The following is a 57,087-nucleotide window of genomic DNA, read 5'->3' as shown; positions in this document are numbered from 1 at the left end:
AGGCCCACGGAACCGAAGGCCGCCTGGGCGAAGGGCACGCGCTTGGCGTCCTGGTTCCAGGGCAGATGGTCGCTGGTGATGCAGTCGATGGTGCCGTCGGCCAGCCCTTCCACGATCGCCTGGCGGTCGTCCTCGGTGCGCAGCGGCGGCGACAGCTTGAAGAAGGTACGGTAGTCGCCGACATCCCGTTCCGTCAGGGTGAAGTACGGCGGGGCGGTGTCGCAGGTGACCTTCAGGCCCTTGCGCTTGGCGGCGCGGATGACGGCCACGGACTCGGCGGTGGAGATGTCGGCGGCGTGGTAGCGGCCGCCCGTGGCCTCCACCAGGCGCAGGTCACGCTCCAGCATGATGACCTCGGCCACGGCGGGAATGCCGGACAGGCCCAGCCGGGTGGCGATCTCGCCCGAATTCATGGCGCCGGTGGCCAGTCGCGGTTCCTGCGGGTGCTGCATGATGGGGCGACCCCAGATGCTGGCGTAGGCCAGCGCCCGCTGCATGACCAGGGCGTCGGCCACGGCCTTGCCGCCATCGGTGAAGCCCACCGCGCCGGCCTCGGCCAGCAAGCCCATCTCGGTCAGTTCCTTGCCGCCCAGGTCGCGCGTGATGCCGGCATAGGCGAAAACCTTCACCAGCTTCACCTCCCGCGCGCGGCGGGCGATGAACTCCAGGCCCGCCACGTCGTCGATGACCGGGTCGGTGTCGGGCAGGCAGGCCAGGGCGGTAACGCCGCCGGCCGCCGCCGCCTGGCTGGCGGTCTTCAGCGTCTCATTATCCTCGTGCCCCGGCTCGCCCACCTGGGCCCGCAGATCGACCAGGCCGGGGGCGACGCAGGCGCCTTCGGCGTCGATGATCTCGATACCGTCCGGCACGCCGTCCCGGAACAGGCCGGGGCCGTGATCGGCGATCTTGCCCCCGTCGATCAGCAGGGAACCGCGCTGGTCCAGGCGGCTGTCCGGATCCAGCAGGCGGGCGTTCAGGATGGCGGTGCGGGCGTGTGTGGCCATGGGGATGGTCCCGGAAGGTCGAGAGGCGGTGAGGCGGGGCGGAGACGGGGGGACGCGTCAGGCCGGGTCGTTGCGGCCATGCCGGGTCAGGAGATCCAGGCAGGCCATGCGCACGGCCACCCCCAGTTCCACCTGTTGCAGGATGACGCTGCGGTTGATGTCGTCGGCCACCAGGCTGTCGATCTCCACGCCGCGGTTCATCGGACCGGGATGCATGATCAGGGCGTCCGGCTTGGCCGCCGCCAGCTTCTCATAATCCAGGCCGAAGAAGCGGTAGTACTCCCGCACCGAGGGCACGAACTGCCCCTGCATGCGTTCCAGCTGCAGGCGCAGCATCATGACGATGTCGGCATCCTTCAGGCCGGTGGCCATGTCGTGGTGCACCTCCACGCTCAGCTCGCCGATGGCGCGGGGCAGCAGGGTGGGCGGCGCCACCACGCGCACGCGCGCACCCATGATGTTCAGGAGCTGTATGTTGGACCGGGCGACACGGCTGTGCAGGATGTCGCCGCAGATGGTCACCGTCAGGCCATCCAGGCGGCCCTTGTTGCGGCGGATGGTCAGCGCGTCCAGCAGCGCTTGGGTCGGATGCTCGTGCGCGCCGTCGCCGCCGGAGATCACGGCGCAGTTCACCTTGTCGGCCAGCAGCTTCACCGCGCCCGACTCCGGATGGCGCACCACCAGCACGTCCAGGTGCATGGCGTTCAGCGTGGTGGCGGTGTCCAGCAGGGTTTCGCCCTTCTTCACGCTGGAACCATCAACCGACATGTTGATGGCGTCGCCCCCCAACCGCTTGGCCGCCAGCTCGAAGCTGGTGCGGGTGCGGGTGGAGTTCTCGAAGAACAGGTTCACCACGGTCTTGCCGCGCAGCACGTCCGACTTCTTGTTGGGGCTGCGGTTCTGTTCGACGTAGGTGTCGGCCAGATCCAGGATGGTGTTGATCTGGGCCTGGCTCAGGCCTTCGATGCCAAGCAGGTGCCGGTGCGGAAAGCGCATGGGATCCCTAGGGCGGTCAGAGGGGGACGGATACGCCCCCCGCACGGGGGACGCCGCCGTATCGGGGCCGGACTATGGCCCCGCCGCCGCCAGCAGGCAAGAACGGGATGGCTGCCCGGCGGCCGACGCGGGGCGCGGCCGCGCCACGGCCCCGCCCCTGCCCTTGACCGTCCGCCCACTCAGCCACATAGGGCGCCCACTTACCTACGGGAAGCGATGAATTGTGACGAGTAATTATATTGGATTTGATGTAATTATTGCCGACAACACTAAAAATAGAGCAAACGCGTCCCCCGCTCGCCCCACCCATTGAGTTAGTACTTTACTAGTACTCAATTGGATTTATGCTGATTGCCGGAAACAGGGTGGCAGCCCGGTTCCGCCCTTTCCATCGGCCGTCCAATTCGGGTGACGGACCGCATTACGGCTTTCAGGACGACCATATGCCGCTTGCAGTCCACGATGCGTCGCCAGGCGCCGACCCGATGGCTTCAGCGCCGCCGCCCGCGCCACCCCCCGCCCTGCCCCGTACCATGCCGCTGCGCCCGCTCACGCTGGAGCCGCCCCGCGCCGACGGCATATCCCACGCCGCCGCCGATCGTCCTGTTCGTGACACCGCGGCCTGGTCGGATGAAACCGACGCCCTGCATCTGCTGCCGCTGCACCTGCTGCCCTTGACCGTCAACGGGTTGAAGCGCGCGCGCCTGGTGAAGACGGCGCGGCTGGAAACGATGGTGGAACTGTTCCGTGACGCCCGCGCCGGCACCGGGCTCATCCAGATCGAGGGCCTGGGGCGGGAATTCGCGGCCGACAAGGCGTCGCTGGAACGCGACATGGCCCTGCTGCTGAAACTGGGCGCCGTGGCGTCGTTCGACGTCTACTCCCTGCGCATCGAGCTGCGTGCCCTGGGCATCGCGGTGGATGAGCACCAGCACCTGGTGCTGTCCCCGGAAAAGCAGGAAGAACTGACCCATTACATGCAGGGCTTCACCCGCCCCCTGTTGCGCCGCGTCTATGGCGAGCAGGCGGCGCGCGTGGAGAACATGGGCGACCTGACGGCCCTGCTCTCCAGCCCCGACCGGGCGGAGACGCTGGCCAACCTGCGCCACATCGCCGGGCGGCTGGGCCTGAAGCTGACGGAGATTCCCGAATTCCTGGCGCAGTACGGCGACATCTTCCTGTCGGTCGCCTATTTCCGCAGCTGCCGCGACGGCGCCCATGCCCTGCTGGAGGAGTTCGGCCGCTGGCTGGTGGATCTGAAACGCGCGCCGCTGGTGCAAAGCGACAGCGCCGCCCAGCGCCTGATCACCACGGTGGATACCAGCCTGGACATCATCATGGCCCAGCTGGAGGGATGCTTCCGCAGCTTCGACCGCATGACGCGGCAGCTGTGGGACGACCTGTCCGCGGACGGCTTCCAGGCCATGCGCCGTGAGATCGAGGCGCATCACACCAGCGTCGGCGCCCTATGCTGCGGCCTGGCGGTGAAACTGGGCGGCTGGAAGCGCGCCTTCCCCACCGCCGGCCGGGGCGCACCGGGGCAAAAGCTGGACTGGCTGCGGCAGGAAATGGTGCCGGGCATGGCCCAGCTGGTGGAAACCGGCCTGGCCGCCAACAGCCGGCGCACGCCCGTGGGGACCCAGGCCCGCCCGACCTGAGGTCAGGCCGGGTCACGACGCTCCGCCGGCCCTCAAACCGGGTCGGGCACCTTAGTCCGCAGGGTGACGAACTCCTCCGCCGCCGTGGGGTGCAGGCCGATGGTGCTGTCGAACACGGCCTTGGTGGCGCCGGCGTTCATGGCCACGGCAACGCCCTGGATCATCTCCGGCGTGTCGTCGCCGACCAGGTGACAGCCCACCACCCGGTCGCTGGCGCGTTCCACCACCAGCTTCATCAGCATGCGCTGGTCCCGGCCGGAGATGGTGTGCTTCATGGGCTTGAAGTTGGTGCGATAGATGTCGACCGCCGGATAGACGGCGCGGGCCTGTTCCTCCGTCATGCCGCACGTGGCGACAGGGGGAATGGAGAAAACGGCGGTCGGGATGTTGTGATAGTTCACGCTGCGTGGCTTGTTGCCGTACAGGGTATCGGCCAGCACATGCCCCTCCGCCGTGGCCACCGGCGTCAGGTTCACGCGGTCGGTCACGTCGCCCAGGGCATAGATGTTGGGCACGGTGGTGCGATACTGGTCGTCCACCTTGATGGCCCCGCGCTCGTTCAGTTCCACACCCACGCGCTCCAAGCCCAGGCCGCGCACGTTGGGCCGGCGGCCGGTGGCGTAGAGCACGGCGTCCAATTCCAACGTCGTACCGTCGGATAGGGTGGCGACCAGGCAGCGGCCGGTCTTCTCCAGGCGTTCGATGGTGGTGCCGGGGCGCAGATCGACGCCGGCCTTGACCATCTCCGCGCCCAGGAAATCCCGCACATCCTCGTCAAAGCCGCGCAGCAGCTTGTCGCCCCGATAGATTTGCGTGGTGCGGGAGCCCAAGCCGTTGAACACACCGGCGAATTCCGTGGCGATGTAGCCCGCGCCGACGATGGCGATATGTTCGGGACGCTTGTCCAGGTGGAACACCTCGTTGGAGGTGATGGCGTAGTCGCGCACACCGGGCTTCTCCGGCAGTTCCGGCCAGCCACCAGTGGCGATCAGGATGCGCTCCGCCGTTACTCGCTTGCCGCCCACGTCTACCGTGTGCTCATCCACGATGGTGGCGCGCGCCTCGAATATGGTGGCGCCGGAATTCTCCAGCAGGCGGCGGTAGATGCCGTTCAGGCGGGTGATCTCCGCATCCTTGTTGGCGATCAGGCGTTGCCAGTCATGGTCCTTGGCTTCCACGTCCCAGCCATAGCCGGCGGCGTCCTCGAAACCGGCCGAGTACTGGGCGGCGTAGACCAGGAACTTCTTGGGCACGCAGCCGACATTCACGCAGGTGCCGCCCAGGTACCGTTCCTCCGCCACCGCCACGCGGGCGCCGTGACCGGCCGCGATTCGGCTGGCGCGCACCCCGCCGGAGCCGGCGCCGATGGTGAAAAGGTCGTAGTCATAGGCGGCCATGGCCGGAATCCCTGTGGTGGAAAGGGGGTGTTGCACGAACGGGCGTGCCCAGATGTCGTATCTTTTCCCATTCCGCGCAAGGGACGGCGACACATTGGAGTTGTGGCGCCAGGTGCGTGCTACCTTCGGCTCGGAACAGGGCGGGCCACCCATTGGGGTAGGGCCGCCGGCATCGGGAATGGGGGAATGGTGGCATGGTGCGCATGAAGGACCGCGTCGCGGCGATCGCGATCATGGTGGCGGCTGGCTTGTGGGCGGGCGCCGCCCGCGCCGAGATCAAGCTGGGACTGGCCGGCCCGCTGACCGGTCCGAACGCCGTGGTGGGTGAGCAGATGCGCCGCGGCACGGAACAGGCCATCGCCGACATCAACGCCAAGGGGGGCGTGCTGGGCGAGAAGCTGGTGCTGTCCAAGGGCGACGACGCCAGCAACCCCAGCCAGGGGGTATCCGTGGCCAACAAACTGGTGACCGAGGGCGTGGTCGCCGTGTTCGGCCATTACAACTCCGCCGTCTCCATCGCCGCCGCCAAGGTCTATGCCGAGGAAGGCGTCATCCAGATCTCCCCCAACTCCACGAACCCGCGCCTGACGGAGATGGGCTACGCCACCACCTTCCGCACCTGCGGGCGCGACGACCAGCAGGGCCAGGTGGCGGCCGCCTACATCGCGCGCGTCTTCCCGAAGGCCCGCATCGCCATCGTCCAGGACCAGACGACCTATGGCAAGGGTTTGGCCGATGCCACGCGCGACGCCTTGAACAAGCTGGGCAAGAAGGAAGTGTTGTATGAGGCGGTGACCGTGGGCGACCGCGACATGTCCGCCATCATCACCCGCATGAAGGACGCCCAGATCGACGTGGTGTTCTTCGGCGGCGTGCACACCGAGGGCGGCCTGCTGGTGCGCCAGATGGCCGACAAGGGCCTGAAGGCCCAGTTCGTGGGCGGCGACGGCATCATCTCCAACGAGTTCTGGGGCATCACCGGGCCCAGCGGCAACGGCGTGCTGAACACCTTCGGCCCCGATTACCGGCTGCGGCCCCAGGCCGCCGACGTGGTGAAGAAGTTCCGCGATGGCGGATACGAGCCCGAGGCCTACACCCTTTATTCCTACGCCGCCGTGCAGGCCTGGGCACAGGCCGCGACGGAAGCGAAGACCACCGATCCCACCAAGGTGGCGGCCGTCCTGCACAAATCCAGCTTCCAGACTGTGATCGGCCCCCTGGCCTTCGATGCAAAAGGAGATCGCACCACTGCTGATTACACAGTTTACCAGTGGCGCGATGGATCCTATACCGAGGTCAAGTAGTGTGAATTAGCTTTCCCTCGGTTCAGGAATCACAGTTCAATGCGTGTCCCTTCCTTCGCGCGTGCCGCCGTCTTCGCCCTGCCCCTGCTGTCGATCAGCCTTCCCGCCCTGGCGGATATCAAGATCGGTGTCGGCGTCCCCTTGAGCGGCCGCCTGGCCGCCGTGGGTACCCAGCTGCGCCGGGGCGCGGACCAGGCCGTGGCCGACATCAACGCCAAGGGCGGCGTGCTGGGCCAGAAGCTGGTGGTTGATGCGGTGGATGACGGGGGGGAGCCGACGCAGTCGGTCGCCGCCGCCAATCGCCTGGTGACGGACCGCGTCGCCATGGTCATGGGCCACATGACCACCGGCACCACCATGCCGGCGGCCCAGGTCTATGCCGATGAGGGCGTCATCGTCATCACCCCCAGCTCCACCAGTCCGGAGCTGACGGCCCAAGGCTGGGACACGCTGTTCCGCACCTGCGGCCGCGACGACCAGCAAGGCCAGGTCATCGGCGCCTATCTCGCCGAGCATTACAAGGGCGGCAAGATCGCCATCGTCGACGACCAGACCACCTACGGCAAGGGCCTGGCCGACGCCGTGCGCGCCACGCTGAAAGCCAAGGGTGTGGCCGTGGCCCTGAACGGCACCCTGACCGCGGGTGAGAAGGACTTCAGCAGCATGGTCACCCGCCTGAAGTCGGCGGATGTCGACGCCGTGTTCTACGGCGGCCTGTATCCCGAGGCCGGGTTGCTGGTGCGCCAGTCCCGCACCGCCGGCCTGAAGGCGGCCTTCCTGGCGGGCGACACCCTGGCCAGCGATGAGTTCTGGACCACCGCCGGCGCCATGGGCGAAGGGGTCATGATGGCCTACAACGCCGACGTGCGGCAAAGCCCGGCCGCCAAGGAGGCGCTGGACAGCTTCCGCAAGAACGGTGGGGAGCCCAACATTTTCTCGCTCTACTCCTACGCCGCCGTCCAGGTCTGGGCCCAGGCCGCCGCCAAGGCGGGCAGCACCGATCCCAAGAAGGTGGCCGTTGTGCTGCACAGCGGCCAGGAGTTCATGACCGCTGTCGGCCCCATCTCCTATGACGCCAAGGGCGACCGCAAGCAGAACGACTACGTCATCTACGCCTGGCACAACGGCGCCTATGCCCCGCTGGCGAAGCCGTAAATCCAGCGCACAAAGCCAGGATGGACAACATGGAGTCTGTTGCCCTTATCGATGCGGATGGAACCGTCACGGTAAGCGGCGCACTGGATCCCGTGCCGTGGTGGAGCGTCACCAAAACCGTCCTGGCGATTGCGGCATTGCGCCTGGTTGAGGATGGCTCGCTTTCCCTGAATGGAAAAGTCGCCGGAGAGCCGTACACATTGGCGCACCTCCTGCGGCACGAGGCCGGGCTTCCCGACTATGGCGGCCTGGCCCGTTATCATGAGGATGTCCAGGCCGGCAAATCGCCATGGCCGGTTGGGCGCCTACTCCAGGCGCTGGATGTGAAGCGATCACGCTACCAACCTGGAAACGGCTGGGCATATTCGAACATCGGCTATCTTAAGGTACGGCAATTGATTGAGGAGGCCACCGGCCTATCCCTGGCCGACGCCCTCGATCGTCTGGTGTTCACGCCGGCGGGATTGACGACGGCGCGGTTGGCCACCCAACCGGCGGATCTGCACGACGTTGAGATGGGGCCCGCCGGGGCGGATTATCATCCGGGTTGGGTCTATCATGGCTTGGTCACTGGAACCGTCGCGGATGCGGCCAGACTGCTGAAGGGCTTAGCGGCAGGCGGCCTGCTGCGACCCGCAACATTTGCATCGATGCTTGACCATCGCGCCCTTCCGGAACACCGGAATGAGATCTTCAAGGACCCGGCGTACGGGCTCGGCCTCATGTTGACTGCGGGTACGCCGCTGGACCATCCCATAGGACACCGGGGGGCCGGTCCCGGCAGCACTGTCGCAGCCTACGCCTACGGTCAAAGGGCGTGCGCCATCTGGCATGCATCGACCCAGAATCCCGACTTGGTGGTCGATATGGTCTTCCGGCGCCTGACACAGGGATAAAAGGTTCCCCGGCCGGTTTGGCCGACTGAACCGGGACGGGTGGGGCTCAGTCAGCCGCCACCGGTAACCCCAGCGCATGCCGCACCTTGCCCTCCGCCGTGGTGGGCGGTTCGAAGGGGTTGATGGTGCTTCTAAGGTGGCCGTTGGGGTCCATCAGGAAGATGGCCGCGTTGTGGTCCATGCCGTAGTCCGTCGGGTGGGCATCGGGGGCCAAGGGCGTGCCATCGGTCGAAACCTTGCGGTATTCCACCTTGTAGCTGGCGGCGGCCTGGGCGATTTGCTCGGGCGTGCCGGTCAGGGCGGCGATGTGCGGGTTGAAATTGGCCATGTAGTCCTTGAGCACCGCCGTGGTGTCGCGCGCCGGATCGACGGTGATGAACAGCCCCTGGACCCGGTCGGCATCCGGCCCCAGGGCGTCCAGGATGACGCTCATGGACGCCAGGCCCGTGGGGCAGACGTCGGGGCAGTTGGTGTAGCCGAACATGACCATCAGGATCTTGCCGGCATAGGTCCTGTCCGTGACCGCCCTGCCGTCCTGGTCGGTCAGGGCGAAGGGGCCGCCGATGGCGGCCAGGCTGGTCACACCGTCCGGCTTGGGCGTCGTCAGCGGCCGGCCGATGACGCCCCAGGCGCCGATGGCGACGGCCCCCAGCACCAGGACGGGGCCCGCCCAACGCAGGATGGCGAAGCGGCGGGACAGTTCGGTCGGGCGGGACATGGCAGGCTCAAGGCAACCCAGGGGGCGCGCCATTTGGAACCCGGCCGGGCGCCAGGTCAAGGTTCTCCGCCCGTCCTGCCCCACCGTTGCGCCCTTTACAAGGCCCACCCACCCGATTATCCCCAACGGCGCACGTTGAGAAAGGACACGCGAATGGCCAAGGATTACATGCCGCCGTCGGACTTCCTGCGGGATTTGATCGACGAGGATGTGGAGATCGAGGCGGACGACACGGCCACGGTCAAGCGCCTGCTGTCCTTCTTCCAGGACGCCGACGCCGCCAACCGAGACTGGGCGGTCTTCCTGCTGGGCCAGTCCGAGGTCGATACCAAGGCCGTCCGCGACGCCCTGATCGGTGCCTTGAACGATGAGGATGACAGCGTGCGCGCCGAAGCCCTGGTGGCCCTGGCCCAGCGCGACGGCGACCTTGCCCGCCCCCACGTGCTGGAGGCGCTGAGCGCCGAGGGCGTCTACCCCACCGTGTTCGAGGCGGCGGCGCTGTGCGCCCATCCCGACCTGATCAAGCCCCTGCGCGGCTGGCTGAAGGCCACCGGCGACAAGGAGGTGGACCAGATGGTGGCGGAAGCCGTGGTGGCCTGCGAGGCGAGCGCGAAGTAAGGAGGGGCGCGCCGAGCAGGGGCTCAGGCGGTCTCGACGACGAACATCGTCGCCTGCTGGGCCTCCCGGCGTTCCGCCTTGATGGGGGCGTAAGCCTCGGACTTGTAAAACGCCAGCGCCTGGGCCAGCGTCGGAAACTCCAGCACGCCCGCCATCGGCAGCGGCATGTTATCGCCTTCCAGCACCTGCGCGACACGACCGAAGTACAGGATCCGTCCGCCAGCCTCCTGCAAGGCGGTCTGGAAGCGGGGGGCGAGAGCCGCCTGCTTGGCGGGGTCGATGATCCGTAAATTGATATGCACGTAGGCGGGCATGGCGCGTCTCCTAATGATGCATATACATTATATGGCGATGCGCGTTTGTACAGGGGTCATTGGAGATGAGCGACGTCGATCGGGACACCTTCCGGACCATCGCGGCGGAATGTCCGGGCTTTCAGGCGCGGGCGACGGCGCGGGCCATCACGCGCTATCACAACGCCTGCTTCAGGCCCCTGGGGCTGACGGCCGAGCAATTTAGCCTGATGCTGGGAATCGGCGCCGCCGAGGGCGCCACATTGGTTGAACTCGCGCTCAGCGCGGGGGTCGATACGACAACCCTCAGCCGGAATATCCAGAACCTGGAAAAGCGGGGCTGGGTCTGCGCCGATGGCGGGCGCGGCCGTGCGGGAAAGCGGCTCAGCCTCACGGCCCTGGGGCATCGTCTGCTGGCGGAGGCCATCCCGCTATGGCGGCAGGCCCAAGCGGAGTTGTCGCGGCGCCTGGGCAATGACCAACTTCAATTGGTGAGGCGGGCGATGGTAGAGCTGGCCGTTGCCGCGGAGCCCTTACCGCCCAACGCTCCCGACGGCGCTGAACAGCCCCTGCCCTAATCCTCCGCGCTGTCTTCCACCGCCCGGGGCAGCGCCGCGTCATCCCCGCGTGAGAACAGGGTGGTGATGGCGGGACGGGCGTCCAGCAGGCCGGCGGCGCGCAGATCGTCCACGCCCGGCAGGTCGCGTAACGATTCCAAACCGAAATGATCAAGGAAAGCCGGGGTGGTCAGCCAGGTGAGCGGCCGACCTGGCGTCTCGCGCCGACGGCCCGGCTTGATCCAGCCCGCTTCCATCAGGATGTCCAGGGTGCCCTTGCTGGTGGCGACACCGCGGATGCTTTCGATCTCGGCCCGCGTCACCGGCTGGTGGTAGGCGATGATGGACAACGTCTCCACGGCCGCGCGCGACAGGCGGGAGGTCACCTCCGTCTCCCGCTGCAGCAGGGGCGCCAGATCCGGCGCGGTACGGAAGGCCCAGCGGCCGGCCGCCGCCACCAGATGCACGCCGCGATGACTGTAATGGGCCTGCAATTCGTCCAGGATGCCGCGCAGGTCGGCGCCCTCGCCCAGCCGGGCGGCCAGCGCGGCCTCCTCCACCGGCTCGGCCGAGGCGAACAGCACCGCCTCCACCAGGCGCAGCTGTTCGGCGCGGCGGTCGAAGCCCTCTTCCAGCTCGGCGGGCGCCTCGGTGACGGTTTCGGCGGTCATGGCTCTTTATCCGGGGTCGGCGGTGCGGCGGGCGTATCGGTGCGGCGAACGTACAGGGGGCCGAAGGTCCCGTCCTGCCGCACCTCCAGCTGACCGGCCTTGGCCAGCTCCAGGGTGGCGACGAAGGTCGCCGCCAGGGCGGACCGGGCCTTCAGCTTGTCCTCCCGGCTGGTGCCGCCGCCGCGCCAGTCCGGCGGCAGGAAACGGTCCAGGCGGGTCCAGTCCGGCAGGCGGCCCAGCATGGCCTCCACCCGGCGGATGGCGTCCTCGATGGTGAACAGATCCACCGGCGGCAGGTGCAGCGGACCGGTCTTCTGCTGCCGGCGCTTGATGTCGCCATAGGCCCGCAGCAGGTCGTAGAGCGTTACCTCCGTGACCCGGCGTTCGAACACCGGCAGATCCTCAGGCGCACCCCGGGGAAAGACGTCGCGGCCCAGGCGCGGCCGGGCCATCAGGCGGGCGGCCGCGTTCTGCATGGCCTCCAGACGCTGCAGCTGGAAGGCCAGGGCCTGCGCCAGCTCCTCACCCGTCGGCTCCTCCGTCTCGGGTGTGGGCAGCAGCAGGCGGGATTTGAGATAGGCCAGCCAGGCGGCGGTCACCAGATAGTCGGCCGCCACCTCCAGCCGCAGGCGCCGCGCCTCCTCCACGAAGGCCAGATACTGTTCGGCCAGGGCCAGGATGGAGATGCGGGTGAGATCGACCTTCTGGTCGCGCGCCAGGGTCAGCAGCAGGTCGATGGGGCCTTCGAACTCCCCGAGGTCGACCAGCAGGGCGGGCTCCCCCTCCCCCGCCGGGTCAAGGGCGGGGGCGGCGCTCCAGTCCTCATCCGGGCCCCGCGCGTCGGCCATCAGCTCAGTCCCGTCACCGTGGCGATCACGTTCCACAAGCCGCTGGTCGGCCACCGCACCAGCCACATATAGGGGTCGTAGGCCGACAGGCCCATCTTACTGAAAAGATAGGGCAGCAGGAAAAAGATCGTCAGCAGGATCATGTTGCCGCGCACCTCCTGCGCCGCGAACCACTGCGCCTGGCGATAGGGCAGCATCTGCTCGATGACCTTGCCACCGTCCAGCGACGGGAAGGGCAGCATGTTCAGCACGCCCAGCATCAGGTTGATCTGGATGCCCGCCACGAAGTTCTGCCCCACCCAGTCCGCCACTGAGGCCGGCAGCAGGAAAAGCGTGTGCAGCAGCAGGGCGAAGACGATGGCCAGCAGGAAGTTCATGCCGGGCCCGGACAGCGCCACCAGCGCCATATCGCGGCGCGGGCGGCGCAGGCGGCTCTGGGTGATGGGCACGGGCTTGGCCCAGCCGAAGACGAAGCCGGTGAATAGGAACAGCGTCGCCGGCATCAGGATGGTGCCGATGGGGTCGATGTGCTTGCCCGGGTTGAAGCTGACCCGCCCCTGGGAATAGGCGGTGTCGTCGCCCAGCTTCCACGCCACCCAGGCGTGGGCCGCCTCATGCAGCGTGATGGCCAGCACCATGGGGATGGCCATCACGGAGAGGCGGACGATCAGTTCCTGAATCGAGGTGTCCAAGGAGGTCAGTCCCAATTGCCGGCAAGGTCGATAAGGCGCGCGCGCCAAGCGGCGACGGTGGCCGCGTCGGCGTCGGTCGAGGCCGGTCGGCGGGCCTGGGCCCGGGCCCAGCGTTCCTGCGCCTGTTGCGACAGGCGGGGCACCACGGCGGCCACGGCGGCCATATCCTCCACCGTGCCGTTGCAGTGCAGGGCCACGTCGCAGCAGCCGTCGGCCACCACGGCGGCCGCACGCTCCTCCACCGTGCCCGACAGCGCCTGCATGTCCAGGTCGTCGCTGAACAGCAGACCGTCGAAGCCGATCAGCCCGCGCACGATCTTGGTGATGACCAGGGCGGAGGTGCTGGAGGGATGCCGGGCGTCCACCGCGGTGAACAGGATGTGGGCCACCATGCCCGCGGGGAGGTCGGCCAGGGCCTTGAAGGGGGCGAAGTCCACCGCCTCCAGCGTCGCCAGGTCCGCCGTCACCGTCGGCAGCTCCTTATGGCTGTCGGCCGTGGCGCGGCCGTGGCCGGGCAGATGCTTCACGATGGGCAGCACGCCGCCGGCCAGCAGGCCCTCCGCCTGGGCGCCCGCCAGCAGGGCGACCCGGGTCGGGTCGCGGCTGAAGGCACGGTCGCCGATGACGTCATGGGCGCCGGCCTGCGGCACGTCGGCCACCGGGGCGCAGTCCATGTCGATGCCCAGTGGCGCCAGGGTGGCGGCCAGCAGGCGGCCATGCAGCCAGGCGGCCTCCTTGGCCAGGTTGTCGTCGGCGATGGCGCCGACGCGGCCGGCCGGCGGCAGGGACGGCCAGTGCGGCGGACGCAGGCGGGCCACGCGGCCGCCCTCCTGGTCGATCATGATGGGCGCGTCAGGCCGGCCCACGCTGTCACGCAGGGCCGCCGTCAGGGCCATCACCTGCTCCGGCGTCTCGCAATTGCGCCGAAACAGGATGAATCCCAGAGGATTGGCCGCCGCGAACAGCGCCCGCTCCGCCTCGGTCAGGACGGGGCCGGTGCAGCCGAAGATGACGGCCGCTGGAACGTTGGGGGTGGTCATCGCAGGCACCGCCTTAATGTACGGGGATGCAGCCGTCCTTGGCCGCCTTCACCGCCTCGCAAATGCGCTTGGCCTGGGCCTCGTCCACGGGGCCCGCCTGGACGCGGTAGTAGATGCCCTTGGCCCCCAGATCCGCTTTGACCAGGCGCAGGCTGAGCCCGCCTAGGACACTGGCATGCTTGCGCTGGATGCGCTGCATCTCGGCTTCCGCCTGCGGCTCCGACGGAATGGAGGCGAACTGCAGTTTCACCGACCCGCCGCCGGCAGCGGTCGGCGCAGCCGTGGTCGCAGCGGCGGCCGCCGGCTTTTCCACCGGCTTGGGCGCCGGCGTGACCGGGGCGGCGGCAACAGGCTTGGGCGCGGCCGGCTGAGGCGTAGGCTGCGGGGCCGACGGCACCAGCGGCGTGGGCGCGTTGGCTTGCGCCATCTGCTGTGCGGGAGGCTTCGCGGCCGGAACCGGCGCCGGCGTCATCGGCTTCGCGGCGGTGGTGCCGGCGGGCGTCGGGGGCAGCACGGTGGGCGGCAGGACGGTCGGGGCCGCCGGCTGGGCGGCCGGGGTTTGCGCCGGCGCCTGGGCAGGAGCTTGGGCAGCGGTCTGAGCCGTCTGCGGGGACGCCGGCTGCTGGACTGCGGCCGGCGGCGGGGCCGTGGGCCGTTCCATGGGCGCTTCCGGCGGCGGCAGCAGACGTTCCACACCGGGGTCCGTCTTGGTGTCGGCGCGCAGGCGGTCGTAAATCAGCCGGTCCTGGTTGGGCACGTCCATTCCGCCCGGCGTCTCCGGCTTCACCTTCGTCGGCCCGGGATCGGCGTGGATGATGGGGGCCACCGCCTCCGTCCCCGCCCGCTGGCCCTGGGTGTAGACGAAGTAGATCAGCCCGCCGAAGCTGCCGACCGCGGCCACCACTACGCCCAGGCTGAGCAGCCCGCGCCGGCGGGGCGCCGGCTGGCGCCGCCCCTGCCAGTCATAGCCGGGATCGTAGTCGTAGTCGGGGTCGCCGTGATGGTCGTGCATGTCGCTCATGGGATCAGCGCAACTCCTCGGCCGGCACCACGCCCATGATGGCGAGGCCGGACGCGATGACCAGGGACACCGCCGTCACCAGGGCCAGGCGGGCCCGGGTCAGGGCGTCGTCCTCCTCGATGATGAAGCGCAGGGTGGCATCGTCCTTGCCCTGGTTCCAGAAGCCGTGGAACGCCGCCGCCAGCTCCTGCAGGTAGTAGGCGACACGGTGCGGCTCATGCGCCTCCGCCGCCGACTCCACCGTGCGTGGCCAGTTCAGCATGAGGCGGATGAGGTCGACCTCGGCCGTGGAGGCCAGTCCATCGAAGGACACGGCCGACAGCGCTTCACGCGACAGATCCCAGTCGGCGTGCAGACTGGCGGCCTGGCGCAGGACGGAGCGGCAGCGGGCGTGGGCGTACTGCACGTAGAAGACGGGGTTGTCCTTGGACTGCTCCGTCACCTTGGCGTAGTCGAACTCCAGCGTCTGGTCGTTGCGGCGGGTCAGCATGATGAAGCGCACGACGTCGCGGCCCACGGCGTCCATGACGTCACGCAGGGTGACGAAGGTGCCGGCGCGCTTGGACATCTTCACCGGCTCGCCGTTCTGCAGCAGGTGCACCAGCTGGCACAGCTTCACGTCCAGCGCGGCCTTGCCGTCGGAGATGGCCTTGGTCGCCGCCGCCATGCGCTTCACATAGCCGCCGTGGTCCGCCCCCCACACGTCGATCAGCACGGGGCAGCCGCGCCGGTACTTGTCGTAGTGATAGGCGATGTCGTTGGCGAAATAGGTCCAGGAACCGTCGGACTTCTTCAGCGGGCGGTCGACGTCGTCGCCGAACTGGGTGGCCTTGAACAGGGTCTGGGGCCGCGGCTCCCAATCATCAGGCTTCTTGCCCTTGGGCGGCTCCAGCACGCCGACATAGATCAGTCCGGCGTCCTCCAGGGCCTTGAACGCCTGGTCCACCGCCCCGTTGTCCACCAGCGCACGCTCGCTGCTGAACAGGTCATGGTGGATGTTGAGGGAGGCCAAATCCTCCCTGATGCCGGCCATCATCTGGTCGATGGCGAAGGCGCGCACCGGGGCCAGCCATTCCTCCTCCGGCAGGTCGCGCCACTTGGCACCGTCCCGCTCGGCCAGGGCCTGGCCCACGTCCTTCAGGTACTCGCCCGGGTACATGCCGGCCGGGATCTCGATGCCCGTCTCGCCCAGGGCCTCGCGATAGCGCAGGTGGGTGGAGCGGGCCAGGACGTCCACCTGGGCGCCGGCGTCGTTGATGTAGTACTCGCGCGTGACGTCGTAGCCGGCCTTTTCCAGCAGGGCCGCGAGCGCGTCACCCACCACGGCGCCGCGGGCGTGCGCCGCGTGCAGCGGGCCGGTGGGGTTGGCGGAGACGTATTCCACGTTCACGCGGGTGCCGTTGCCGATGGTGCTGGCGCCGAAGCCCACGCCGGCCGTCAGGACGTCGGCCAGGCGGGCGCGCCAATAGCTGGGCGCCACGCGCAGGTTGACGAAGCCAGGGCCGGCGATGGTGACCTCGGTCACGTCCGGCAGGGCCCGCAGATGCGGGGCCAGCGCCTCGGCGATGGCGCGCGGCGGCTTGCCCGCCGGCTTGGCCAGCACCATGGCGGCGTTGGTGGAGATGTCGCCATGCGCCGCCTCGCGCGGCGGCTCCACCGTCACGCGGGAGAGGTCCAGCCCGGCGGGAATGCCGCCATCGGCCGCCAGGGCCTCCAGCGCGCGGCGAACCAGGGCTTCGAATTCCTTGTAAACGTTCATGGCGATAGAACCGGCACAATCCAAAAGAGTCGCGTTCGCCGATCCATGGTGACCGGCGGCGGCGCACCTTACAAGGTTCCTGCGGTGCAGGTCACGGGCGGAGTTGGGAGGGCTGGTGTCCAAAGCTGCCGCAGCCCGCTGCTTCCAGCACTCAGGCCATGGGATCGGCCCCGAAGCGGTTGGCGCCGCGCTTGCCTGGTAGGAAGCCTACTTGGGCAGCTACCCAGTATTCCCCCAGGATGGGGATGATGCCTAACAGGATGAACCAGCCGCTGAAGCCCCGGTCATGCAGTCGCTTCACCTGTACGGCGATGCCCGTCCAGAGCGAAATGATGAACATCAGAACCAGCGTCCAGCCGGCCACGGCGTTATGGCCGGTGGAATCGGCCGTCAGGCTGCCGGCGATCATGACCAGCAGAATCATGCCCAACAGCGGAAGGGTGTATTTCAGCCAGTACTCCCGCCGACTGACCCTTCCTTGGATCGAAAACAGGAACCAAGGCCAAGTGAAGGCGGGGCGCGGCTGAAAGGATACGACGCTCAGGTCCGCTCCGCCGCTCAGGATCTCGACGGCCATGCCCGCGACCGGTAAACCTTCACCCCGCCACTGCGCGGCGGTGAAGAAATGGGACAAGCCCTCCACGTCCACGGCCTCACCTGCACCGGCGACCTCGTCAAACGCTACAACCGTTCCCCGCATCCCATTCCCCACCCCACCTGTGCAACAGCCTCGATCTTGTGTGGTGTCAGGAATTTTGCAACCTCAAGACGCCGGTGCCTCATCCCGCGATCAGTTGCGCCTGACGGATGGCGAAGCGGTCGGTCATGCCGGCGACATAGTCCAGCAGGCCGCGCACCCAGCCCGCGCGCTCATAGGGCAGCTGGCGCGACTCCGGCATGGTTTCCAGCAGGGAGGCCCAGCGGCGGGGCAGCTTGGCGCCGGGGCCCAGCTTCTCCCGGTCCAGCAGCGCCTCGCCATAGGCGTCCAGCAGGGTGGTGATGGTGCGGGCGGCGATGATGTCGGTCTCGCAGCGCTGCTGGCCGCGGTAGATGCGCTCATGGCTTACCTGCTCGATCCTGCGCAAGGCGGGCGCGCGCGCCGACAGGGTCAGCAGGGGGTGGCAGAACTCCCCGGCCATCAGTTGCGGCAAGCGCTCCAGGAAAATCTCCGCCGCATCGCGCACCAGCCGGTCGATGGCCTGGGCGCGCAGGAAGATCAGCTTGCGGTCCTCATCCTCAAGGGTCTTGTAGTCCGCCTCCCAGTCCTTGCCCGTGGCCGTGTCAGGCTTGTCGTCGCGGATGAAGGCCAGCAACAGGTCTTCGGCATGCTCGAAGCTCAGCATGCGCATCTTGGCCGCGTCCTCGATGTCCACCACGTGGTAGCAGGCATCGTCCGCCGCCTCCACCAGGTAAGCCAGCGGGTGGCGGCACCAGGCGCCCGGTCCCTTTTCCACCAGGCCCACCTCCGCCGCCACCTCGGCGAAGACCGCCTGTTCGCTCTCGAAGAAGCCGTACTTGCGCTTGTGCGGGCGCTTGAGGGGGCCGTTCGGCACCTCCACCCCCCAGGGATATTTGGCCCCGGCGCCCAGTGTGGCCGCCGTCAGCTGCAGGCCGCCCACGCCGCGCCAGCCCTGCAGCCGGGTCAGCACGCGGAAGCCCTGGGCGTTCGCCTCGAACTTGCACAGCTCCGCCTGCTCGACATCGCTCAGGCCCGCGCGTATGCGCCGGCCGATGTCACTATCGGCGAACCAGTCGGAGATCACATCCTCACCCGTGTGGGCGAAGCAGGGGGTGCCCACGTCGTGGGCCAGCGAGGCGGCGGCCACCACGTGGCCGATGTCCGCCGGCGTCGCCTTCACCTCATAGTCAACGCTGCGCAGGATGGCCGGCCCCACCCACATCCCCAGCGAGCGCCCCACCCGCGCCGCCTCCATGGAGTGCGTCAGGCGGGAACGGACGTAGTCCGACCCGCCGATGCCGTGCACCTGCTGCTTGTCCGCCAGCCGGCGGAAGCTGGTGGTGAAGGTGATGCGGTCGATGTCGATCTCATAGGCACTGCGGTGCGGCAGCTCCGCGTCGGCCGTCGTCTTGGCCAATCGCTTGCGCGACAGCAGACTGTTCCAGTTCATCATCGCCGCATACCTCATGCCAGATCCGTGCGGGCGCCGAATGGTTCCTGGTCCTTTGACGGAACCGTTTGGAGCGCCTACATACTATGGGCGTTACAGAGGAACGCCGCCCCTGTCCAGTCGCCTTTTCAACAGGTACGTGGGTTTGGACGGCCCATTCCACAACTGGGAAGACACCGTCGATGAGCATCACCGACATCACCGCCGACACCGCATCGCCCGCTGGCACGCCCGCTCTCGCCCGGGCGATGAGCCTGAGCGCCAGCGCCGCCAAACGTGTGCGCAAGCTGGCGGAAATGGAGGGTGGCCCCGACATCATGATGCGCCTTTCCGTATCTGGCGGCGGCTGCTCCGGCTTCCAGTACGGCTTCAGCTTCGACGCCACCACCAACGAGGACGACCACGTGTTCGAGCGCGACGGCGCCCGGCTGGTGGTGGACGACACCTCGCTGGATCTCCTGGCCGGCGCCGAGGTGGACTTCGTCGAGGAATTGGCCGGGTCCTACTTCAAGGTCAACAATCCCAACGCCAGCTCCTCCTGCGGCTGCGGGCAGAGTTTTTCTTTGTAAGATTCCCTCAGGCGCCGGGCGGCCGCATCCGCGGCCTTGGCTTCCCCCTTTGCGGTCCGCTACGCTCCCCACAAAGGTCCGGCGGACGCGGTCGCGTCCTAAGCTGCATGAGGGGATCTCGTGCAGATGGTCTGGAAATGGCTTCCAAGGTTCTCGCGTTGGCGCGGCCTTCGCTCTAAGGTGCGCGCGAACCGCCGCCTGATGAGAGCCTTCCCATGCGCATCGCCACCTGGAACGTGAACTCGGTCAAAGCCCGCTTAGGGAACGTGACCGAGTGGCTGGACAGCGCCAAGCCGGACGTCGTGCTGTTCCAGGAGATCAAGTGCGAGACGGCCGCCTTCCCGCTGCAGGCCTTCCAGGATCTGGGCTATCACTGCGCCGTCGTGGGCCAGAAGGCCTACAACGGCGTGGCGCTGCTGTCGCGGGAAGAACCCACCGACATCATCACCCGTCTGCCGGGTGAGCCGGAGGATGAGCAGGCCCGCTATGTCGAGGCCACGGTGGGCGGTATCCGCATCGCCAGCCTGTACCTGCCCAACGGCAACCCGGTGGGCACGGAGAAATACCCCTACAAGCTGCGCTGGATGGACCGGCTGAAGGCCCATGCCAGCAGCCTCCTGGCGCAGGAAGTGCCTTTCGTGCTGGGCGGCGACTACAACGTCATCCCCGAAGCGCGCGATGTCTATGACCCCGCCGCCTGGATCACCGACGCCCTGTTCCGCCCCGAGACCCGCGCCAAGTTCCGCGAGATCACCCACCTGGGCCTGGTGGAGGCCTTCCGGGCTGTGCACCCGGATGCCGAGCGCGCCTTCACCTTCTGGGACTACCAGGCCGGCGCCTGGCCGCGCGACAACGGCCTGCGCATCGACCATTTCCTGCTGTCGCCCCAGGCCGCCGATCGCCTGGTGGGCTGCGCCATCGACAAGGGCCCACGCGGCCAGGAAAAGGCGTCCGACCATACGCCGGTAGTGCTGGAACTCGCGGTGTGACCACGCCCTTCCTTACCCCTCCCGCTTGCCGGTCAGCAGCTCCACGGGGCCGCTGAACGGGTAGAGGAATTGCTGGACGAAACCGCCGGGGATGGGCTTCACCGTGCCGTACTTCTCTGGCCAGCGGTCCTTGGGCTGATGGTAGGTGCGGAACACCAGATCCCAGAACGGGGTGTGGGCGCAGTAGTTGCGGTCCAACGCCTCTTCATCCGAGGCATGGTGCCAATGGTGGAACTGCGGCGTCACGATGACGTAGCGCAGCCAGCCCAGATCCATGGCGATGTTGGAATGGATCAGCACCGCCTGGATGGACACGAAGATCAGGTAGGCGAACACCGTGTCCTGGGGGAACCCCAGCAGGAAGATGGGTACCAAGATCAGCGACCGGGTAATCAGCACCTCCAGCACATGCAGGCGGGAGCCGGACAGCCAATCCATGTGCTGGGGCGAGTGGTGAACGGCGTGCAAGCGCCACAGCCAGGGGATCTCGTGATAGGCGCGATGGCTGGCATACTCCACGGCGTCGGCCGCCAGGATGACCAGCAGGAAGCGCACAAATCCAGGCAGCGCCGCGACCTGCGCCTGCACCCAGCCATTGACCGCCCAACCGAAGACGTCATGGGCGAAGTGGTTGGAGGTCAGCAGAAAGGCGCCGATCAGCAAATGGTTCACGGTGAAATAGCTGAGGTCCAGCCGCCACCCTTCCCGCAGCACGGGCTGGTCCGGCGCCACGCGGGGCAGCAGGCGCTCCAGCAGGATGAAGGCGCTGCCGGTGAAGAACAGGTCCAGCACCAGCCAGTCCAGCCCCACCCAGGTCCGGGCCTGGTCGAAATCCTCATACGGCACATAGGGCCCGCCCAGCAACAGGGCCAGCACCACGCCACTGATGCCGATGACACCCGCCCGCCGGCGCCGGTTCAGGACGCACGCCCCCAGTCCCAGGAACACCCCCACGCCCATGGACAGCGCCAGGATCAGACGCAGCAGATCCATGTCGTAGTGCGGCCGCAGCTCCGGCGTCGTCAGCCAGGCGGGATAGCGCAGGCACAACACCGCGCCGATGCTGAGCAGGCCGACGGCCAGGGAGATGGTGCCGGCCGCCTGGCTGGACATCAGCCGGTGCCAGAGGCCCGGCGCCGACGCGGCGGAATTGTTCATGTCTGCGGTGTGGTTGTTCGCAGGGGCCATGCCCCCCTCCTGCGGCGGTGGAACCGTATGTCACAAATCAATCAAGAATGAGGTCAGGCCGCAACCGTCATGGTGTAAACGGCTGGCATCACCTCCGCCCCGGTTAATTTGCTGATGGCGTAAAATGTCCCATCTTTGTCCGCCAGCCTCATTATGCCGTGGTACGCTGCAGGCTAGCATCCACGCCATCACCCCACACTGATGGCAGGAGATAGCCCCTATGAGCACCGTGACCGCCGGTATCCAGACCACCGCCCTGATAGTCATCGACGCTCAGGAGTCCTTCCGTCACCGGCCCTATTGGGTGCAGGCGGAGTATGATGCCTATCGCCCGGCGCAGCAGGCGCTGGTGAACCAGGCCCGGGCGCGCGGCATTCCGGTCATCCAGGTCTTCCATGTGGATGGCGACGCGCCGTTCACCCACGAGTCCGGCACCATCCGCACGCTGGAGGGCCTGGACATCACGCCGGACGCCACCTTTCACAAGGCGCGGCACAGCGCCCTGGTGGGCAGCGGGCTGGATGTCTGGCTGATCAGCCATGGCATCCGCCGCGTCGTCATCTCCGGCGTGCGGACGGAGCAGTGCTGTGAGACGACGACCCGCCATGCCTCCGACCTGGGCTTCGACGTCACCTACGTGACGGAGGCGACGCTGACCTTCCCCATGATCGATGCGCACGGGCGCATTTGGCCCACGGCGGAGATCAAGGCCGCCACCGAGTTGGTGCTGGACGGCCGCTTCGCCCGCATCGCCACCGTCGCCACGGCGTTCGACGCATGACGAAAACCGGCCCCCGCGTCCTGCCCGTCTATGTGGTGCTGCCGCCCCGGACGCTGCTGCTGGACGTGGCGGGGCCGGTGGAAGTGTTGCGCCGAGCCAATGTGGAACAGGACGGGCTGCGCTTCGTCGTCCGCTATGTCGGCCCGGCGGCATCGCTGCTCACATCCATCGGGCTGACGGTGACGGGCATCGAGCCCCTGCCCCGGGCACTGCCGGACGAGGCCATGGTCATGGTCGTGGGCTCGGTGGAACAGATGTTGGGGGATGAGGGGCCGGACGCGGCGGAAACGGAAAGCGGCAACCAGGCCATCGTCGAGTGGCTGCGGCGCCGCGTCCGGCCCCGCCACCGGCTGGTCAGCATCTGCGCCGGCGCCTTGCTGGCAGGCCGCGCCGGCCTGCTGGACGGCCGGCCCTGCACCACCCACTACAGCGATTGTGAGACCCTGGCGCGCCTGGCACCCCGGGCGCGGGTCCTGGAGAACCGGTTGTATGTCGAGGATGGCCTGGTGGCGACCAGCGCCGGTGTCACCGCCGGCATCGACCTGATGCTGCATCTGGTGGCGGAGATGGTGGGGCCGGCGGTGGCCTTGGCCGCGGCGCGTGCCCTGGTGGTCTACCTGCGGCGGGCGGGCGGCGATCCGCAGCTGTCAGCCTGGCTGGAGGGACGCAACCACGTGCATCCGGCAGTCCACCGCGTGCAGGACGCCATCGCCGCCGACCCGGCCCGCCCCTGGACGCAAGAGTCCCTGGCCGACGTGGCGGGCGCCAGCCCCCGCCATCTGTCGCGGCTGTTCAACGAGCATACGGGCATGACCCTGCCGGACTATGTGAACCGGCTGCGGGTGGCGCTGGCGGCCCAGTTGCTGGGCCATACGCGGCTGGACATGGAAAGCGTGGCGGAGCGGGCGGGCTTCGCGTCCACCCGCCAGATGCGGCGCGTCTGGCGGGTGTATCACCCCACGTCGCCCAAGGCGGCCCGGGGATTTGGGAACGCCTAATTCAACAGCGGAACGACGGGCACCGATCTCAGAAACTGTGGATGCGGGCCACGGCAACCTGATCGTTGGCGTTGGCCTGGCGGGTGGCCAGGCAGGCGTTCAGGTGATCGGCGCGCAAGGCGCCTTGCTCGACCCCGGGATAGAGGTCGAAGGCGGACTGGGAGCAGCTGGAAAAGGCGGGGTTTTCGTCGGCCACCTGGACGTAGTCATGGTCCGGTGCGCCGCTGCAGGCGGCGATGGGCAGCAGCACGCCCAAGGTGGGTAGCAGGCGGGCGGGTAGCAGGCGGCGCACCCAGTGATTGATCTGCTTGGTCATGGTGTCATCCCCAAATTTCAGCGTCGTTCCGTATCGCAAAGCTAGCGAAGCGAGGCGCGGGCGGGAGTGACGGGCATCATAAACGCGTCACCACTCAGGCATGGACAGCCTGCGTGAACCGCATAACAGGCAGAACCGGGAGACAATCTAACCGTGGGCGGTTTGTTAACCCTGCACGTCCTGGTGCGCCCGCCAGGCGTGGGCCAGGCGCACGAAACCCGCCACGTCCACCTCCTCCGCCCGGGACGTGGGAAGGATGCCCGCGGCTTCCAGCAGGGGTTCGGGCTGGGCCACCAGGCCCTTCAGCCCGGCGCGCAGCATCTTGCGCCGCTGGTTGAAGCATGCTGCCACCACCCGCTCCATATCCTTGAATGACGGGGCGTCGGCCGGTAGGGCGCGCGGGGTGATGTGCACCACCGCCGACATGACCTTGGGCGGCGGGGAAAAGGCCTGCGGCGGGATGTCGAACACCAGCCGCGCGTCGGCCAGCCACTGGCTCATGACCGCCAGGCGGCCGTAATCCTTGGTGCGTGGCGTGGCGACGATGCGGTCCACTACTTCCTTCTGGAACATCAGCGTCAGGCTGCGGAATTCCTGGATCTGGCGTAGCCAGCCCACCAGCATGGGCGTCCCTACGTTGTAGGGCAGGTTGGCGACGATGGCGCGCGGCGCCGGGGCGATGGCGGTCATGTCGACCTCCAGCGCGTCGCCCTCCACAATGGTCAAGCGGCCGGCAGCGGCCTCCACCACATCGGCCAGGGCGGCGACGAAACGGCTGTCCCGCTCCACCGCCACCACCGCCTTGGCCTCGCTTTCCACCAGGGCGCGGGTCAGGCCGCCAGGGCCCGGGCCCACCTCGATGACAGTGACGCCGGCCAGGTCGCCGGCAGCAGCGGCCACCCGCGCCGTCAGGTTCAGGTCCAGCAGGAAGTGCTGACCCAGCGCCTTGCGGGCGCCCAGGTCGAAACGGGCGATGACGTCGCGCAGGGGCGGCAGGTGGACAAGGCTGGTCATGGGGCGGTCTTGATAAGAGAAAGTCAGGCGGCGGCGCGCTGCCGCCCCAGGCGATTGGCGGACAGCAGGGCCGCCACCAGGCTGGACGGGCTGGCCTTGGCCGTGCCGGCCAGGGACAGGGCGGTGCCGTGGTCGGGGGAAGTGCGGATGAAGGGCAGGCCCAGGGTGATGTTGACACCCGTGTCGAAATCCAGGGTCTTCAACGGGATCAGCCCCTGGTCGTGATACTGGCAGATGACGGCGTCGTAGGTGGCGCGCGCGCTGGCATGGAACAGGGTATCGGCCGGCAGCGGGCCGGCGACGGTCATCCCCTCTTCCCGCAAGGTCGCCACGGCGGGGGCGATGATCTCGATCTCCTCCCGCCCCATGGCGCCCCCCTCCCCCGCGTGGGGGTTCAGGGCGGCCACGGCCAGGCGCGGCTGGGCGATACCGAAATCACGGCGCAGCGCCTGATACGTCGTCCGTGCCGTGTGCAGCAGCACCGCCGGCGTCAGCAGGCCAGGCACGTCCTTCAGCGCCACATGGATGGTGGCCAGGGCGACGCGCAGGCCGCCCCCCTCCAGCAGCATCACCGGTTCCTCCGTCATCCCAGCCAGGTGGGCCAGGTACTCGGTGTGGCCGGGATGGCGGAAGCCGGCGGCGTAGAGGCTGCTTTTCTGGATGGGGTTGGTGACGACGGCGGCCGTTTTGCCCCCGCGCACCAGGGCTACGGCCCGGTCAATGCTGGCGATGACGGCGCCGCCGTTGGCGGGGTCTGGCCGACCGGGCACCACGGGCACGGGCAAATCCTGGCGCAGCACCGGCAGCGCCTCGTCGAAGACGGCGGCGGTTTCCGCCGGATCGGCTATTTCCCGCACCGGCACGTCCAGGCCCGTGGCCTTGGCCAGGGCCGCCAGGCGGTCCGGACTGTCGATCAGGAAAAAGGGCGCCAGGCCCCGGTCACGCCGCAGCCGCCAGGCCATCAAGGCGATCTCGCCGCCAATGCCGGCCGGTTCGCCCATGGTCAGGGCCAAGGGGGACGAGGAAAGCGACGCGGTCATGAAACGGATCGGGGGCTGTCGCCCCCCCTCAGCTACGGATGTCGATGGTGGCGGCGCGCCGCAGGTCGCGCAGGTTGCGCCGCTGTAGCATGTCCATACGCTCGCCACCGATCATGTTGGCCACCTGGTCGCGCGGCGGGGCGCTGCCCTCCGGCACCTTGCGGTCGCACACCATCAACAGCATCAGGCCGGCCTGGGTTTCCAGCGGGTCGGTGGCCTGCCCCACGCCCAGACGGCCGATCAGCTTTGACAGCTCACCGGGGATGTCGCCCAGGCGGGTCATGGGCTGGGCACGGGTGGTGGAGCCCGGCAGGTTGGCCTTGGCGGCGGCGGCCAAAGCCTCGCAGCTGTGCGAGGTGTCACCGACCTTCTTCACGGCTTGGCCGAGCGCCTGGACGTCCGTGCCGGGCGGAACGGGCACCACCACCTGGCCTACGGACACCTGGATGTCGGCGGGATCGCCACCGGTCACCGTGCGTTCGTCCCGGACCAGGAAGATGTAGTAGCCACCGGCGCCGCGCAGCGGCACCGAAACCTGGCCCGTGGGCAGACGCTGCAGCGCGCGATCCAGCGCCGGCTCCAGCTGCCCCTGCTGCACCCAGCCCATGTCGCCGCCGGCCGCGGCCGTGGCGCTCTGCGAGAACTGCTGGGCCACGGCGGCGAAGTTGGCGCCGTGGGTGATCTCACCAACCAGCTTGTCGGCCAGCTGGTGGGCGTCCTGGTCCAGCTTGGGATTGTCGACGGAGATGAAGATTTCCGTCAGTAGGTACTCGGGCTTACCGGCGTTCGCGATGATGCGCGAGGTGCGGCTGTCGATCTCCTCGTCGCTCACCTGGATGGTGGGACGGATGCGGCGCTGCACCACCTTGTTCCAGGCGATGTTGGCGCGCATCTGGTCCTTCAGGGCGGCGACGGGCACGCCTTCGCGTTCCAGGTTGGCGGCGAAGCTTTCCGGTGAGGGGGCCTTGTTCTGCTTGGCCAGGCGGGCGAACTCCCGGTCCACCTCCTCGTCCGTCACCACCAGGTTCTGCTTCTTGGCCTCCTGCAGCTCCAGCTTCTCGTCGATCAGCAGGCGCAGCACCTGGGGCTTCAGCTTCTGTTCCACGTCCGGCGTGTCGGGCAGGCCGGTGTTGACGATGGCCAGGCGCATGCGGCCGGCCAGGTCGGTCTGGGAAATGGCCTCGTCATTCACCACGGCGACGATGCGCTCTTCCTGCTGGCCCTGCGGCTGGGCCGCGAGGCGCGGGCCCAGGGCCATGCCGTTGGTGGCGGCGGCCGTCCGGGGGCCGGCCAGCTGCGCCAGCGCGGGCGTGGCCAGGCTCGTGCCCAGGGTCAGGCCGAAGGCGAGCACGGCAGCGGCGGAACGGCGGGAAAGTTGGATCATCTGACCTTACCGGAAAAGCGGGGACCGGGGAGAAACGAAGAACGGAACTTATAGAGCCAAGGGGGGGCGAAGGCAAACGGCCCCCGCAACCAGGGATGCGGCGCGCAGATGGCGCTCAGCCATCCTCCAGGTGCAGCAGGGCGGCGGTTCCCAGCATCAGGCAGACGCCGGCCGGCGCCCAGGCGGCCAGGAAAACCGGCAGTACGCCGCTGCGGCCCAGCGCCTGGATGATGTTCTGGCTGACGAACAGCACCAGCGCCGTCACCAGGCCGGTGCCCAGCATCTGCAAGGTGCCGCCCCGGCGGGCATGGCGCAGGGAAAAAGTGCCGGCCAGGAAGACCATGGCGCAGAAGAAGGCGGGCACGGCCAGCATCGACTCGTAGTACATGCGGTGCCGCACCGACGACAGGCCCGCCTGCTCCAGCGTCTGGATGAAGCTCGGCAGTTCCCAGAACGACAGCGTGTCCGGCGGGGCGAAGCTTTCCTGGATGCGGGCTTCCGTCAGGTCGGTCGGCAGGGCCATGCCGTCGACATGCTGGGTCGGACGGCCCGGCCGGTTCAGCCAGGCGTTGCGCAGCACCCACTGGCCCTTCTGCAGCTCCGCCGTTTCGGAATCGAGGCGGCCCACCGGAATCTGGTCGCTGCCATTGAACAGCAGGATGGTAACGGTGCGCAGGTTCACCGGCTTGCCTGGCCCCACGGATTCTGCGTGGATCAGGTAGTTGCCGTTATCCCCCTCCTGTACCTGGCGCAGCCAGACACCGGAGCGCGCCACGTCCAGGGAACTCTGCTGGCCGCGCAGATAGCGGCTTTCCAGCTGCTCATACCGCGCCAGCATGGTGGCGAACACGGGACTGAGCAGTGTGATGTTCAGGATGCCGACCACCAGGGATGTCAGCAGCACCGGCGTCATGAACTGCCACACGGAAATGCCGGCGGCGCGCACCACCACCAGCTCCGCGCTGCGGGTCATACGGAAGAAGGTATACATGGCCCCGAACAGCACGCCGAAGGGGAAGATCTGCTGGCCGATCTCCGGCAGCTTCAGCAGCGCCATGCTCAGCACGATCTGGAAGGTGGCGTCCGTCTTGGCGGCGGCCCGGCGCAGCAGCTCCACCGTGTCCAGTAGCAGGACGAGCGCCAGCATGCCCCCGAGGATGATCAGGAACCAGAACACGAACTGGCGGGTGATGTAGACGGACAGCGTGGGCGAGATGCGCATGATTTCAGGCCGCCTTTCCGCCCAAAGGTCCCGTGGCGGGTGGCCCCGCCGGCGGGGTGCCGGACCGGCCCGCCCCTCCGCGGCTCAGACGCCGCCAGTTCTCCAGATACCAATACCCCATGGCCACTGGCAGGATGCCCACGACATACAGCACGGCATTGAAGGCCTGTGTCTTCACCGCCAGGTTGGAGATGCCCAGCATCATGGCCTGCAGCAGCATGCCGAAGACCACGGCCAAGGCGATGCGGCGGGCCTGTCCTCGGCGCGAGAATTCGCCGGACATCAGCGCCGTCAGCGCGATCATGGCGAAGGCCGGCGCCAGCAGCGGTGTCGCGAAACGCTGGTGCAACTCCTGGTTCAGGCGCGGGCGCAGCTGGGTGTCGGTCGGGTTGCCGGTGTCGAACAGCAGGTCGCTCAGCGTCCGTTCGCGCGGGTCAGGCCAGCGCTGGGCTTCCCCGGCGTTCAGCACTTTCAGGTCCACCGTGTAGCGTTTGAATTCCAGGTTGGATGCGTGGCCGGTGTCCCGGTCGTATTCCTGGCGCACGCCGTCATAGACGATGACGCGGGGGCCGGCCTCGGCCGTCACCAGGATGCCATGGTCGGCGATGGTCATCACCGGGCGCTGCGGCTTGCTGTTGTCGTAGATGATCAGGCCGTTCAGCATGCCCTCCGCCCCGCGCTGGCGGACATAGACGGTCTTGCCCTCGCCCACGTCGTTGAACGTGCCCTCGCGCAGCAGGACGGAGGAATAGTCGGTGCGGATCTCCTCGCGCAGGCGCACGAACTCGCGCTGCGCCGCCGGCGCCAGGAACAGGTTCAGCAGCAGGCAGAGGAACAGCACGATGGCCGACAACTGCAGCGCGGGCCGGGCCAGCGTCAGCGGCCCCATGCCGGCGGCGCGCATGACCACCAGCTCGCTGTCCAGCGTCAGGCGGTTGTAGGTGAACAGCGTGGCGATCAGCACGCCCCAGGGCATGACCAGCGCCAGGAAGGTCGGCAGGGTGGAAAACGCAAGGCGCAGGAACATGCTGATCGGCGCCCCGCCCTCGACCACCAGCTGGATCAGGCGCAGGGACTGCGTCATCCAGATGGTCGAGGACAACCCGGCCGTGATGAAAATCATCGCCACGACGAGGTTGCGCGACAAATACCGGCCGATCAGGTTCATCGTGCTCCACAACACACAAGGCGGGACCGGCGCCCGCCACCACGGCGCCCGCGCATCCCGCCGATCCGACCACCGCGGCGCCCCATATCAGGGGCACCGGCGGCCCGGCCACTATAGGGCCCCACAATTTGGCGAAACCAGGGCGCGACACCCCGCCGCCAAGCCGACGACAGCCGGCATGGAACCCCGCCCGACTAGGCTTGGCACGCAGTTCTTATCGACTCCCGTCTCCGGAAACAACCGCCTGGGACAAAAGGTCTGGATTTCGAGCGTTGACGTACAACATTCAGAAATCCTGTATAGGACTTCCAACGCCATAAGGCGAAGCCATCCGGACGGGTCCAGGCGCCCAGAGGCGCCCCCGTTCCAAGGATCCCAAGGGACCGACCAAGAGAGGCAAGATGAAGATCGCTTACGCCCAGAACGCCCTGCCGCAATCCGGCGTCCTGGCCATCACGGTGTCGCAGGGCCGCGGCCTGGGCAGCCTGGGCGCCGAGTTGGACCAGAAGAGCGGCGGTGCCCTGGCCCGCGCTATGGAAGCCGGCCGCTACACCGGCAAGGCGGATGAGACGCTGACCCTGCTGGCCCCCGGCGGCACCGACTATGCGCGCATCCTGCTGGTGGGCATCGGCGCCGCCGAGAAGGTGACGGACCTGACGGCCCAGTCGCTGGGCGGCACCGTGGCCGCCAGCCTGGCCCGCGCCGGCGACCCTGATGCCACCCTGGTGCTGGACGGCCATGACGGCCTGATCCTGGCGCCGGCCACCTTCGCCGCCAACGTCGGCTACGGCGCCCGCCTGCGCTCCTACCGTTTCGACAAGTACCGGACCAAGGAGCCGAAGGACCAGAAGCCGACGCTGAAGAAGCTGACCCTGGCCACGGCCGAGCATGCCGCCGCCAAGAAGGCTTACGGCAAACTGGAGAAGATCGCCGACGGCGTCTTCCTCACCCGCGACGTGGTGTCGGAACCGCCGAACGTCATCTACCCCGAGACCCTGGCCGAGCGCTGCCAGGCCCTGACCGAGCTGGGCGTGAAGGTCGAGGTGCTGGACGAGAAGCAGATGAAGAAGCTGGGCATGGGCGCGCTGCTGGGCGTGGGCCAGGGCTCGGCCAAGCCGCCGCGGCTGGTCATCATGCGCTGGGACGGCGGTGAGAAGGGGGCAGCCCCCCTGGCGTTCGTGGGCAAGGGCGTCACCTTCGACACCGGCGGCATCTCCATCAAGCCGGCCGCCGGGATGGAGGATATGAAGTGGGACATGGCGGGCTCCGGTGCCGTCATCGGCCTGATGGCCGCCCTGGCCGGCCGCAAGGCCAAGGCCAACGTCGTCGGCGTGGTCGCCCTGGTGGAGAACATGCCCGACGGCAACGCCCAGCGCCCGGGCGACGTCGTCACCAGCATGTCCGGCCAGACGATCGAGGTGTTGAACACGGACGCCGAGGGCCGCCTGATCCTGGCCGATGCCCTGTGGTATACCCAGGCGACGTTCAAGCCGCGCTTCATGGTCGATCTGGCCACCCTGACCGGCGCCATCATCGTCTCGCTGGGCAATGAGCACGCCGGCCTGTTCTCCAACAACGACGAGCTGTCGCAGCGTCTGACCGACGCCGGCCTCAAGACGGGCGAGACGCTGTGGCGTCTGCCCCTGGGGGCGGCTTACGACAAGGACATCGACTGCGATGTCGCCGACATGAAGAACATCGGCAGCCCGGGCAAGGCCGGCAGCATCATCGGCGCCGTCTTCCTGCAGCGCTTCGTCAATGACGTGCCGTGGGCCCACCTGGACATCGCCGGCACCGCCTGGACCAAGAAGGACGGCGCCACCGTACCCAAGGGCGCCTCGGGCTACGGCGTCCGCCTGCTGGACCGGCTGGTCGCCGACTATTACGAAGGCTGACAAAAGCCTTCGCAGTCAGGGTAAGATCGGGGCGGCTCGGGTCACGGGCCGCCCCTTTCCTTTGCCGTCGGACGCCCCATGACCGAGGTCAACTTCTACCACCTGCAGCGCAGCAGCCTGGAGCAGACCCTGCCCGACCTGCTGGAACGGTCGCTGGCGCGCGGCTGGCGGGCGGTGGTGCTGTCGACGGTGGAAGAGCGGGCGGAGCAGCTGGCCCAGCACCTGTGGACCTGGCGTCCGGACAGCTTCCTGCCTCACGGCACGGCCAAGGACGGCCACGCCGCCGACCAGCCCATTTGGCTGACGGCGGTGGATGAGCGGCCCAACGACGCCCAGGTGCTGTTCCTGACCGACGGCGCCACCAGCGCCCGCATGGCCGAATACACCCGCGTCTGCGACATCTTCGACGGCATCGACCCCGACGCGGTGGCCGCCGCCCGCCAGCGCTGGAAGGCCGCCAAGGAGGCGGGGCTGGACCTTACCTACTGGCAGCAGACCGACAAGGGGTGGGAGAAGAAGGCCTGAGGCTGCCGCAACACCGCGGCAAAGCAGCCGCCATCTGCCATCGCCCCGGATGTCCCGTCCGTGATTTTTTGTAACGGACCCGCCGCCATGGTTTGCGCCATCGCCGGCAGCCCCCATCATCGCCCCATGGGACCGATATGGGGGCTGGCATGGGGATGACGCCTTTCACGATCAGGGTATTGGCGTGCGTGGCGCTGCTGGCGCTGAGCCCCACGGCACGGGCAGGACTGCCGGCCATCACGGTCGCGGCCGGCCCGGACCGGCGACCGCACTTCTTCACCGCCACGGGACAGCCCTTCATCCCCCAGGGGGTCAATTGGGTCGCCGTGTCGCCCGGTACCCCCGTCACGCAAAAGAACATCAGCTTCAACCCGGACTATTATCCGGCGCGCAGGGCCACCATCCATAGCAGCCTGCGGGCGATGGCCAAGGACGGCTACACCTTCGTCCGCATCCGCCTGGATGCCGGCGCCATCGCCGGCAAGCCGGGAACCTACACGCTGGACCTGGCCTACATGGGCAACGTGGTGGACTTCGTCCGTGCGGCGGCGGACAACGGCCTTTATGTGGAACTGACCGGGCAGTGGCTACCCGCCAACTATTACATGCTGGTATCGCGCGATGGCTTTCCCGATCCGGACCGCAAGAACACCTCGGGCATTAACCAGCTGCTGCTGAGCCGGGGCTTGGCTTATGCCTACGGTCGCTACATCGCCGACGTCCTGGCCGGCATAAAGGCCGCCGACCCCCAGTTGCTGTCCGCCATCTTCTGCGTCGATGTGTGGAACGAACTGGGCTTCGAATCCACGGACTTGCCTTTTTCCCGGGAGACAGGCCGATATACGGCGGAGGATGGCAGCGTCGTCGACCTGGCCGATCCCGCCAGCCGCCAGGCCCTGGCGGACAGGGCCACCACGCGCTGGATCGACGGCGTCATCAGTCAGGCCAAACAGGTGGCGCCCGGCATACTGTTTACCGCCAGCATCTTCCCGCCCCTGGATGTCTATCGCAGCGGCTATGTCGGCGTGTACCAGCGCGACGCCAAATGGGGCGACCCGCGCCAGCCCTTCCGCCTGTCCGCCATCGCTGCTTCAAAGGCGGATTTCCTGGAAATCCACCTCTATCCCCACACCAATGGCGGCATGCTGGACGCGCAGATGGCGTCCCTGGAATATCCGGCGGCCGCGATGCGCAAGCCCGTCGTGCTGGCGGAAACCGGCGCGTTCAAGAGCGAGATCGCGGACATCGGCCAGGTGGCCGGCACGCTGCGTGGGGTTTTGCGTCAGGCCTGTTCACTGGGCCTGGCCGGTTGGGCGTATTGGACCTGGGACGCCGATAACCAGACGGAGCTGTGGAACCTGCAGGAGGCCGACGGCTATCTGGAGCAACGCTTGTCGCCGCACTCCTTCGACTGGTGCGGCGGGTGACCCCGCCCTTGTCCTTCTGTGCATACGCAGCATGGATCGGCGTTCGCCCCTGGAAAGGCGGCGTACGGCCCTTATTTAAAGGCCGATGAACAGCCTATCCATTGCGCGCATCCTGCTGGTCGAGGACGATCCGGCCATGCGCACCCTGATCCTGCGCGTGCTCAAGGAGAACGGGTTCGAGCCCACCGGCGTGCGCGACGGCCGGGAGATGGCGGACGCGCTGAGCCAGGGCAGCTTCGACCTGGTGTTGCTGGACGTCATGCTGCCGGGCCAGAGCGGGCTGGACATCTGCCGGGATCTGCGGCGCAGCAGCCAAGTGCCCATCATCATGGTCAGCGCCCATGGCGAGGAGATCGACATGGTGCTGGGGCTGGAGATGGGCGCCGACGACTATGTGCCCAAGCCCTTCCGTGCCAAGGAACTGCTGGCCCGCATCCGCGCCCTGCTGCGCCGCGCCGCGAACAACGGCACCAGCGCCGGGTCCATCGGCTCGGCGCCCCAGGACGTCATGGTTTTCGCCGGCTGGCGACTGGACCGGCGCCGGCGCGAGTTGACCGACCCCGATGGGGTGGCGGTGGACCTGTCGGGGGCGGAGCACGACTTACTGGTCAGCTTCCTGGAGAACCGCCAGCGCGTGATCGGGCGCGAGCGCCTGCTGGAGCTGTCCCGCGCCCGCCTGGGTGAGGTGAACGACCGCAGCGTCGACGTGCTGGTCAGCCGCCTGCGGCGCAAGCTGGGCGATGAGAACCGCCTGATCCGCACCATACGCGGCGTCGGCTACATCTTCACCGCCGACGTGGCGACGCTGTGACCCGGCTCGGCATTCACCGCTGGGGCCACCTCTGGCCGCGCAGCCTGATCGGCCGCCTGGGCCTGGTGCTCTTCGGCGCGGTGCTGCTGGCCGTCATCGGCAACGCCATCGTGCTGGGCCAGGCGGAGCAGCATTACGGCGACGAGACCCAGACCTGGCACATCGCGGAGCAGGTGGAGACGGCCGGCCATGTCCTGTCCGCCATCGATCCGGCGCGACGGGGAAATGTCGCGTCCTCCCTCTCCTCACCCTACCTGACCTTCACCTGGGTGGATGCGTCCCAGGCGCGTGAGGCGCAAGGCGACAACCCCGCCAGCTGGCTATTGCGCCACGAGATGATCGAGCACCGGGCCGCCCTGGCCGGCATGGACTTGCGCCTGCGCACGGGGCCCGGGACGCCGGTGAAGGCGTTTGACGGCGACGTGCGCCTTCTGGACGGCAGCACGCTGCGTTTCGGCGTCACCGACCTGCCTTCCACCGTGCCGGTCATCTATGCCCAGTTGGGCTCCATCGCCCTGCTGTCCATCGGTGTGCTGCTGATGGCCCTGTTCCTGGTGCAGACCCTGGCATCCCCCCTCAAGATGCTGGTCAAGGCGGCGGACGCGGTGGGCAACGGCCCCCCGGTCTTCATCCCCACGCGGGGGCCGCAGGAGATCCGGCACGTCGCCCAGGCCTTCAACGCCATGCAGCGGCGCATCGACCGTCTGATCACCAGCCGGACGGAGGCCCTGGCCGCCGTCTCCCACGACCTGCGCACGCCCATTGGCCGGCTACGCCTGCGCGCCGGCTTCCTGCCCAATGCCGAGGACCGCGCCGCCTTCGACAGCGACCTCGATGAGATGGAAGGCATGGTCAACGACCTGCTGGACTATCTGGGCGGTGAGGAGGATCCGGAAAAGCCGCGCCGCACCGACCTGCCGGCCCTGCTGTCCACCCTGGTCGACAACGCCACCGACGCCGGCCATGTCGCCAGCTATGAGGGGCCGGAGCGCCTGCCCCTGACCCTGCGGCCGCTGGGCATGCGCCGGGCCTTTTCCAACATAATCAACAACGCCATCGCCTATGGCGGCACGGCCCGGGTCGCGGTGCGGGACACGGGCAAAAGCGCCGTCATCACCATCAGCGATGATGGCCCGGGCATCCCCGAAGCGCAGTTCGAGACGGTGTTCGAACCCTTCCACCGGCTGGAGGAATCCCGCAACCGGGGGACCGGCGGCACCGGCCTGGGCCTGACCATCGCCCGCCAAGCGGTGACGCGCGAGGGCGGCACCATCACCCTGAACAACCGGGCGGAGGGCGGGCTTTCGGTCGTCATTACGATTCCGAAACGGGATGATCCGGCACAAAAGGTCGGCAGACACACTTTGTCATAATCGAAACGTATCCGGGAAAAACTCAGGCCTTAAGTCTTGATGGCCCCCAACAGGGACGGTGGTTCCGGGCGCCCTTCGCCCCCCACCGTCCGGCCGGGATCATCGACTTGAACGCGAGGATTTCCCATCATGGACAGCATCATCGACGGCGTGTCGCACTTCCGATCTGTTGTCTTCCCCGAACAGCGGTCGCTGTACCGCAAGCTGGCCCACCACGGGCAGCAGCCCAAGGCGCTGGTGATCTCCTGCGCCGACAGCCGCGTTGTGCCGGAGATCATCACCCAGAGCGGCCCGGGCGAGATGTTCGTCTGCCGCAACGCCGGCAACATCGTCCCGCCCTTCAGCCAGGTGAACGGCGGCGTCTCCTCCGCCATCGAATACGCGGTGGTGGGCCTGGGCGTGAACGACATCGTCGTCTGCGGCCATTCCGACTGCGGCGCCATGAAGGCCCTGCTGAAGCCCGAGGCGCTGAAGGACATGCCCAACGTGGCTGCCTGGCTGCGCCACGCCGAAAGCGCCCGCCATGTGCTGCGCGAGGCCTACAGCCTGCTGCCGGAGGCGGAGGCCGCCCGCGTGCTGGCCATGGAGAATGTGGTGGCGCAGCTGAACCACCTGCGCAGCCATCCCTCCGTCGCCGCCAAGCTCGCCGCCGGGCAGCTGAACCTGCACGGCTGGTTCTTCGACCTGGAGAACGGCCACATCCTGGCCCTGGACGGCGAGACGGGGAAGTTTCTGCCCGTGGGCGACAAGAACCAGACCCTTCAGGTGGCCGTGCGCGGCATGCGCCGCGCGGTGGCCGATCCCTGCTGCGCCCAGCACGCCCATCACGTCACCGCGGCCGAGTAAGGGAGCGTGATGATGCAGCGTTTTTTTCCCGCCACGCTGGCGCGGGACCTCCCCGCGTCCATCGTGGTCTTCCTGGTGGCCATGCCGCTGTGCATGGGCATCGCCATCGCCTCCGGCGCGCCGCCTGAAAAGGGGCTGATCACCGGCATCATCGGCGGCATCGTCGTCGGCCTGCTCGCGGGGTCGCCCCTGCAGGTCAGCGGCCCCGCCGCTGGCCTAGCGGTCATCGTCTTCGAACTGATCCGCGATGCCGGCATCGGCGCCTTGGGACCCGTGCTGATCATGGCCGGCCTGATCCAGATGGCGGCCGGCATGCTGAAGCTGGGGCAGTGGTTCCGCGCCATCTCCCCCGCCGTGGTGCACGGCATGCTGGCCGGCATCGGCGTGCTGATCGTGGCGGGCCAGTTGCACGTCATGCTGGACGCCAAGCCACAGGCCGGCGGCCTGGCCAACATTCTGGCCGCGCCCGCCGCCTATTTCGGCCTGTTCCCCTTCAGCGGCGACGCGGCCGAGGCGGCGCTGGGCATCGGCCTGCTGACCATCACCACCATGCTGGTATGGGAATGGGTGCGGCCCCAGCGCCTGCGCCTGGTGCCGGGCGCCCTGGTGGGCGTCGTCGCCGCCACCCTGGCGGCCACACTGCTGAACCTGCCGGTGGCCAAGGTGGCGGTGCCGGAAAGCCTGTGGGCCGCCATCCAGCCGCCGGACGTCGCCAACGGCTTCGGCCTGCTCGAGCCCAAGCTGATCGTCATGGCGGTGGCCATCGCCTTCATCGCCAGCGCCGAAACCCTGCTGTCGGCGGCGGCGGTTGACCGCATGCACGACGGCGTGCGCACCAACTACAACCGCGAACTGACGGCCCAGGGCGTGGGCAACCTGCTCTGCGGCCTGGCCGGCGCCCTGCCCATGACCGGCGTCATCGTGCGCAGTTCCGCCAACGTGCAGGCCGGCGCCGCGGGCCGCACCTCCACCATCCTGCACGGCGTGTGGATCCTGGGCGCCGTCGCCCTGCTGCCCTGGCTGCTGCGGGCCATCCCCATGTCGGCCCTGGCCGGCGTGCTGGTGGTCACCGGTTATCGCCTGGTCAGCGTGACCCATGCCCGCCATCTGTTCGAGCGCTATGGCGCCCTGCCCGCCGCCATCTGGGCCGCCACCCTGGTCACCGTGGTCGCCACCGACCTGCTGACCGGCGTGCTGGTGGGCCTGGGCCTCAGCCTCATCGAGTTGCTGCCCCAGGTACGCCGCCTGCGCCTGCTGGTCATCACACGCGAGAAGGGGGCGGGCGAGTGGGAGGTGGTGCTGTCCGGTTCTGCCAGCTTGGTGCAGCTTCCCCGCCTGGCCAAGGCGCTGGAAAGCCTGCCCCCCGCCCAGCGCGTCACCCTGCGCCTGCGCTCGCTCTGGTTCATGGACCATACCTGCGCCGAGTTGATCAGCGGCTGGATGGAGCGCCGGCGGGGCCAGGGCGAACGGGTGGTCATCGACGACGGCGACGTCGCCCGCCACCAGGAATTCGCCGCCAAGCTGCAGGTCAGCCACGGCTGATCCCTAACCCGACATCATTCATCACAAGGAGGAAAACATGCGCTTTACCAAGACCCTGGCCCTGATCCCCGTGCTGGCCGCCGCCCTGGCCATTCCCCTAGGCGCCGCCCAGGCGTCTGGCACCGCCACGACAGGGACCGCCGCAGCAGGCACCCAAGTGCCCGCCATCACCATCACGGCCGCACAGACCGACGCCGCGCGCCGCGTCTGCCGCGACACGCTGGGCCTGGCCCCGGCCAACGTGGACTTCGCCGCCTGCGTCGACAGCCTGAAGACCCAAGCCGCCGCCGCCCAGCAGCCGGTGCCGGAGGCCCGCGCCTGCGCCGAGATGGGCCACACCCCCGGCGGCACCGACCACCGCCACTGCGTCGCCCACCTGGCATCGGCGGTCAGCCATGCCCAGACGCCGCTGAACTGAGCGGCATCCGCGTCATCCCTTCATCTCAACCTTGAAATCGGGCGGCGTCCTTGACTGCCCGGGTGCGGCTCCCATCCACCCGGTCCCTACCCTAACGTCCGCCCGTGCCCATCCCCCTTTCCCGGGGGATGGGCTTTTTCTTGGTCCGGAATCACCCTTCTCGACTTGAGCAGTAGTCGTTTCAGGAAATTGTCCAGCAAAACCATTCGATTACCGGCCATCACCCCAAACCGGGGCGGGCCCGTCATTTAATGTTTCATTTACATGTTTCATGGCTCTCTTGAGCGAAGCAACGCCATCATTTCCGCCGCGACCCGATTCCGGCGAAGCCCCCCGCAGAGGGGGTCGCCTATGGTGTGACCAATTTGGAGGAACCGTCCGATGACCATTTCCGCCGCCGCCCTTCCGCTCCCTGGCGGGACATCCACAGGGGGACCGTTGGTCCGGGTGACCAACACGGATGACCGTCTGGGCGGCGTGGACGCGGGGACCTTTCGGTTTGGAGACAGACCGGCGGCGCTGGCCCTGGCCTTCATCTCGCCGCACCTCGATTTCGCGCGCCAGGCGGAGGCGCTACGCCGCCTCGCCGGAACCACGCCGCTGCTGGCCACCTCCACGGCCGGGGAATTGTGCGACGGTACAGGAGAGCCGGGTCCCCTCTATTGCCCGGCCGGTGACCGGTGGTCCACCATTGTCATCCAGGTCTACTCCCCCGACCTGTTCGCCGGCGTCAGCATACATACAGCGCCGCTGTGCAATGACGACATCCGGCAAGGGAAGCCGTCGCGCACCCGGGAGGAGCGGGTGGCTCGCATCGGCGAGGGCCTAGCCGGGATCAGGCCGGCCTTCACCCTGGATTATCGGGATACGCTGGCCCTCACCTTCATCGACGGCCTATCCAACAGCGAGAACTATTTCATGGAAGCGGTGTATGCCAGCCGCCGCTTCCCCTGTCTGTTCGTCGGGGGATCGGCCGGCGGCAAGCTGGATTTCAAGAACACCTATCTCTACGCCGATGGACGGGTTCTTGAGAACCGGGCCGTCATCGCCTTTCTGAAGCTGGCACCGGGCAAGCATTACGGCGTGCTGAAGAGCCAGAACTTCGAACGCACCCCCACCCGCTTCGTCGTGGCAGAGGCGGACCCCGACCGGCGCACCGTCAGCGCGGTGATCGATCCGGCAACCGGCCGGGTGGACCGCTTCGCCGACGTGCTGGCCCGTGTCCTGAAGACTACGCCAGGGCGTGTGATGGACACCCTGGGCCGCCAGACCTTCGGCATCGAAATCGGTGACGAGCTATTCGTGCGTTCCGTCGCCGCGATCGATGCCGACAGCGGCGTCGTCAGCTTCTTCTGTGACGTCAACATGGGCGATGAGCTGCTGTTGTTGCGCCCGACCGACTTCGTCGATCAGACCCGGCGGGACGTGGCCGCCTTCCTGCGCGGCAAGCCGGCGCCCGTGGCCGTGCTGCTGAATGACTGCATCCTGCGCCGTTTGAACAACGACAAGCAACTGGGTGGCCTGACGGGGCTGTGGACCGCGCCAACGGCGGGCTTCTCCACCTTCGGCGAACTGCTAGGCGTCAACATCAACCAGACCCTGAGCGCCCTGGTCTTTTTCGAGCAAGAGGCAGGACAGCCCTTCCACGACGCCATCGTGGATAATTTTCCGATCCACTATGCCAGCTTCGTCAATTACTTCACCTATACGACGCTGAAACGCGCGGAACTGATGAACAGCCTGCGGTCGGGCATCATTCACCGTCTGATCGACCACTTCAACGCCAGCGCCGGCCTGGGTGACGCGTTCGACCAGGTATTGAAGGAGACGCACGAAATCCGGCAGACCATCAACCGCATCCGTGACGTCGTGATGTCCAGCCAAAAGGCTGCGGAAGACAACGCCGACACCAGCACCCTGGCGGCGGAGTTCAGCCGTATGGCCCAGGCCATGACCGGCCTGCGCGACGTGCTGAAGATCATCGACACCATAGCCGGCCAAACCAACCTGCTGGCACTGAACGCCACCATCGAGGCGGCGCGAGCCGGGGAGGCTGGACGCGGCTTCGCCGTCGTGGCGACTGAGGTCAAGAAGCTGGCCACCGATACCAAGACCACCCTGGGCAAGACACAAGCCAACATCGCGGGCATGGAAACCAATCTGGCCACATTGGGCGAGCACATCCAAAAGGCGCGCGACCAGTTCGCCAACGCCCATGATCGCTATCGCGGTGTCTTCGGGCAAATGAACGAGGTGTTCGACAACACCGCGCGCATCGAGCGTACCCTGGAGTCCTTGGGCACGATGGTCGCCAACCAGCAGCGCAACATGGACGAGGTTTCCACCGACATTGCCCTGCTCAACCGTCTGGAATGAGGCACGGCCGGGTAAAGGCGGCATTCACAACAGGACTGGGGCGTGTTACAGACGGCTCATAAGATGAATAATTAACGCATCTTATTCGCGTCTTTCGTTCCGGTCCCTCCATGCATCCCTACCTGCGTTCCTTCCGCCCCGTCCAGCCGGCGCTGCCGGCGTTGGGTCGGGCACGCATCTTCATCGGCGCCCTGCTGGGCATCCTGCTGACCACGCTGGTCAGCCGCTGGTGGCTGGGCGGGAACGCGGCCGGCCTGCCCTATCTAGTCGCTCCCATCGGCGCCTCCAGCGTGCTGGTGTTTGCGGCCCCCGCCACGCCTCTGGCTCAGCCCTGGGCAGTGTTCGGCGGCAACGTGGTGTCGGGCTTGGCGGGGGTGCTGTGCGCCAGGCTGATCCCCGACCCGGTGCTGGCCGGCGCCGGCGCCGTGGCCCTGGCCATCCTGGCCATGTCCTGCTTGCGCTGCCTGCACCCGCCCGGCGGCGCCGTGGCATTGACCGCCGTACTGGGCGGCCCGGCCATCCACGCAGCGGGCTTCGGCTTCGTCGCCGCACCCGTGGCCGTGAACACGCTCCTCCTCATCGCCGTGGGGCTGGCCTTCAACAACCTCACCCGCCATCGCTATCCCCACGTGGCGCCGGCCCAGCCGCAGGTCGCCCGCAACAGTGCCGGCTACACCATCGAGGATTTGGACCAAGTGCTGGCCCATTATGGTGAGCAGCTGGACGTGGACCGCGACGACCTGGACGCCGTATTCCGCCAGGTGGAGGCCCGGGCCTACCAGCGCCGGCATGGCGACATCCGCTGCGGCGCCATCCGATCCCATGTGCCGGTGGCGGTGGGGCCGGAGGACACGGTGGCGACGGTACGCGGCCTGATGGCCGACTATCACCTGCGCAGCGTACCGGTGACCGATGAGGGCGGGCGCCTGCTCGGCGTCATCCCGCCCTTGCCGGCCACCGTCCCCGGCCGCCAGGGCATCCGCCACCTGGTACAACCGGCCGTGACGGCCCTGGCCACCACGCCCGTGGTCAACATCCTGCCCGCCATGACCACCGGCGCACACGAAGCCATGGTGGTGGACGAGACCGGCCGTCTGGTGGGCATGGTCACCACCGCCGATCTGCTGTCGGCGCTCTACGGCAACGAGGCCATCGCGCTGGCCGGATAACCCCTACCGCTGCGCCTTTTCCCGCAGGTCGCGCCATTTGTCGACGTTGCGGTTGTGCTCGGCCAGGGATGCGGCGAAGGCGTGGCCACCGCTGCCATTGGCGACGAAATAGAGGTCGTCGCTGGTCATCGGGTTGGCCACGGCGCGCAGGGCCTCACGGCCCGGGTTGGCGATGGGGCCGGGCGGCAGGCCGGTCACGGCATAGGTGTTGTAGGGTGACGCCACCGCCAGGTCGGCGTGAGTCAGCGTCCGGCCCAGGGGCCCGGCGCCATTGGTCAGGATGTAGATGACCGTGGGGTCGGACTGTAGGCGCATGCCCAGCCTTAGGCGGTTGTAGAACACGGCGGCAATGTGCGGCCGCTCAGCCGGCACGCCCGTCTCCTTCTCCACCAGCGAGGCCATGGTGACCATCTCCTCCGGCGACTTCAGGGCGACACCCGCCGCGCGGCCGGTCCAGATCTCATCCACCGCCTTGCGCATCGCGGCCTGCATGCGCTCCACCATCTGTGCGCGACCGTAGTTCAGCCCGAAGAAATAGGTTTCGGGCAGCAGGCTGCCCTCCGCCGGCTTTTCCGTGACGGTGCCGGAAAGGGCGGGTTCCGCCTCGATCAGCGCCACGATCTGGGCGGAGGTCAGGCCCTCGGGTATGGTCAGGCGATGCACCACGGTCTTGCCGCTGCGCAGCAGGGCAACCGTGTCCTTCAGCGAGACATGGGCCGGGAAGGCGTATTCGCCGGGCTTCAGCACCTGACTGCCCACGCCCAGCACGCTGCTGACGCGCACGGCCGCGACGAAGTCGATGTCGCCACGCACGACGCCGGCCTCCGCCAGCGTTTGCCCCATTGCCTGCAAGCCGCCGCGCGAGGACACGACGACGACGCGATCCTGCGTCAGTGGGCCGGGATCGACATAGCGGTGATAGCCGACCCAGGCCAGCGCGGCCGACACCAGAACGACCAGGGCCGCCGCCTGAAACAGACGGCGGCCCAGGGAAGATGCAGGCCGGGACTTGGGTCCCGGGGCCGGAACCTTGTCGGTCACGAGCCGGTGTATTCCTTGACGATCAGCGAGGCGTTGGTGCCGCCGAACCCGAAGGAGTTCGACAGGGCGGCGCGCACGCGGCGCTTCTTGGACTTATGCGGCACCAGATCGACACCAGCGCACTCGTCGGACGGGTTGTCCAGGTTCAGCGTGGGCGGCACTTGCTGGTCGCGGATGGCGAGCACGGAGAAAATCGCCTCAATGGCGCCAGCCGCCCCCAGCAGGTGGCCGGTGGCCGACTTGGTGGAGGACATGGAGGCGCCGCTGAGGTCGTCGCCAAACAGGCGCTTCACGGCGCCCAGCTCGATCAGGTCGCCCAGGGGGGTGGACGTACCGTGGGCGTTGACGTAGTCGATGTCCGCCGGGGTCATGCCGGCGCGCTTCAGCGCCATGGCCATGGAGCGGTAGCCGCCGTTGCCGTCGTCCGCCGGGGCGGTGATGTGGTGCGCGTCGCCCGACAGGCCGTAGCCCACGACCTCGGCGTAAATCTTGGCGCCACGGGCCTTGGCGTGCTCCAGCTCCTCCAGGACGACGACGCCGGCGCCTTCGCCCATGACGAAGCCGTCACGGTCCTTGTCGTAGGGGCGCGAGGCCCTCTCCGGCGTCTCGTTGAAGCCGGTGGACAGCGCGCGGGCGGCGGCGAAGCCGGCCACGCCCAGACGGTTGATCGCGGCCTCGGCGCCGCCGGCGACCATCACGTCGCAGTCATCCCACATGATCAGGCGGGCGGCGTCGCCAATGGCGTGCGCACCGGTGGAGCAGGCGGTGACGGCCGAATGGTTCGGGCCCTTGAAGCCATGGATGATCGACACGTGGCCGGAGACCAGGTTGATCAGGGCCGACGGGATGAAGAAGGGGGAGATGCGGCGCGGGCCCTTTTCGGCCAGCAGCAGCGATGTTTCGTAAATGGAGGACAGGCCGCCGATGCCGGAGCCGATCATGACGCCGGTGCGCTCACGATCTTCTTCGGTCTGCGGCTCCCAACCGCTGTCCTTCACCGCCTCGGCCGCCGCGGCGACGCCGTAGATGATGAAGTCGTCCATCTTCTTCTGGTCCTTGGTCGGGACCGTCAGATCGGGGTTGAAGGTGCCGTTGGTGCCGTCGCCCCGGGGAACCATGCCGCCGATCTTGGCCGGCAGGTCGGACACGTCGAAGGTGTCGATGGCGCGGATACCCGACTTGCCGTCGAGCAGCTGTTTCCACGAGTGCTCAACGCCCGTTCCCAGAGGGGTAACCAACCCGAGACCGGTGATGACGACGCGACGCATGGGTCAGACCTGTACCTAGTTCCAGAAGAAAGTTGGGCCTGGAATCGGACTCGAGGAGAATCCCGAATATCCGGTGTTCGCCTAGGCCCCGCAAAAACCAGCAAGGGCTTTTCCGGTTCCAGACGCCACGCCAGCGCGGTATCGGCGGCGCGGCGTCTGAAGCCCGGGAAAGTAGGGGGTCAGCCCTGCTTGCTGGAAATGAAGTCGATGGCGTCCTTCACGGTCAGGATCTTCTCCGCCGCATCGTCCGGGATCTCGATCCCGAACTCTTCCTCGAAGGCCATGACGAGTTCAACGGTGTCGAGGCTGTCGGCACCCAGATCGTCGATGAAGCTGGCGGTGTCGGTGACCTTGCCCTCTTCCACACCCAGGTGCTCGACGACGATCTTCTTCACCCGTTCGGCGATGTCGCTCATTTCCTATACCTTCCCGAATTTCAAAGTTGGGGTTGTTTGACTGACTTGTTCTGATCGGCGTGGGCACGTCCGGCAGGACGAATTCGAGCGCCCATCCTTTGGAAAAGTGCCGTCAGATACCACAGCTAGGCGCATCTTGCCTAGCGCCCGCAGGCACTGGGACACCTTGTTAAGGCTGGGCCCCGCCGATACTTAGGGGCATCCCGCGAAAGGACAAGCCCCCAAGCCCCACGGGAACCCGATCAGATCATGGCCATGCCGCCGTTGACGTGCAGCGTCTGGCCGGTGACGTAGCCGGCCTCGGTGGAGGCCAGGTAGAGCACGGCGGACGCGATCTCGTCCGGCGTGCCCAGGCGACCGGCCGGCACGCCGGCGGTCAGCTTTTCCTTCTGCGCGTCGGGCAGCACATCGGTCATCGCGGTGGCGATGAAGCCGGGCGCCACGCAGTTGGCGGTGATGTTGCGCGAGGCGACCTCGGCGGCCAGGGCCTTGGTCATGCCGATCATGCCGGCCTTGCTGGCCGCATAGTTGACCTGGCCGGGGTTGCCGGTGACACCGACGATGGAGGTGATGCCGATGATGCGGCCCCAGCGGCGCTTCATCATGCCCTTCACCAGCGCGCGCGACAGGCGGAAGGCTGCGGTCAGGTTCACGTCGATGACCGACGCCCAGTCCTCATCCTTCATGCGCAGGATCAGGCCGTCGCGGGTCAGGCCGGCGTTGTTCACCAGGATGTCCACATGGCCCAGCTTGGCCTCCGCGTCCTTGGCCAGGGCCTCAACGGCCTCCGGATCGGACAGATTGGCGGGCACGACCACAGCGCGATCGCCCAGCTCGGCGGCCAGGGCCTCCAGGGCCTCGACCTTGGTGCCGGACAGGGCGACGGTGGCGCCGGCCTGGTGCAGGGTGCGGGCGATGGCGGCGCCGATGCCGCCCGAGGCGCCGGTGACGAGCGCGGTCTTGCCGGTCAAATCGAACATGGGATGGTCCCTATCGTTCTCTCAGGAGGGGTTCAGGCTCAGGCCTTGAGGAAGGATTCGATGTCGGCGGGCAGGCCCAGCGACACGGCCGTCATGTCCTTGTCAATGCGCTTGGCCATGCCGGCCAGCACCTTGCCGGCGCCCAGCTCCACCAGTTGCTCCACGCCCTGTTCCTTCATGAACAGCACGCTCTCGCGCCAGCGGACGGAACCGGTGACCTGTTCCACCAGCAGGCGGCGGATCTCGGCGGGGTCGGTGACGGTGCTGGCGATGACGTTGGCCACCAGCGGCACGCGCGGCGCCTGGATGGCGGTGCCGGCCAGGGCCTCGGCCATGGCGTCGGCCGCCGGCTGCATCAGCGGGCAATGGAAGGGGGCGGACACCGGCAGCAGCACGGCGCGCTTGAACCCGCGCTCGGCCGCGATGGCGATGGCGCGCTCCACGGCCGTCTTGTGGCCGCTGATGACCACCTGGCCGGGGGCGTTGTCGTTGGCGGCGGTGCAGACCTCACCCTGCGCGGCATCCTGGGCGATCGCGCGGGCGGCCTCGAAATCGGCGCCGATGATGGCGGCCATGGCGCCCACGCCCACCGGCACGGCGCGCTGCATGCTCTGCCCGCGCAGCTTCAGCAGGCGGGCGGTGTCGGCCAGGGTCAGGGCCCCGGCGGCGCATAGGGCGGAGTATTCACCCAGCGAGTGGCCGGCGACGAAGCGGGCGGCCTTGGCCAGGTCCAGCCCGCCGTCCTTTTCCAGCACCCGGGCCACGGCCACGGACACAGCCATCAAGGCCGGCTGGGCGTTTTCGGTCAGGGTCAGCTCGTCCAGCGGGCCCTCGAACATCAGGGCGGACAGCTTCTGCTTCAGCGCCTCGTCCACCTCGCCGAACACGTCGCGGGCGGTGGCGAAGGCGTCGGCCAAGTCCCGGCCCATACCCACGGCCTGGCTGCCCTGGCCGGGAAACACGAAAGCGCGAATCATGTGCGAATACCCTGGAAGCTCAATTCCGGTGCGATGCCCTGTGCCCCATACACGGGCCACGGTGGGAAACCCCGCCGCAGCCTGATGCCGGCACCGCAAGTCGCGCCATGCATACCGCCTGCAATCAATCTGTCAATCATCATTGCAGGAGGTTGCCCCGGGTTTACGTGGGCTGCGCCTGGGGTTTTGGCCTATCCGGACAGCATTCAGGCCGCCGTCCAGGGTATGAAAGGCCTGCCATGCCCCTCCGGTGTCCCGGGATTGAGGAACGTCTCCAACGCCTCCGCCGACACCTCGGCCTCCGCCGCGATACGGCGCGCCAATTCCGCGGCGGCGTTGCGCATGCGTCCCGGCGGGCGGTCCAGCCAATAGCTGGTGGGGTTCAGTGCCGTGCGCGGGTCCACCGGCACCACCCGGCCGCTGCGCAGCTTGGACCGCACCAGCGGCGGCCGGGCCAAAGCGATGCCCAACCCGCAGACGCAGGCGTCCAGCACCAGGTTGTAGTCCTCGAACCGCCGGTCCTGCGGGCGCGGCTTGTAATCCAGCCCATGGGCGGCGAACCACGTGCGCCAGCCCGACGCGTCGGAGTCGTGGATCAAGGGGAATGCCAGCAGGCGTTCGGGATCCCCTTCGCCGATCTGGGCCGCCAAGCCCGGGGCCGCCAGGGGATAGCACCATTCCTCGAACAGCTTCAGCGAAACACGGGCCGGCATGGCGCCCCAGCCACAGCGGATGGCCAGGTCCATGCCCTCATCCGCCAAATCCAGCGCGCGGTGGTCCACCGACAGCAAGATTCGGAGTGCGCCGCCGGGGTCCGCCTCCCTACCCTCCAGGTCTGCGAGCCGGGGCATGAGCCACAGCCCGCAGATCGAGGGCAGCGAGGTCAGCCGCACCACCGCCGTGCCGCGCGGTTCAGTCCAACGGTTGGAGGTATCGGCGATGAGGGCGAAGGCCTCACTGGTGCGTTGGAACAGACGCTGGCCGTCCGGCGTCACCACCACGCCGCGCGCCTGGCGGTGGAACAGGCGCAGGCCCAGCCACTGCTCCAGCTTCGCAATCTGCCGGCTGACGGCGCCATGGGTAACGTTCAGGGACTCCGCCGCGGCGGAGAAACTGCCCGTGCGGGCCGCGGCCTCGAACGCGCGCAGCGCGTCCAAGGGCGGCAAGGGGTGGGAGCTGTGATCCATGCTCACAGTTGGCTGCCGATTCCATCGATTGTCAATCAGCTGCGCCCGGGGCGTACTGATGTCGTACCACCTTCCTCTCCCGGATTCGCGCCCATGTCCACCACCCCGCTCGCCCCAACCTGTGACTCCGCCGCAACCGTCGGCCTTGCGCCCTCCAAGGGAAACCGGCTGGACGGGGGCACCTTGGCCATCGTTGTGGTCACCATCGTCATCTGGGCCTCGGCCTTCGCCGCCATCCGCGCCGGCCTCAAGGCCTTCGGTCCGCTGGAACTGGGGGCGGCGCGGTTCTCCATCGCGGCGGTGCCGGCGGCCCTGTACCTGCTCATCAGCCGGCCTTCCCTGCCGCGCCTGGGCGAGGTGTGGCGCTTCGCCACCGGCGGCCTGCTGTTCGTGGCGCTGTACACGGCGCTGCTGAACATGGGGGAGCGCACGGTGTCCTCCGGTGCGGCCGCCTTCATCATCAACATCAACCCCATCATCACCGCCGTCTTCGCCTCCTTCCTGCTGGGGGAGCGATTCGGCCGCTGGGGGTGGATCGGCACCGCCGTGTCCTTCAGCGGCATCGGCCTGATTGCCCTCAATGAGGCGGTGGGCAGCGGCACCGGACTGCAGCTGGGCTGGGGCGCCCTGCTGGTGCTGGGGGCCGCCCTGTGCAACTCCATCACCACCGTGGTGCAGAAGCCGCTGTTCGCCCGGCACAAGCCGCTGACCGTGTCGGCCAGCAACATGGTGATCGGCGCCCTGGCCCTGTCGCCCTGGCTGCCCGGCGCCTACGCCCAGGCCCAGACCGCTCCCCTGCCCGGCCTGATGGCAGCCCTGTACCTGGGCGTCATGCCCAGCCTGATCGCCTACGCCACCTGGACCATTGTGCTGTCGCGCATGCCCGCCGCCCGGGCCAGCAACTTCCTCTACTGCGCGCCGCCCCTGGCCATGCTGCTGGGCTATGTCTGGCTGGGCGAGGTGCCGACCGTGATGGGCATCATCGGCGGCCTGATGGCCCTGGGCGGCGTCGCCATCGTGAACCTGAAACGCTGAGGCAGCGCGCCAGGCCGCCGGCCCTGAGGTTGGCCATGGCTATGGCCTGTTGGGATATGCCCCTTTCCCGTGCAAGGGATCGTCTTACTTCACCCCCTGGGCCGTGCGGTGGCGCGGCTTGAACGCAGGGGAAGGGGCGGTGCCTGACAGTTTCATCAGCGGCGGCGGCGCGGCCGGCCTGTCCATGGCCGACTGGATGGACGCCGAGACAGGTGGTCGGGGAAGGTGGCGCGTTCGGCATGCTTGCGGGTGAAGCCCGCCACGGTCGTGGTCTTGGCGACGGCGGTTTCCGCCACCGGCTCTTCCTCGGTGGCTCTAGCCTGCAGTTCCTCGAACCGCAGGGCCAGTTGATAGAACAGCCGCACAGCCGCGCCGACCGCTCCGTGCGCTGGCAATAGACCTAGAGCACCAGGTGGGCGGTCCGCATCTTCTGGTGCGCGACCAGGGAAAGGCCCCAGGTCGCCTTTGCCCGCGCCGTTCAAAGGTCAGCGCTATGCGGACTTGGCCTCTGGCTCAACAGGAATGGAATGTAGGTGGCTTCCGCCACACTGATCAGGAATTAATGGCCCGTACTTGTCATAATAATGCATAAGCAAGGCGACAGAAGAAGGCATCGATCGCCGACCAGATATCCAGTTTCGAAACGTGCCAACAGTTGTCATCAACCGCATCGCTGCGCCTTCTGCACTGAGCAAATGTCGATTTTGCCAATTTTTGATTTGTTCTGGTGATAGAGTCAAATAGGCGGGAATGTCAGGCATTTCAATCTTCCGTGTAGACGCGTCTACCCTATCCCAATGGGATGGAAATCAAAACAAAAAACATCCCAATGGGATGGATTGCTGAGCCTACAAGCCAACATCCAGGTCATGGTTAAGGCCTGGAGACACCCCAGGAGAACCAGGGTTTGCACCAACTTTTGGCCCCTTAACGCTCGGCCCGAGGAACGGCTTTGACGCGCTGAACGTCCTCGATGTGCCCTTCCCTGGGGAAGGATGTGTTGATCGATTGGCCAACTCGTCAAGGAAATTGTCGTGGATAGGCGAGGGGCGTGACAAGTTGTATTCAATACCCTCCAAGGCCGTAGATGAGGCTCCACTTTGCGAACGAAGCAACCCCAGTATTTTTGAAATATCATCAGAAACGATCCGAAATGCATGCGATGCGCGAGATGCTGCCACATAAAAGGATTGCTGATTAATGAGTTTATGGTCTCGCGAAGACAGAGCAGCGATTACACCCCTTTTGGTCATAGCCTGCGAAGACATGATTGTTCTTGCGTAATCATAGTCCATATGCCTTGCAATCTCATCCGACCGAGGAATTGTAATTATTCGACCAGCACCTGCATCAACATGAATATTGTCTTTATCAACATCTGATATAACAGCGGTCCTACCGTTAAGAATACCACGATCCTTGTCCGTTGAACTCCAGCGAATCCTAGTGCCGCGAGAAAGCTGGATATTGCGTCTGTCATATACAATAACGGATTTTGCCTCCAATTCAGAAAGTGAACGTGGTGCCCATTCCACAGTGCGTCCTTCGTGTTGAAGGTGGATTATGCCGGTGCGCTGATCGACAGAGGATACTTGTAGATATTCGCCGGCCTTAACACCATGCCGTGCAATTCCTTCGATTAGTTGTACAACATCGCCGGGGGCGTAATGGCGCACAGTTCTCACTTGCGCAGTCGTAAATGATTTATCACGGAGCGTGGCATTTATCGTAGTATTTCTATCAATCTCACCCTTAACGATTAGCCGTTCATGTATTAACTTATTGATCTTATCTCGCAGTGCCTTGGAAGGAGCGATAATCATAACACCGTCCAATCCGCGTTTATCGGTTGGAATGTTGACCCACTTCTCCGCCACTGTTTCGGCAATCAAGGCTCTTACATCATTTTGCCCCTTCCCGGGGGAGACGACTTCAAGAATGTGTTTACTCGGAATATTTTTGAATGCGTTGTCGATATCGCCGATGGCCGCGCTCTTCACTGCAGCCAACAGCTGAGGATTATCTTTCTGTCGGCGGATATCGGTCATTTTGTAGGTCTTCACACCTGCCTTCTGCAATAGATAAAAGGCCCGCCCAGCTTCAACACTGTCTAACTGGCCGATATCTCCCTGAAACATAGCCCGTATCCCAAGGCTATTAATAACGGTCAGGAGACTTTTCATTTGATTGTTAGATAGCAAACCAGACTCATCAATTAAAAGAGTGGTGCCTTTCATCTCGTCTCTCAAGACGGATAAGAGTTCAGATGACGCAGACCCATTGGTGATGGATCGATAGTCTCGCAAGAATCGGTCAACTGTCATACCTTCGATGCCGGCACCTTCAGCTAATTCTTTGATGGCGGTATGCTGGGGCGCCAGAGCGAGAAGGCGGCCGCCAGATAGTTCGACACCTGCACGAAGTGCGCTCGCCGTGCGCGTCTTACCCACGCCAGCCAAGCCATTGATAGCTGTGATCCTATCATTCGACGACAAAAAAAAGTGGGCGGCTCCAACTTGAGAACCCTCGGCCCATCCCTTGGACAGGTCGGCACTCGTACCTGTCAAAAGGCCATGTTCCCGCGCCAAATCATCAATCTGAACTCCGGCCAAATAGGCTTCATGTGCGTCTCGGCCTTGCCGGGCGAGGTCGACAATCTTCTTTTCCGACACGAGGGCTTGAGCGGTAGTGTAGTAGGCCGCCGTCTGCCGGGATCGAGCTTTCTTGGTCATTGGCCGGGCCCCCGAAGGAGGGGCCGCAGCAGGGACAAGATGCCTCTCACGAACTGCGGCTTGTATGCCCTTCTCTATGCTGGTCATATCGATATGGCCAAAACCTCCAGATATCGAGGCCCGTATAAGGTCATGCTCATTGAAAACGGCGTCCCGTTCAGACAGATGCGAAATGGCATAGAGTAAAGCATCCGGCACGTTGGTATCTGGTTCATGTTTGGCAATATCGGCCACTTGTGTCTCAAGGGCTGTGGTACGTTGACCAGTGTTAAGCAATATCGCTTTGATGAGCGCATTCTTGTCGTCGGTAACAAGCGAGATATCTTTGCGATGACGGCTGATGTTTTCATAGAAATTGCGGGCATTCGACAGTAAACGCTCTTTACTATTCATAGCGATGACAGAAAACTTAGAAGTCATGCCGTGAGCACGGAATGTTGTTAGTACATGGTTATGGTCAATATGCCGAAACTGATTATCGCCATGGGGAACATTCACGGCATCCCCATTACCCGTCCGCACGAGGAAGTGCGTAGATGTAACTGCCTCCACGACGCCCAGAGTTCCGTTCTTTATGTTGTTCTCGCGATCCCCGGAAGTCCATCGCACTTTGTCTCCAGCAACCAGTTCCTTGTCGGCGACCTGGAATACCCGCGCGATGAGGCCAGACCGATTTTCGCGGTCGCTCAATTTCCATGTTATGTTTTCGCTCCCCTTTCTTAAGACAACGGTATTCCGGGTTTGGTCAGTGGATACAACATGCAGTTGGTCGCCAGCTTTGATTCCCAGTCCGTCCAAGTCCTTCTGAAATTCCACGACATGGCCTGGTTCGTAAAACCGAGCCACGCGTGTTTCCGCCTTCGTCAAGTTGAGGTTTGTTAGCCCGCGGATCGTGGCCGATGGACCCTGAAGTTGGCCTTCGGCCTTTAAGCCATCGCGTACGATTGCGGTGATGGCTGCCCTGGTTTTTAGGGACGGAGCAATGATGGCCGCCTCTTTCCTCTCCTCTGGTGAGAGAGCAAACCACTGCTCGGCGGCCGCCTTGGCGATCGACTGGGTTATAGCTTCTCTGGCTTCCATGGGAGCAAGGCCGGACAGGTCGGTTTTTGCTTCCCGCACAACGTTATCTCCTAGGAGCGCGAAGGCGGTGTGGGCCCGCCCATCAATGGCCGCGTACACCGCCTCCCGCTGGTTCTCCTGCTCTTGGCGTCTGATCGTGCTCATATAGGCCGTGGTCATGCCAGCTTCCTGCTGCTGCATGAACGGTGATCCGGCCTCGACCCCATCTGGCTGCTTCCAGTCACCGATAAAAGCAGTCCGGGGAATCTCGAGTACCTCACAGATCTTCATGAGATCGCGCATCTGCTGGAGCCCTATACGGCCCGCTTCATCGACAAAGAGGACCATATTGGTGACTTCGGCGCGCATGGCCTTGAGGCCTTTTTCGGTGTATCGGCCAGCAGCGACGCCGGCGTATTTATGAACGAAGGCCGCGACGGTTTTGGCCGATTTGAAGCCATCGTCATGTAGGCGACCGACCATATCATGCTGGGGAGCCAGGGCCTGGACCTTGATCCCCTCCTTATTCAGGACGGATTCCGCCGATCGCATGAGGGTGGTTTTGCCGGTCCCTGCAAATCCCTGGAGACCGACAAAGCGATCGTGAGCACCGATGATGATATGCGCTGCCTCATGCGCTTCACCCTCAACTCCAAGCCGCTTCAGCTCATTGTCGATGCGAGACTTGGGGGCGAGCCTGACGGATGCCTGTCGCCCGGCCTGCATCAGGCCGAGGACTTCCTTTTCTGTGCTTAAGGCCCTGGCGGTTGTGACGATGCCTTTCTCAGCCATGGCCTTATTGGCTGCCATGACCAGAACCCCGCTGTTGAGGGTTTCAGCGATGGCCTCTTCCAAAGCTTTGACGGTGAAACTACCCAGACCCGAGTTCAGGACAGCCTGACGGAGTGTATTGAGGCTGAAGGCGCTGTTGCGCTCGCTCAAGCTCGCGATGCCGTAGAGCACCGCATCCATGACGTTGCCGTAGCGAAGATCGCTGTCCGGAGCCTTTTGGCTGTCAAGAGCCCGTTGGGAAGCAACACCCCCTGACTGTCCAGGCGGCTCATGAGCATGACCCAGGAGAGACCGGAACTGTGCGACCAGAGATCTGATGCTCGCGCTGATCTGGGTGAAAAGAGATTCAGTCCTCTGCGGTCGTTGGCCAACAATCGGCGTCAGCGGCGTCTTGTCCGGCAACGTCGATGGGGAGGACATGGCATTAGGGCCGTTTTCCGGGACGCCTGTGGGGGTCTGGCTCGCATCTGGAGCTATGAGCTTGGAAATGTCGTGGCCGGCATCCTGGACGACCTGGCGCCATGCTTTCATTAGCTGGTCCGGGTTGACGTAGTCCTTTTTCTGCCTGGTAGCTATGGCTGCGTTGGCGGCGGCGATGGCATCGGTTCGGCCCCATTCCTTCATGGCAGCGCGGATTTGCTTCGACCTGGTGCTGAAGGTATCCATCAGCTCCTGGGGGACGCCGGCGATGTGGAAGAAGTTGTCAGGGCCTTGCTCCCGCTCGATCTGGTAGCCTATCTCCGTCAGAAGCTTCGCCAGCTCCGCTCGGTAGATCATTCCGACAAGCATTTTGTTGTCGTACTGGAGGGCGCCCTCAATGCTGCGCCATTTGCCATCGGCGCCGCGGGCGGCGTTAATCAAGTTCGCATGAGTATGTAGGTGGGGTTCTAATTCGCGGTTGGATTCCTCGCGAAACAATGCGGTCACCATGTCCTGACCCTTGGTCAGGACGCTATATTCTCCGTTCCAGACGCGTGTCGACAGGACCTGATCTTGAATATATGAAAGTGCGTTTTTAACTGCTTGGTCATGGGCGGCGATGACCCTTTTGTCACCCCCGATAAGTCCAATTATGGAAACTGACTTGGGAGCGTTGAACACCATGTCGACACCAGGTCGATGGAGCCGCTTGGTGTTTCCGTCATCATCTTTCACGTAACGCCCTAGCGGCTTATCCAGGCCTGGGACATAGCCTTTCAAGAGGCTAAGGTAGTCAGCGTGACCTACTTTACCGCGAAGGTTAATGGCCTCGGCGCCGCGGCCGAACCACTCACTGTTTCGTAATTCATAGCCGGATCGCACCAGGTGCGAGGGCGAAGGCTTTTTTCCGGGTGAATTTGAAGTTGGACCCTGGACGGCTTGAAGATCAGCAGCAACACCAGATGGTGATCCGGGCCTATGTTCTTCCGTTCTGTCATGACCAGGTTCAGGCGTGACCGCGCCGGGATCTAGGACAACCAACTTGTCACGGTACCAACCCAGGTTATCCTCAGCCGGATCGGAGAAACGATATCCTCGGCTTGCGAGGGCCGCCGTCATGAGAGTTACGTGATCGGCCGATACGCCACTCGTTTTCGCTTTAGGCACGACTTCCCATCGATGGGAACGAGCATCCCCACCTGACACAGCCTGTATGACCTCGGGTATCATAGGCCGAGCGGTGTACGTGCCCTGCCCAAGACGAACAACGTGATCACCGGCGTCCAGCACGACTGAACTGGCTCCGCCTGCGAGCGGTGAAAATTTATCGAAACCCTGTTCCGCAAGTGCTTCGGCAATTTCCTTGAGCGCATCCGGTGACGCGAGCAAGGCCTGCGCGTGCGGGTCATCAACAAGTCCCTCCAATCCTGGGATATTGGAAAGACGCTTTGAAGAGGACAAAGCGGCAATAAGGGCATTGAGTGTGGTTTGCAAGTCAGCGGGCTTTGTTACCCTCTGGCCATTCGATCCGCCGCCAGAAGTACCGTTCCCATCCCCCTCGCCTCCGCCCTCGCCCTCCCCATCCGGATCAAGCACCTCACCTGTTTCTGGGTCTATCCCTTGTCCATCGGGGTTCTGGCCAGCGAGATAATAATCACCGGCTTGGGGTCCGCATCCATAATCAGCGTGGGACTCGGCATTAGCGATATCTTTTACGGAGAGCATAGAGGGGGCCCCGAAGGTCAATGGGTAGATGCGGCTTCTGTTAAATCGCTAGACCATCATCCCGAGACCTATCAGGTCCTTCATCTTCGATCACCACCCCATCCTCGTCATGACGAACATCACCCCTGGGCCGTGCACCACCTCCAGCATTCTCTTGGCTCTTCTCCGGCTTGCCCTCCTGCCCTTCAGTCTCAGATTTAGCAAGCTCAATGCCGGCCGGGGTCCCCATGAGATATTGCATCAATCGTTCAGGAAGTGGCGGAAATTGAAACACGTCCTCACGCATCTCAAGTGCCGCAGCTATCGTCGGCCATTCTTGATGTCGGATATCAATCCGACCTACTGCGATGTCGTTGGGAAATCGCACGTAACAGCGCAAGTTTGGCATGTCCATAATGTCGGAAGGAAGCGCAAGAGGGAGACGCTCGCGGCGCTCATTCAAGGACTGAGAGTCACGGGCCTGATTGGCACTAAATTGGTAGGTCTGGGAGAAATCGCTCGCCAGTTGATCACCCACTTGAAGCGAGGACCAATTGGCCAAAGACTCTTCTGCTGTGGAGAAAATGACACGTGTGCGTAGGTTACCGAGACACCCCTCCCAGGTTTCTTTTCCATAATTTTCGACCCCCTGGGCAAAGTTTTGGAATGCGATAATCGGGCACCCACCCTTCTGTCGAGTCTCCGACGTTAGAGCTGGAAGGCTCGGAATGCGGTTCAGGCTGGTTAGCTCATCGATCCCGAAGTACCGGCGTCGTTGTTTGCTCCCCTCCAAGGTCAGTAGGGTGTTCGTGGCAATCTCTATCCACGCTGTGATAAGCGGCTTCAGCACGGCGTGAATATCGGCTCTCGATGGGATGAAGAGAAAGCCGCCACGAAGAGGATCTTCGATCCAGCTTCTGACGGAGAAGCGAGGACCATCGGTTGGAAGCTGCTCCAGGGGATCAAAGAAGGCAGCAAGCATGGCCCGGAACCCGAGCGCCTGTTTGGGTGCTTTAGGATCGATCAACATCGACGCGGACGTGTCTTGAAGGAGGGCCGCCATATCGATGGTGCTCATGCCAAGGATGTTTTTGATAAGGCGTTTAAGGGATGGATTTCCCGTCTGCATTTCACGCAGACCCATCTTCGTAAAGATGATACGAGCGCCCTTGGCCCAAAGGGGATTATCACCTTCCTTATTGGGAATAAATGCCTCTGCCACCATCATCAGATCAGAGGGCATTCGAATGTCGGCAAAGAGGTCCCATGTGTGCGACCTCTTATCAAACGGATTGAGAATCACATCAAGGAATGGATCGTAATGAGCCATGGTGAAAGTGCCCATCCGATCATAGATGATGGCCGATTCACCACGCCTTCGAATCTCGCTGATGATCTTATGGAAAGCGTTTGTTTTACCCGCACCTACTGCACCAGTAAGGCACACACCGTAAGTCTCCGCGCCGGAGGGCATCGGGATGCCATCGATGAAAAATGGGGGCATTCGTATTGCACGCGGTAGAGACCGATTGTGTTTGTTAACCTCTCCAATAAGTGCCCCACGCTCAACGAGACGGCTGCCCTGAATGTGAAGCCGGCGGGTCATCATTTTGTCCCGAATTCGGAAGATGAAGAAAAGTAGAACAAACACAGCTACGAACGTTACGGC

At 66.0% G+C, this 57,087-nt stretch carries 51 protein-coding genes (2 of these 51 cut by a window edge); 21 read left to right on the top strand and 30 right to left on the bottom strand.

The window, feature by feature from the left end:
* Positions 1–1,004: the 5' portion of a dihydroorotase gene (gene pyrC, locus P5F91_RS25115; RefSeq protein WP_277908603.1), read on the bottom strand. It extends 295 nt beyond the left edge of the window; the window shows 1,004 of its 1,299 coding nt (coding positions 1–1,004); its start codon is at positions 1,002–1,004; its stop codon lies beyond the left edge, outside the window.
* A 57-nt stretch (positions 1,005–1,061) separates the two neighbouring features.
* Positions 1,062–2,000: an aspartate carbamoyltransferase catalytic subunit gene (locus P5F91_RS25110; protein ID WP_145609962.1), complete on the bottom strand. Its 939-nt coding sequence runs from the start codon at positions 1,998–2,000 to the stop codon at positions 1,062–1,064.
* A gap of 485 nt (positions 2,001–2,485) precedes the next feature.
* Between P5F91_RS25110 and P5F91_RS25105 the strand changes: the two genes are divergently transcribed.
* A complete protein-coding gene (locus P5F91_RS25105) occupies positions 2,486–3,658 on the top strand; it encodes a hypothetical protein (RefSeq protein WP_277908602.1) in 1,173 nt (390 codons plus the stop codon).
* Positions 3,659–3,690: 32 nt separating this feature from the next.
* On the opposite strand, the gene gor is transcribed toward P5F91_RS25105, so the two are convergent.
* Positions 3,691–5,055, bottom strand: coding sequence for a glutathione-disulfide reductase (gene gor / locus P5F91_RS25100; RefSeq protein ID WP_277908601.1), 1,365 nt, complete (start codon positions 5,053–5,055; stop codon positions 3,691–3,693).
* 194 nt (positions 5,056–5,249) lie between these two features.
* Here gor and P5F91_RS25095 point away from each other — a divergent pair, with 194 nt between their 5' ends.
* The 3 genes from P5F91_RS25095 to P5F91_RS25085 are packed head-to-tail and all read left to right on the top strand — an operon-like array spanning position 5,250 to position 8,410.
* A complete protein-coding gene (locus tag P5F91_RS25095; protein WP_277908600.1) occupies positions 5,250–6,359 on the top strand; it encodes a branched-chain amino acid ABC transporter substrate-binding protein in 1,110 nt (369 codons plus the stop codon).
* 39 nt (positions 6,360–6,398) lie between these two features.
* A complete protein-coding gene (locus P5F91_RS25090; protein ID WP_277908599.1) occupies positions 6,399–7,514 on the top strand; it encodes a branched-chain amino acid ABC transporter substrate-binding protein in 1,116 nt (371 codons plus the stop codon).
* Between the two features lie 29 nt (positions 7,515–7,543).
* The gene (locus P5F91_RS25085) at positions 7,544–8,410 is read left to right on the top strand and encodes a serine hydrolase domain-containing protein (protein ID WP_277908598.1); all 867 of its coding nucleotides are present in this window, start codon (positions 7,544–7,546) and stop codon (positions 8,408–8,410) included.
* A 46-nt stretch (positions 8,411–8,456) separates the two neighbouring features.
* On the opposite strand, the gene P5F91_RS25080 is transcribed toward P5F91_RS25085, so the two are convergent.
* Positions 8,457–9,128 (bottom strand): SCO family protein, encoded by a 672-nt coding sequence (locus tag P5F91_RS25080; protein WP_277908597.1) that lies wholly within the window; start codon positions 9,126–9,128, stop codon positions 8,457–8,459.
* Between the two features lie 153 nt (positions 9,129–9,281).
* On the opposite strand from P5F91_RS25080, the gene P5F91_RS25075 reads away from it, so the two are divergent.
* On the top strand, positions 9,282–9,746 hold the full coding sequence (locus P5F91_RS25075; protein WP_277908596.1) for a HEAT repeat domain-containing protein: 465 nt from the start codon (positions 9,282–9,284) through the stop codon (positions 9,744–9,746).
* A 23-nt stretch (positions 9,747–9,769) separates the two neighbouring features.
* Here the strand turns inward: P5F91_RS25075 and P5F91_RS25070 are convergent, their stop codons facing one another.
* Positions 9,770–10,060, bottom strand: coding sequence for a DUF1330 domain-containing protein (locus tag P5F91_RS25070; protein ID WP_277908595.1), 291 nt, complete (start codon positions 10,058–10,060; stop codon positions 9,770–9,772).
* A 65-nt stretch (positions 10,061–10,125) separates the two neighbouring features.
* On the opposite strand from P5F91_RS25070, the gene P5F91_RS25065 reads away from it, so the two are divergent.
* Positions 10,126–10,617, top strand: a complete 492-nt coding sequence (locus P5F91_RS25065) for a MarR family winged helix-turn-helix transcriptional regulator (protein ID WP_277908594.1) — start codon at positions 10,126–10,128, stop codon at positions 10,615–10,617.
* Here the strand turns inward: P5F91_RS25065 and scpB are convergent.
* From scpB to dgt, 8 genes are all read right to left on the bottom strand, one after another.
* Complete coding sequence (gene scpB, locus P5F91_RS25060) at positions 10,614–11,267, bottom strand: SMC-Scp complex subunit ScpB (protein ID WP_277908593.1); 654 nt, start codon at positions 11,265–11,267, stop codon at positions 10,614–10,616. The genes P5F91_RS25065 and scpB overlap by 4 nt on opposite strands.
* The gene (locus P5F91_RS25055; RefSeq protein WP_145609952.1) at positions 11,264–12,115 is read right to left on the bottom strand and encodes a segregation and condensation protein A; all 852 of its coding nucleotides are present in this window, start codon (positions 12,113–12,115) and stop codon (positions 11,264–11,266) included. The genes scpB and P5F91_RS25055 overlap by 4 nt, the downstream gene beginning before the upstream one ends.
* Positions 12,115–12,807: a site-2 protease family protein gene (locus P5F91_RS25050; protein ID WP_145609951.1), complete on the bottom strand. Its 693-nt coding sequence runs from the start codon at positions 12,805–12,807 to the stop codon at positions 12,115–12,117. The genes P5F91_RS25055 and P5F91_RS25050 overlap by 1 nt, the downstream gene beginning before the upstream one ends.
* Positions 12,808–12,812: 5 nt before the next feature.
* A complete protein-coding gene (nagZ, locus tag P5F91_RS25045) occupies positions 12,813–13,847 on the bottom strand; it encodes a beta-N-acetylhexosaminidase (RefSeq protein WP_277908592.1) in 1,035 nt (344 codons plus the stop codon).
* Between the two features lie 13 nt (positions 13,848–13,860).
* The gene (locus P5F91_RS25040; RefSeq protein WP_277908591.1) at positions 13,861–14,868 is read right to left on the bottom strand and encodes an SPOR domain-containing protein; all 1,008 of its coding nucleotides are present in this window, start codon (positions 14,866–14,868) and stop codon (positions 13,861–13,863) included.
* 4 nt (positions 14,869–14,872) lie between these two features.
* Entirely contained in the window at positions 14,873–16,627 is a 1,755-nt protein-coding gene (gene argS / locus P5F91_RS25035; RefSeq protein WP_277908590.1) for an arginine--tRNA ligase, read from the bottom strand.
* Positions 16,628–16,778: 151 nt separating this feature from the next.
* On the bottom strand, positions 16,779–17,327 hold the full coding sequence (locus P5F91_RS25030) for a DUF805 domain-containing protein (RefSeq protein ID WP_145609948.1): 549 nt from the start codon (positions 17,325–17,327) through the stop codon (positions 16,779–16,781).
* A gap of 79 nt (positions 17,328–17,406) precedes the next feature.
* Entirely contained in the window at positions 17,407–18,759 is a 1,353-nt protein-coding gene (gene dgt, locus P5F91_RS25025; protein WP_246134306.1) for a dGTP triphosphohydrolase, read from the bottom strand.
* Positions 18,760–18,938: 179 nt separating this feature from the next.
* Here dgt and erpA point away from each other — a divergent pair, with 179 nt between their 5' ends.
* Both erpA and xth read left to right on the top strand, forming a co-directional pair.
* Positions 18,939–19,325, top strand: a complete 387-nt coding sequence (gene erpA / locus P5F91_RS25020) for an iron-sulfur cluster insertion protein ErpA (protein ID WP_145609946.1) — start codon at positions 18,939–18,941, stop codon at positions 19,323–19,325.
* 215 nt (positions 19,326–19,540) lie between these two features.
* Positions 19,541–20,314, top strand: a complete 774-nt coding sequence (xth, locus tag P5F91_RS25015) for an exodeoxyribonuclease III (RefSeq protein ID WP_145609945.1) — start codon at positions 19,541–19,543, stop codon at positions 20,312–20,314.
* Between the two features lie 12 nt (positions 20,315–20,326).
* Here xth and P5F91_RS25010 read toward each other — a convergent pair whose 3' ends face one another.
* The gene (locus P5F91_RS25010; RefSeq protein WP_277908589.1) at positions 20,327–21,502 is read right to left on the bottom strand and encodes a sterol desaturase family protein; all 1,176 of its coding nucleotides are present in this window, start codon (positions 21,500–21,502) and stop codon (positions 20,327–20,329) included.
* Between the two features lie 220 nt (positions 21,503–21,722).
* Between P5F91_RS25010 and P5F91_RS25005 the strand changes: the two genes are divergently transcribed.
* Positions 21,723–22,283: a cysteine hydrolase family protein gene (locus P5F91_RS25005; protein ID WP_145609944.1), complete on the top strand. Its 561-nt coding sequence runs from the start codon at positions 21,723–21,725 to the stop codon at positions 22,281–22,283.
* Positions 22,280–23,281 (top strand): GlxA family transcriptional regulator, encoded by a 1,002-nt coding sequence (locus tag P5F91_RS25000; protein ID WP_145609943.1) that lies wholly within the window; start codon positions 22,280–22,282, stop codon positions 23,279–23,281. The genes P5F91_RS25005 and P5F91_RS25000 overlap by 4 nt, the downstream gene beginning before the upstream one ends.
* 28 nt (positions 23,282–23,309) lie before the next feature.
* Here the strand turns inward: P5F91_RS25000 and P5F91_RS24995 are convergent, their stop codons facing one another.
* The 6 genes from P5F91_RS24995 to lptF form a co-directional block, all read right to left on the bottom strand.
* Complete coding sequence (locus tag P5F91_RS24995) at positions 23,310–23,597, bottom strand: hypothetical protein (RefSeq protein WP_145609942.1); 288 nt, start codon at positions 23,595–23,597, stop codon at positions 23,310–23,312.
* Positions 23,598–23,762: 165 nt separating this feature from the next.
* On the bottom strand, positions 23,763–24,611 hold the full coding sequence (gene rsmA / locus P5F91_RS24990) for a 16S rRNA (adenine(1518)-N(6)/adenine(1519)-N(6))-dimethyltransferase RsmA (protein WP_145609941.1): 849 nt from the start codon (positions 24,609–24,611) through the stop codon (positions 23,763–23,765).
* A gap of 23 nt (positions 24,612–24,634) precedes the next feature.
* Positions 24,635–25,651: a 4-hydroxythreonine-4-phosphate dehydrogenase PdxA gene (gene pdxA, locus P5F91_RS24985; protein WP_277908588.1), complete on the bottom strand. Its 1,017-nt coding sequence runs from the start codon at positions 25,649–25,651 to the stop codon at positions 24,635–24,637.
* A gap of 28 nt (positions 25,652–25,679) precedes the next feature.
* Entirely contained in the window at positions 25,680–27,035 is a 1,356-nt protein-coding gene (locus P5F91_RS24980) for a peptidylprolyl isomerase (RefSeq protein WP_145609939.1), read from the bottom strand.
* A 115-nt stretch (positions 27,036–27,150) separates the two neighbouring features.
* Positions 27,151–28,257, bottom strand: a complete 1,107-nt coding sequence (gene lptG, locus P5F91_RS24975; protein ID WP_145609938.1) for an LPS export ABC transporter permease LptG — start codon at positions 28,255–28,257, stop codon at positions 27,151–27,153.
* Positions 28,258–28,261: 4 nt separating this feature from the next.
* Positions 28,262–29,425 (bottom strand): LPS export ABC transporter permease LptF, encoded by a 1,164-nt coding sequence (gene lptF, locus P5F91_RS24970; protein WP_277908586.1) that lies wholly within the window; start codon positions 29,423–29,425, stop codon positions 28,262–28,264.
* Between the two features lie 401 nt (positions 29,426–29,826).
* Here lptF and P5F91_RS24965 point away from each other — a divergent pair, with 401 nt between their 5' ends.
* From P5F91_RS24965 to P5F91_RS24920, 10 genes are all read left to right on the top strand, one after another.
* Entirely contained in the window at positions 29,827–31,320 is a 1,494-nt protein-coding gene (locus P5F91_RS24965; protein ID WP_145609936.1) for a leucyl aminopeptidase, read from the top strand.
* A 78-nt stretch (positions 31,321–31,398) separates the two neighbouring features.
* Entirely contained in the window at positions 31,399–31,845 is a 447-nt protein-coding gene (locus tag P5F91_RS24960) for a DNA polymerase III subunit chi (RefSeq protein WP_145609935.1), read from the top strand.
* A gap of 155 nt (positions 31,846–32,000) precedes the next feature.
* Positions 32,001–33,272, top strand: coding sequence for a glycoside hydrolase family protein (locus P5F91_RS24955; RefSeq protein WP_277908585.1), 1,272 nt, complete (start codon positions 32,001–32,003; stop codon positions 33,270–33,272).
* 85 nt (positions 33,273–33,357) lie between these two features.
* A complete protein-coding gene (locus P5F91_RS24950; RefSeq protein ID WP_277908584.1) occupies positions 33,358–34,083 on the top strand; it encodes a response regulator transcription factor in 726 nt (241 codons plus the stop codon).
* Complete coding sequence (locus P5F91_RS24945; RefSeq protein ID WP_277908583.1) at positions 34,080–35,456, top strand: ATP-binding protein; 1,377 nt, start codon at positions 34,080–34,082, stop codon at positions 35,454–35,456. The genes P5F91_RS24950 and P5F91_RS24945 overlap by 4 nt, the downstream gene beginning before the upstream one ends.
* Positions 35,457–35,585: 129 nt before the next feature.
* Complete coding sequence (locus tag P5F91_RS24940) at positions 35,586–36,302, top strand: carbonic anhydrase (RefSeq protein ID WP_145609932.1); 717 nt, start codon at positions 35,586–35,588, stop codon at positions 36,300–36,302.
* 9 nt (positions 36,303–36,311) lie between these two features.
* On the top strand, positions 36,312–37,844 hold the full coding sequence (locus P5F91_RS24935; protein ID WP_277908582.1) for a SulP family inorganic anion transporter: 1,533 nt from the start codon (positions 36,312–36,314) through the stop codon (positions 37,842–37,844).
* A 37-nt stretch (positions 37,845–37,881) separates the two neighbouring features.
* The gene (locus P5F91_RS24930; RefSeq protein ID WP_277908581.1) at positions 37,882–38,262 is read left to right on the top strand and encodes a hypothetical protein; all 381 of its coding nucleotides are present in this window, start codon (positions 37,882–37,884) and stop codon (positions 38,260–38,262) included.
* 447 nt (positions 38,263–38,709) lie between these two features.
* Entirely contained in the window at positions 38,710–40,638 is a 1,929-nt protein-coding gene (locus P5F91_RS24925) for a methyl-accepting chemotaxis protein (protein WP_277908580.1), read from the top strand.
* A gap of 110 nt (positions 40,639–40,748) precedes the next feature.
* A complete protein-coding gene (locus P5F91_RS24920) occupies positions 40,749–41,807 on the top strand; it encodes an HPP family protein (protein ID WP_145609928.1) in 1,059 nt (352 codons plus the stop codon).
* Positions 41,808–41,810: 3 nt separating this feature from the next.
* Here the strand turns inward: P5F91_RS24920 and mltG are convergent, their stop codons facing one another.
* The 6 genes from mltG to P5F91_RS24890 form a co-directional block, all read right to left on the bottom strand.
* Positions 41,811–42,848 (bottom strand): endolytic transglycosylase MltG, encoded by a 1,038-nt coding sequence (gene mltG, locus P5F91_RS24915; RefSeq protein ID WP_145609927.1) that lies wholly within the window; start codon positions 42,846–42,848, stop codon positions 41,811–41,813.
* Entirely contained in the window at positions 42,845–44,116 is a 1,272-nt protein-coding gene (gene fabF / locus P5F91_RS24910; RefSeq protein ID WP_145609926.1) for a beta-ketoacyl-ACP synthase II, read from the bottom strand. Before fabF ends, mltG begins: the two co-directional genes overlap by 4 nt.
* A gap of 179 nt (positions 44,117–44,295) precedes the next feature.
* Positions 44,296–44,532: an acyl carrier protein gene (locus P5F91_RS24905; RefSeq protein WP_004272228.1), complete on the bottom strand. Its 237-nt coding sequence runs from the start codon at positions 44,530–44,532 to the stop codon at positions 44,296–44,298.
* Between the two features lie 242 nt (positions 44,533–44,774).
* The gene (gene fabG / locus P5F91_RS24900) at positions 44,775–45,512 is read right to left on the bottom strand and encodes a 3-oxoacyl-[acyl-carrier-protein] reductase (protein ID WP_145609925.1); all 738 of its coding nucleotides are present in this window, start codon (positions 45,510–45,512) and stop codon (positions 44,775–44,777) included.
* A gap of 38 nt (positions 45,513–45,550) precedes the next feature.
* Positions 45,551–46,489, bottom strand: coding sequence for an ACP S-malonyltransferase (fabD, locus tag P5F91_RS24895; RefSeq protein ID WP_145609924.1), 939 nt, complete (start codon positions 46,487–46,489; stop codon positions 45,551–45,553).
* A gap of 206 nt (positions 46,490–46,695) precedes the next feature.
* On the bottom strand, positions 46,696–47,676 hold the full coding sequence (locus tag P5F91_RS24890; protein ID WP_145610424.1) for a LysR family transcriptional regulator: 981 nt from the start codon (positions 47,674–47,676) through the stop codon (positions 46,696–46,698).
* A 93-nt stretch (positions 47,677–47,769) separates the two neighbouring features.
* On the opposite strand from P5F91_RS24890, the gene P5F91_RS24885 reads away from it, so the two are divergent.
* On the top strand, positions 47,770–48,711 hold the full coding sequence (locus tag P5F91_RS24885) for a DMT family transporter (RefSeq protein WP_145609923.1): 942 nt from the start codon (positions 47,770–47,772) through the stop codon (positions 48,709–48,711).
* Between the two features lie 155 nt (positions 48,712–48,866).
* On the opposite strand, the gene P5F91_RS24880 is transcribed toward P5F91_RS24885, so the two are convergent.
* The 4 genes from P5F91_RS24880 to P5F91_RS24865 form a co-directional block, all read right to left on the bottom strand.
* A complete protein-coding gene (locus tag P5F91_RS24880; protein ID WP_277908579.1) occupies positions 48,867–49,076 on the bottom strand; it encodes a hypothetical protein in 210 nt (69 codons plus the stop codon).
* Between the two features lie 126 nt (positions 49,077–49,202).
* A complete protein-coding gene (locus P5F91_RS24875; protein ID WP_277908578.1) occupies positions 49,203–49,472 on the bottom strand; it encodes a helix-turn-helix domain-containing protein in 270 nt (89 codons plus the stop codon).
* Positions 49,473–49,559: 87 nt separating this feature from the next.
* Positions 49,560–55,439, bottom strand: coding sequence for a MobF family relaxase (gene mobF / locus P5F91_RS24870; protein ID WP_277908577.1), 5,880 nt, complete (start codon positions 55,437–55,439; stop codon positions 49,560–49,562).
* A 40-nt stretch (positions 55,440–55,479) separates the two neighbouring features.
* Positions 55,480–57,087: the 3' portion of a type IV secretion system DNA-binding domain-containing protein gene (locus P5F91_RS24865; protein ID WP_277908576.1), read on the bottom strand. 381 nt of this gene lie beyond the right edge of the window; the window shows 1,608 of its 1,989 coding nt (coding positions 382–1,989); its start codon lies off the right edge, out of view; its stop codon occupies positions 55,480–55,482.

The sequence above is a fragment of the Nitrospirillum amazonense genome, from assembly GCF_029594735.1.
Classification (GTDB): Bacteria; Pseudomonadota; Alphaproteobacteria; order Azospirillales; family Azospirillaceae; genus Nitrospirillum; species Nitrospirillum amazonense.
This window is presented reverse-complemented; position numbering and strand designations above follow the sequence as displayed.

Coding starts and splice junctions, on each gene's coding strand:
- P5F91_RS25110 (WP_145609962.1), bottom strand. CDS start 2,000: ATGCGCTTTCCGCACCGGCACCTGCTTGGCATCGAAGGCCTGAGCCAG.
- P5F91_RS25105 (WP_277908602.1), top strand. CDS start 2,486: ATGGCTTCAGCGCCGCCGCCCGCGCCACCCCCCGCCCTGCCCCGTACC.
- gor (WP_277908601.1), bottom strand. CDS start 5,055: ATGGCCGCCTATGACTACGACCTTTTCACCATCGGCGCCGGCTCCGGC.
- P5F91_RS25095 (WP_277908600.1), top strand. CDS start 5,250: ATGGTGCGCATGAAGGACCGCGTCGCGGCGATCGCGATCATGGTGGCG.
- P5F91_RS25090 (WP_277908599.1), top strand. CDS start 6,399: ATGCGTGTCCCTTCCTTCGCGCGTGCCGCCGTCTTCGCCCTGCCCCTG.
- P5F91_RS25085 (WP_277908598.1), top strand. CDS start 7,544: ATGGAGTCTGTTGCCCTTATCGATGCGGATGGAACCGTCACGGTAAGC.
- P5F91_RS25080 (WP_277908597.1), bottom strand. CDS start 9,128: ATGTCCCGCCCGACCGAACTGTCCCGCCGCTTCGCCATCCTGCGTTGG.
- P5F91_RS25075 (WP_277908596.1), top strand. CDS start 9,282: ATGGCCAAGGATTACATGCCGCCGTCGGACTTCCTGCGGGATTTGATC.
- P5F91_RS25070 (WP_277908595.1), bottom strand. CDS start 10,060: ATGCCCGCCTACGTGCATATCAATTTACGGATCATCGACCCCGCCAAG.
- P5F91_RS25065 (WP_277908594.1), top strand. CDS start 10,126: ATGAGCGACGTCGATCGGGACACCTTCCGGACCATCGCGGCGGAATGT.
- scpB (WP_277908593.1), bottom strand. CDS start 11,267: ATGACCGCCGAAACCGTCACCGAGGCGCCCGCCGAGCTGGAAGAGGGC.
- P5F91_RS25055 (WP_145609952.1), bottom strand. CDS start 12,115: ATGGCCGACGCGCGGGGCCCGGATGAGGACTGGAGCGCCGCCCCCGCC.
- nagZ (WP_277908592.1), bottom strand. CDS start 13,847: ATGACCACCCCCAACGTTCCAGCGGCCGTCATCTTCGGCTGCACCGGC.
- P5F91_RS25040 (WP_277908591.1), bottom strand. CDS start 14,868: ATGAGCGACATGCACGACCATCACGGCGACCCCGACTACGACTACGAT.
- argS (WP_277908590.1), bottom strand. CDS start 16,627: ATGAACGTTTACAAGGAATTCGAAGCCCTGGTTCGCCGCGCGCTGGAG.
- P5F91_RS25030 (WP_145609948.1), bottom strand. CDS start 17,327: ATGCGGGGAACGGTTGTAGCGTTTGACGAGGTCGCCGGTGCAGGTGAG.
- dgt (WP_246134306.1), bottom strand. CDS start 18,759: ATGATGAACTGGAACAGTCTGCTGTCGCGCAAGCGATTGGCCAAGACG.
- erpA (WP_145609946.1), top strand. CDS start 18,939: ATGAGCATCACCGACATCACCGCCGACACCGCATCGCCCGCTGGCACG.
- xth (WP_145609945.1), top strand. CDS start 19,541: ATGCGCATCGCCACCTGGAACGTGAACTCGGTCAAAGCCCGCTTAGGG.
- P5F91_RS25010 (WP_277908589.1), bottom strand. CDS start 21,502: ATGGCCCCTGCGAACAACCACACCGCAGACATGAACAATTCCGCCGCG.
- P5F91_RS25005 (WP_145609944.1), top strand. CDS start 21,723: ATGAGCACCGTGACCGCCGGTATCCAGACCACCGCCCTGATAGTCATC.
- P5F91_RS25000 (WP_145609943.1), top strand. CDS start 22,280: ATGACGAAAACCGGCCCCCGCGTCCTGCCCGTCTATGTGGTGCTGCCG.
- P5F91_RS24995 (WP_145609942.1), bottom strand. CDS start 23,597: ATGACCAAGCAGATCAATCACTGGGTGCGCCGCCTGCTACCCGCCCGC.
- rsmA (WP_145609941.1), bottom strand. CDS start 24,611: ATGACCAGCCTTGTCCACCTGCCGCCCCTGCGCGACGTCATCGCCCGT.
- pdxA (WP_277908588.1), bottom strand. CDS start 25,651: ATGACCGCGTCGCTTTCCTCGTCCCCCTTGGCCCTGACCATGGGCGAA.
- P5F91_RS24980 (WP_145609939.1), bottom strand. CDS start 27,035: ATGATCCAACTTTCCCGCCGTTCCGCCGCTGCCGTGCTCGCCTTCGGC.
- lptG (WP_145609938.1), bottom strand. CDS start 28,257: ATGCGCATCTCGCCCACGCTGTCCGTCTACATCACCCGCCAGTTCGTG.
- lptF (WP_277908586.1), bottom strand. CDS start 29,425: ATGAACCTGATCGGCCGGTATTTGTCGCGCAACCTCGTCGTGGCGATG.
- P5F91_RS24965 (WP_145609936.1), top strand. CDS start 29,827: ATGAAGATCGCTTACGCCCAGAACGCCCTGCCGCAATCCGGCGTCCTG.
- P5F91_RS24960 (WP_145609935.1), top strand. CDS start 31,399: ATGACCGAGGTCAACTTCTACCACCTGCAGCGCAGCAGCCTGGAGCAG.
- P5F91_RS24955 (WP_277908585.1), top strand. CDS start 32,001: ATGACGCCTTTCACGATCAGGGTATTGGCGTGCGTGGCGCTGCTGGCG.
- P5F91_RS24950 (WP_277908584.1), top strand. CDS start 33,358: ATGAACAGCCTATCCATTGCGCGCATCCTGCTGGTCGAGGACGATCCG.
- P5F91_RS24940 (WP_145609932.1), top strand. CDS start 35,586: ATGGACAGCATCATCGACGGCGTGTCGCACTTCCGATCTGTTGTCTTC.
- P5F91_RS24935 (WP_277908582.1), top strand. CDS start 36,312: ATGATGCAGCGTTTTTTTCCCGCCACGCTGGCGCGGGACCTCCCCGCG.
- P5F91_RS24930 (WP_277908581.1), top strand. CDS start 37,882: ATGCGCTTTACCAAGACCCTGGCCCTGATCCCCGTGCTGGCCGCCGCC.
- P5F91_RS24920 (WP_145609928.1), top strand. CDS start 40,749: ATGCATCCCTACCTGCGTTCCTTCCGCCCCGTCCAGCCGGCGCTGCCG.
- fabF (WP_145609926.1), bottom strand. CDS start 44,116: ATGCGTCGCGTCGTCATCACCGGTCTCGGGTTGGTTACCCCTCTGGGA.
- P5F91_RS24905 (WP_004272228.1), bottom strand. CDS start 44,532: ATGAGCGACATCGCCGAACGGGTGAAGAAGATCGTCGTCGAGCACCTG.
- fabG (WP_145609925.1), bottom strand. CDS start 45,512: ATGTTCGATTTGACCGGCAAGACCGCGCTCGTCACCGGCGCCTCGGGC.
- fabD (WP_145609924.1), bottom strand. CDS start 46,489: ATGATTCGCGCTTTCGTGTTTCCCGGCCAGGGCAGCCAGGCCGTGGGT.
- P5F91_RS24890 (WP_145610424.1), bottom strand. CDS start 47,676: ATGGATCACAGCTCCCACCCCTTGCCGCCCTTGGACGCGCTGCGCGCG.
- P5F91_RS24885 (WP_145609923.1), top strand. CDS start 47,770: ATGTCCACCACCCCGCTCGCCCCAACCTGTGACTCCGCCGCAACCGTC.
- P5F91_RS24875 (WP_277908578.1), bottom strand. CDS start 49,472: ATGCCTGACATTCCCGCCTATTTGACTCTATCACCAGAACAAATCAAA.
- mobF (WP_277908577.1), bottom strand. CDS start 55,439: ATGCTCTCCGTAAAAGATATCGCTAATGCCGAGTCCCACGCTGATTAT.